The sequence below is a fragment of the Herbaspirillum seropedicae genome (genome assembly GCF_001040945.1).
Lineage (GTDB): Bacteria > Pseudomonadota > Gammaproteobacteria > Burkholderiales > Burkholderiaceae_D > Herbaspirillum > Herbaspirillum seropedicae.
Genome location: NZ_CP011930.1, coordinates 1187713 through 1245383 on the forward strand (window position 1 = coordinate 1187713; position 57671 = coordinate 1245383).

The window sequence follows — 57671 nt, forward strand, 5'->3', positions numbered from 1 at the left end:
GTCTCCCATCGTGGCGGCAAGGCGGGGTTCGTGCGGGTGGACGCTGAGGGTGTGCTGACCGTGCCGGACTTCAACGGCAACCTGTTCTTTTCCACGCTGGGCAACATCGTCCTCAATGGCCGTGCGGGTTTGCTGTTCGTCGACTATGCCAACGGAGATGTGCTGCAGATGAGCGGGCAGGCCGAGCTCATCCTCGATTCGCCGGAGATTGCCGCCTTCGAAGGGGCCGAGCGGCTGTGGACCTTCCGCCCGCAGCGTATCGTGCGCCGCCGCGCCGCGCTGGCCTTGCGGTGGCGCTTCCAGGAGCAAGGCTGGTCGCCGTATGTGCTGGCGACGGGCCAGTGGCCGCGCGCGGCTGCCTGAGGCTGCTTTCTTCCTGACCGAACGGATGGAGGCATAATGCTTCCCTCGTTCACAGGGAAAGGCAGACTCATGGACCGTTGGCTGGCGATGCGCATCTTCGTGCAAGTGGCCGAAGCCGCCAGTTTCGCCAAGGCGGCGCGGCAGATGCAACTGAGCGCACCGGCGGTGACCCGCACCGTGGCGACGCTGGAAGAACTGGTCGGTGCGCGCTTGCTGGTGCGCACCACGCGCTCGGTCAAGACCACCGAAGCCGGCGCCCGCTACCTGGAAGACTGCCGCCGCATCCTCGCCGAAATCGCCGAAGCCGAGGCGGCTGCCGCCGGTCATTACGACCAGCCCTCGGGAACGCTGTCGGTCACGGCGGCCTTGCTGTTCGGGCAGATGCATGTGCTGCCCATCGTCACCGAGTATCTGGATCTCTATCCCGGCATGCGGGCACGCACCTTCTTCATTGATCGTCCCGTCAACATCGTCGAGGAGGGCATGGATGTGGCCGTGCGCATCGGCCATCTGCCTGATTCCGGCTTCACGGCCATCCAGGTCGGTTCGGTGCGCCGCGTGATCTGCGCCGCACCCGATTATCTGCGTCGGCATGGTGTGCCGACCTCACCGGCCGATCTCAAGCAGCATCGCATCGTCACCTCTACCAGCGCCTGGGCCTCGCCCGAGTGGCGTTTTGCTGATGGCCAGCGCGTGCTGGTGGAGGCCGCCCTGCAGACCAATACCAACGAGGCCGCCATCGCCACGGCCCGCCAGGGTTGGGGATTGACACGGGTATTGGCGTACCAGGTGGCGGCTGACCTGCAGGCAGGGCGCTTGCAGCGGGTCATGAGCGAGTTCGAAGAGCCGCCCTTGCCGATTCATGTGCTCTATCCGGAAGGGCGGCGCTCGCCGGCCAAGGTGCGGGCTTTCATCGATCTGGCGGTGTGCCGTTTGAGAGAGCATGCGGCTTTTTACTGACAGACGTCGCTGGACCTTGTGATATACCTCGTCAAAGAGGGCTTCTGATAAAATGACCTGTAGAGATAGTCATTTAATCCAGTGTTGCCATTCGTGACGAGGTGAAGAATGCAAACGAACCAAGTTTCCAAGACCGAATTCAAGGCCAAGGCGCTCGAATACTTCCGCCAAGTGGAAGCCTCTGGTGAGACCCTGGTGGTGACGGATCATGGCAAGCCTGCCGTGGAGGTGCGCCCATTTCGGGAGGCTCAACGGGCGCCCCTGGCAATCCTGGCTGGGTCCGTCCTGCGCTATGACGACCCTACCGAGCCAGTGGATGTCGAGTGGGAGGCCGCGCAGTGATCATTCTTGATACGCATGCCCTGGTCTGGTGGGTCGGCGCAGACCCCACCTTGAGCCGCAAGGCAAGGCAGGTGATCGAGAAGGAGATGGCGGGAGGGGACATCATCATCTCGGCCATTTCCGCATGGGAAATCGCCATGCTCGTGGAGCGCGAAAAGCTGGTGCTGTCGATGGAGGTGGAGCGCTGGATGGCCACCGTAGCGGAAATCGAGGCGGTTCGCATGGTACCGGTGGATGTGGAAGTCTCGGTCAAGGCGGTCGCCTTGCCGGGAGAGTTTCACAAGGACCCGGCAGACCGGATGATCGTAGCGACGGCGCGAAAATTCTCGATTCCGCTGGTCACCAAGGACGAAAAGATTCGCGCCTATCCGCATGTCAAGACCATCTGGTAGCACGGCCGCCGTGGCGGCCAGCACTTGATGTCTGCTCAGCGCAGCAAGGGCAGGATCAAATCCCCCCCATGCACAGATACTTCACCACCAGGTAATCATCAATCCCGTAGTGCGACCCTTCCCGTCCCAGTCCCGACTGCTTCACGCCGCCAAACGGCGCGACCTCGTTGGAGATCAGCCCGGTATTGATCCCCACCATGCCCGACTCCAGCCCTTCGGCCACGCGCCAGATGCGGCCGATGTCGCGTGAGTAGAAATAGCTGGCCAGGCCGAACTCGGTGTCATTGGCCAGGGCCAGGACTTCTTCGTCGGTCTTGAAGCGGAACAGCGGGGCCATGGGGCCAAAGGTCTCCTCGCGGGCGACCTGCATGGCCGGGGTGACGTCGGCCAGCACGGTGGGCTCGAAGAAGCTGTGGCCCAGCGCGTGGCGCTTGCCGCCCAGCAGTACGCGGGCGCCCTTGGCGACGGCGTCGGCGACGTGCTGCTCGACCTTCTGCACGGCCTGCTCATTGATCAGCGGACCCTGGGTCACGCCTTCTTCGGTGCCTTGGCCGACCTTGAACTTCTTCACCGCTTCCACCAGCTTGGCGGCGAAGGCGTCATAGACGCCATCCTGCACATAGATGCGGTTGGCGCACACGCAGGTCTGGCCGGCGTTGCGGTACTTGGAAGCGATCGCGCCTTCGACGGCGGCGTCCAGGTCGGCGTCGTCAAAGACGATGAAGGGCGCATTGCCGCCCAGTTCCAGCGAGAGCTTCTTGATGCTGGACGCGCTCTGCTGCATCAGCAGCTTGCCCACGCCAGTGGAGCCGGTGAAGCTGATCTTGCGCACGATGGGGTTGGAGGTCATCTCGCCGCCGATGCCCTTGGGCGTGCCGGTGACCACGCTGAACACGCCCGCCGGAATGCCCGCGCGCTCGGCCAGCACGGCCAGCGCCAGCGCCGAGAAGGGGGTGGCTTCAGCCGGCTTCAAGACCATCGGGCAGCCGGCGGCCAGCGCCGGGCCGGCCTTGCGGGTGATCATGGCGGCCGGGAAGTTCCACGGCGTGATCGCGGCGCATACGCCGATGGCTTCCTTGATGACGACGATGCGGTTGGAAGGCGAAGGGGAGGGGATGGTGTCGCCATAGGTGCGCTTGCCCTCTTCGGCAAACCACTCGATGAAGGAGGCGGCATAGCCGATCTCGCCCCGTGCCTCGGCCAGCGGCTTGCCCTGCTCGGCGGTCATGATCAACGCCAGGTCGTCCGTGTTGGCCAGCATCAGTTCGTACCAGCGGCGCAGGATGGCGCTGCGTTCCTTGGCGGTCTTCTTCTTCCAGGCGGGCCAGGCGGCATTGGCAGCTTCGATGGCGCGGCGTGTCTCGGCTGCTCCCATCAGGGGAACATGGCCGAGCAGTTCGCCGTTGGCCGGATTGTGTACGGCCAGGCGTTCGCCCTGGTCGGCGTCGCACCACTGGCCGTTGACAAAGGCTTGCTGGCGCAGCAGGGCAGGGTCTTTCAGTTGCAGCATCTTGGGTCTCCGTTGAGTGGCCGGCCTCAGAAGCGGGCGGCGGCCTTGTTGCGTCCGCGCAGCCATTCCAGGGCCAGCAGCAGGCAGGTTGAGAAAATGATCAGGATCGTCGCCAGCGCGGCAATGGTCGGGCTGATGTTGTCCTTGATGCCGGCAAACATCTGGCGCGGCAGCGTGGCCTGTTCAGGGCCGGCGACAAAGAGGGTGAGAACCACTTCGTCGAAGGAAGTTGCAAAGGCAAACAGCGCACCCGAGATCAGGCCCGGGGCGATCACCGGCAGCGTCACGCGGAAGAAGGTGCGCAGCGGGCTGGCGCCCAGGCTCAGGCTGGCGCGCACCAGGTTGTGGTTGAAGCCCTGCAGCGTAGCCAGCACGGTGGTGACCACGAAGGGCGCGCCCAGCGCGGCATGCGCCAGGATCAGGCCGAGGTAGCTGTCAGAGAGGCCAATGCGGGCAAAGAACAGGTACACGCCCACGCCCACCACGACCACCGGCACGATCATGGGCGAGATGAGGATGGCCATCAGGATCCCCTTGCCACGGAAATCGGCCTTGTTCAGGCCCACCGCCGCCAGGGTGCCCAGGACGGTAGCAATGACGGTGGCGGCTGGGGCGACGATGAAGCTGTTCTGTGCGGCGCGCACCCAGTCGTCGGAGCTGAACAGGTTCTCATACCAGCGCAGCGAGAAGCTCTTGATGGGATACATCAGGAAGCTGCTGTCGGAGAATGACAGCGGGATCATCACCAGGATGGGCGAGACCAGGAACAGCAGCACCAGCAGGTTGAAGCCGCGCGAGGCAAAGAACCAGGCGCGTTCGACCAGCGAAGTGTAGGGCGGGAAGAGAGGTGGTTTGTTCATGGCGTAGTCCGTGGATTCTTCGATGTTCTTCAGTGCATCGGCGGCGCAGCGATCAGCTGATGCCCACATCGACCTTGGCAAAGCGGCGATAGACGCCATACAGCACCAGGGTGGCCGCCAACAGCAGGGCGCCCAGCGCGCAGGCCATGCCCCAGTTGATGGTGGTGTTGATGAAGTAGGCGATGAAGTAGCTCACCATCTGCTCGTTCGGTCCGCCCAGGAGCGCCGGGGTGATGTAGTAGCCGCCGGCCATGATGAACACCAGCAGCACGCCCGCGCCGATGCCCGGGTAGGTCTGCGGCACATACACGCGCCAGAACGCGGCGAAGGGATGGCTGCCCAGCGAGACGGCTGCCTTCAGGTAAGTGGCCGGCACTGATTTCATGACGCTGTAGAGCGGCAGGATCATGAAGGGCAGCAGGATGTGCGTCATCGAGATATACACCCCCACGCGATTGAAGACCAGTTCCAGCGGCGACTGCGTAAGACCTGCCAGCATCAGCGCCTTGTTGACCAGGCCTTCGGACTGCAGCAGCACGATCCAGGCCGCCACGCGTACCAGGATCGAGGTCCAGAAGGGAATGAGCACCAGGATCATCAGCAGGTTGGCGCGGCGTTCCGGCATGGTGGAGAGCCAGTAGGCCAGCGGATAGGCCAGCAGCAAGGTGATGCAGGTGACCACTGCGCTCATCCACAGCGTGCGGCCGAAGATGGTGCGGTAGATGGCGGATTCGGGCGGGGCGGCTTCGATGTCGCCGAAGACGTTCTGGCGCAGGTCCAGCGACGCCAGCAGGTAGTAGGGCGAATAGACCGAGCCGTTCTGGGCGATCACGCGCCAGACGTCGGGTTGGCCCCATTGCGCATTGAGGGCGATGATGGCGTCGCGGGCGGCGGCCGGGCTCAGGGGTTTGCCCTCGGCGTCGCGCAGCGGCATGGCGCGCGTCGTGCCCATCACCAGCGAGCGCGAGCCGGCCAGCTCGATGTTCAGACGCCGCGCCAGGTTGCCGGCGGTGGTGTCTTCCTTGGCGCGGGTGAGGTCTGCGGCCAGGGCCGAGTAGGCCTGGTCGGGCAGGGCCGACTTGCGGTCCCACTTGGCCAGTACCGCCACCGTCTGCGGCAGCGTGGCGGCCACTTCGGGGTTTTCGATGGCGCGCTGCAAGAGGGCCACGATGGGCGCCACGAAGGTCAGCAGCAGGAAGATGGCCAACGGCGCGATCAGCGCCAGCGCACCCAGCCGCTTGCGGGTCTGGGCGGCGCGCAGGTCGCGCTTGAGTTGCTGCGGATCAGGTTCGGCCAGGGGCATGGCGGCGGCGGAGCGAGTGGCGATGGTGGTCATGTTTCGGTAATCCGGTGGCAGCGGGGTTCAGCACAACGGCGCTTGAACATTGTTACGCGCCGAAGCGGGACAGATACAAGAGCTGCAGCGCCTCTACTACCGTTCGGACTGAGTAGGCCCTGCAAGGGCCGTATCGAAGACGCGCAAAAGAGTGCGTTCCTTCGATACGCGGCTGCGCCGCTACTCAGGACGAACGGGAGCCAGGGCGCGCAACGGCTGCATCGGACCTGTTACTTCGCGATCCAGGCCGCGAAACGTTGCTCCAGCTCTTCGCCGTGGTCGGTCCAGAACTGCAGGCTCAGTTGCACCGCATCCTTGGCATTGGCCGGCGAGGTCGGCAGGTTGGCCAGAGTCTTGGCATCGAGCAGCTTCAAGGCGCCCTTGTTGACGGGGCCGTAGGCGATGTTGTTGGCGTAGGTCTTCTGGGTGTCCGGCTGGCTGGCGAAGCTGATGAACTTCTCGCCCAGGGCCTTGTTGGGCGAACCCTTGGGGATCACCCAGTAATCCAGCGTATAGACGCTGCCGGCCCATACGACCTTGAGGTTCTTGCCTTCGCGCTGGGCGGCGTCGATGCGGCCGTTGTAGGCATTGGCCATGACCACGTCACCCGAGGCCAGGAACTGCGCCGGCAATGCGCCTGCATCCCACCACTGGATGTTGGGCTTCAACTGGTCCAGCTTCTTGAAGGCGCGGTCCACGCCTTCCTTGGTGGCCAGGACCTTGTAGACATCCTTGGTCGGCACGCCGTCGGCCATCAGGGCGAACTCCAGGTTGAACTGGGCGCTCTTCTTCATGCCACGCTTGCCGGGGTACTTCTTGGTATCCCAGAAATCGGCCCAGCCGGTCGGCGGGGTCTTGAGCTTGTCGCCGTTGTAGGCCAGCACGGTGGACCAGACGAAGGCGCCCATGCCGCATTCGCTGACGGTGGCTTCGGGGATGTAGTCGTCTTTCTTGATGGTCTTGGCCAGGTCGAGCTTTTCGATCAGGCCGTCGTCACAGGCGCGGTTCAAGTCGCCGCCGTCGATTTCCACCACGTCCCAGCTGACCTTCTTGGTCTCGACCATGGCCTTGACCTTGGCCAGTTCACCGTTGAATTCAGCGGTCACGACCTTGGTGCCGGTGCTCTTCTGGAACGGCTCCACGTAGGCCACCTTCTGGGCGTTGCCATTGGCGCCGCCAAAATTGACCACGGTCAGTTCAGCGGCACAGGCCGCGCCGGAAAACAGCAGGCCCAGGGCGAGCGGGGACAGCAGGGCGGGTGTCAGGCGTTTCATTGTTGTTCCTCGTTGGTTATCGTGCGTGTTGACTGTGTTGGAAAAAACCGAGCGGCAATCTGCGGTTGCCTGACTCTTGAGACTGCAAGGGACTACAAAAATGGGATACCGGCTCCCGTTCGGACTGAGGCCCGACAGGGCCGTATCGAAGACACATAGAGGGTTGCGCCCTTCGATACGCAGCCAAGCCGCGACGCAAGGCGAACGGCGGGCACAAGTCGCCTCAGTTTATTTTCAGAGGAAGCAGCGCAGACGATCCTGCGCCACATGCAGCACCACGCTGCTGCCCTCGCTCAGGCCCGACAGCGCCGGGTCCGACAGCGAGAGCTTGACGAAGCAGTCTTCCTGCCCCGCGACCGTGCAGCGCACGCGCACATGGTCCCCAAAATAGATCAGCCCGGCGATGCTGGCGCGGATGCTGTTGGGTTCGGCGCTGCCACCCGCGGCCAGGCGGATGCGCTCGGGGCGCACGCAAGCGGTGATGCTCTGGCCGGCATGGGCGCGATGCACGTTCAGGCCGGTGAGCGCGGCGCCATCGGTCAGGCGCACCGTACAGTGTTCGCCCTGGACCGATTCCACGCTGCCCTTGAAGCGGTTGTTGTCGCCGATGAAGTTGGCGACGAATTGATTGTCGGGATATTCGTACAGCTCGGTCACGGGCGCGAGCTGCTGGATCACGCCCTGGTCGAACACGGCCACACGGTCCGACATGGTCAGTGCTTCGCTCTGGTCGTGGGTGACGTAGACGAAGGTCACGCCCAGGCGCTTGTGCAGGGCCTTCAGTTCCAGCTGCATGTGTTCGCGCAGTTGCTTGTCCAGCGCGCCCAGCGGTTCATCCATCAGCACCAGCTGCGGATCGAACACCAGCGTGCGCGCCAGCGCCACGCGCTGTTGCTGGCCGCCCGAGAGCTGGGTCGGATAGCGGTCGCCGAACTTGCCCATCTGCACCATGTCCAGCGCCTGCTTGACCTTGGCCTCGCGGGTGGCCCGATCCATCTTGCGTACCGACAGCGGATAGGCCACGTTCTGGGCGATGGTCATGTGCGGGAACAAGGCATAGTTCTGGAACACCATGCCGATGTTGCGCTTGTGCGGCGGCACCCGGTTGAGCAACTGGCCGTCCAGACGGATCTCGCCGCCGGTGGGGAATTCAAAGCCGGCCAGCATCATCAGGCAAGTGGTCTTGCCCGAACCCGACGGGCCCAGCAGGGTCAGGAATTCGCCCCGGCGAATATCCAGGTCCAGGTTCTTGACGATCAGGTTTTCGCCGTCATAGGTCTTCTTCACGCCGCAGAACTGCACCAGCACATCGCTCTGCTGCACGCTTTCCTGCGCCGCCTGCTTCATTGCATAAGCCGCCATCATTCATCCTCTCTCTGATGTGGGCCGGATTCGCCGTCCGGCCCATCCCTTCATTCCTGTTGCAACAGCTGCCGTGCAATGCAAATCTCAGGCCAGCCGGATAGCCTTGGCCAGGATGCCCAGCGCTTCGTCCATGACGGTATCGGGAATCGTCAGCGGGAACAAGAAGCGGATCACGTTACCGTAGCTGCCGCAGGTCAGCAGCAGCAAGCCGTTGTTGAGCGCATGCTGCTGGACCTTCTTGGTGTACTCGGCATCGGGCTTGCCGGTGGCCGGATCGGCAAACTCCACCGCCACCATCGCGCCCACGCCACGCACTTCGGCGATCTGCGGCACGGATGAACGCAGTTCCTTCAGGTGCTCCTGCAGCTTGTCGCCCAGGCGCTGGCCACGCGTCACCAGCTGTTCTTCTTCCATCACGTCCAGCACCGCCAGCGCCGAGGCGATGGCCAGCGGGTTGCCCGCGTAGGTGCCGCCCAGGCCGCCAGGGGCCGGCGCATCCATGATCTCGGCGCGGCCATTGACCGCCGACAGCGGCATGCCGCCCGCCAGGCTCTTGGCCATGGTCATCAGGTCGGGCAGGACATCGTAATGTTCCATCGCAAACAACTTGCCGGTACGGCCATAGCCGGACTGCACTTCGTCGGCGATCAGCAGGATGCCGTGTTCGTCGCAGAGGGCGCGCAGGCCGCGCATGAAGTCGGCCGGGGCGGCGTAGAAGCCGCCTTCGCCCTGCACCGGTTCCAGGATGATGGCCGCGACGCGCTTGGCTTCGATGTCGCTCTTGAAGAGGCCCTTGACGGCTTCCAGCGCATCTTCGCTGGTGATGCCGTGCAGCGCGCTGGGGTAGGGGGCATGGAAGACGTCACCGGGGAAGGGGCCGAAACCCAGCTTGTAGGGCGCGACCTTGCCGGTGAGCGCCATGCCCATCATGGTGCGGCCATGGAAGCCGCCGGCAAAGGCGATCACGCCCGGACGGCCCGTGTGGGCGCGGGCGATCTTGATGGCGTTTTCCACCGCTTCGGCGCCGGTGGAGAAGAAGGCGGTCTTCTTCGGATAGTTGCCCGGCGTGAGGCGGTTGATGCGCTCGGCCAGTTCCACGTAGCTGGCGTAGGGCACGATCTGGTAGGCCGTGTGGGTGAACTTGTCCATCTGCGCGCGCATGGCGTCGAGCAGCTTGGGATGACGATGGCCGGTATTGAGAACGGCGATGCCGGCAGCGAAGTCGATGAAGCGGCGGCCCTCCACATCCCACAACTCGGCATTGGCTGCGCGCTCGGCGTAGAAGTCGCACATCACGCCCACGCCGCGCGGGGTAGCGGCGTTCTTTCGTTGTTGCAGCTCTTGGTTGTTGGCCTTGCTGGTCATTGCTTGCTCCGGGTAAAGGGCGCCCTGGCGGCGCGGAAATGGCTGAGTCGGAAACAATATAAAACCCCAGTGGCACTGTAATATAGAGCCAATTTCAAATATTTGATGGTGCCACTTGAAAATCGCCTCGCTCTCCGATTACCTGCTGCTGCGCATCAATCGTCCCGCGGCCAAAGCCGCTCCAGGCAAGGCAAAAGCCGGCTCCGCGCCCGAAAGCGGTGCAGCGAAACCCGCTCCGCGCACGCCCGTGAATCGGCAGATCTACCAGTTGATTCGCGAAGCCATCCTGGCGCATACCTTGCCGGCGGGGATGCAATTGCCTTCCTCCCGCGATCTCGCCCTGGAATTGGGCAGTTCCCGCAACACCGTCACCTATGCCTACGAACAATTGCTGGCCGAGGGTTACCTCGAGAGCCGCCCCGGCGCGGGTACTTTCGTGGCCGATACCGCCCCGGACCAGATTCCCGAAGCGGTGGAGCGCCCTGAACCGCTGACCGATCCCTCGGGCAAGTCCGAACTCTCTGCCCGCGGGGCCATGCTCACGCGCCAGGCCGGAGTCGGAGAGCGGCAGTGGGGCGCCTTCATGCCGGGCGTGCCGGACGTGACCTGCGTGCCCTACAAGATCTGGGGCCGCCTGCAGAACAAGCACTGGCGCCGCTCCAACGCCGACCTGCTGACCTATGGCCCCGGCGCGGGCTATGCCGGGCTGCGCGAGCAGATCGCCGAGTACCTGCGCGTGGCGCGCTCGGTCAATTGCACGCCCTCGCAAGTGCTCATCACCACCGGCATCCACCAGTCGCTGGACATCGTGGTCAAGCTGCTGGGCGAACATGGCGACAGCGCCTGGGTGGAGGACCCCTGCTATTGGGGTACGCGCAGCGTGCTCAATTCGCTGGGCATCCAATCGGTGCCCATTGCGGTCGATCAGGAGGGCATGCGTATGCGCCTGGCCAACCTGCGCCGGCCACCGCGCTTCATCTGCACCACGCCCTCGCACCAGTATCCGCTGGGCATGGTGATGAGCCTGTCGCGGCGGCGCATGCTGCTGGAGTACGCCGCCACCCACAAGGTCTGGATCATCGAAGACGACTATGACAGCGAATTCCGTTATGGCGGCAGGCCGCTGGCGTCGCTGCAGGGCATGGACACGCAGGACCGGGTGCTGTACATGGGGACCTTCAGCAAGATCATGTTCCCCGGTTTGCGCATCGGTTTCCTGGTAGTGCCCGAGTCCCTGGCGCGCGCCTTTTCCACCGGCATCGCCGAGCTCTACCGCAATGGCCAGGTGTTCTTGCAGGCCACGCTGGCCGACTTCATGGCCGAAGGGCATTTCGCCTCGCACATCCGCAAGATGCGCGTGCTCTACGCCGAGCGGCTGCAATTGCTGCAGCAGTCGATCAACCGTCATTTCGGCGAAAAGATGACCATTACCGGCGGCGAGGCTGGCCTGCACCTGGTGCTGGGCCTGCCGCAGGAGTGCGACGACGTGCTCATCTGCGAACAGGCCCTGGCCGCCGGCATCGTGGTGCGCCCGCTGTCGCGCTACTACATGCATGCCCGCGGGGCGCGGCGCGGCCTGTTGCTGGGCTACGCCAGTGTTCCCAATGATGAGATTGCGCGGGCTTTCGACAAGCTGGCGGCAGTGATCAAGCCGCATCTGGCGTAGCCCCTTGTTAGGCGGATAGACGGCCGATTTTCGTCTCCGGGAGGAAAGTCTTTCGCGGCGCAGGCGGTGGTGGGGGAGGGCATGCAGGCCTAAGATGGACCGTCTGCACATTCAACGTGAAAAGGAATCTCCATGAAAGCCATCCTCACCCAACCGCAATCCCCGCTCATCAGCGCCCCGGACGCCCTGATCGAGACCACCTTGCCCGACCCCACCCCGGGCGAACATGACCTGCTGGTGGAGGTCAAGGCCATCTCGGTCAATCCCGTCGATACCAAGATCCGCGCCAGCGCCAAGGAAGCCCGCGTACTGGGCTGGGACGTCAGCGGCGTGGTGCGCGCGGTCGGCCCCGCCGTGACCTTGTTTGCGCCGGGCGACGAGGTCTTCTATGCCGGTTCGATTACCCGTCCGGGCGCCAACAGCGAGTTGCACGTGGTCGATGAACGCATCGTCGGCCGCAAGCCGTCCAGCCTCGGCCACGCCGATGCCGCCGCCATCCCGCTGACCGCCATTACCGCCTGGGAATTGCTGTTCGACCGGGTGGCTGTGGCCGAAGGTGGCGGGCAGGGCCAGCACCTGCTGATCATCGGCGCGGCCGGCGGCGTCGGTTCCATGCTGACGCAACTGGCGCGCAAGCTCACGCAACTGACCGTGATCGGCACCGCCTCCCGTCCCGAGACGGCGCACTGGGTGGGCGAGCTGGGCGCGCACCATGTGATCGATCACAGCCAGCCGCTCAAGCCGCAGCTGGAGAAGCTGGGCATCCCCGAGGTCGGTATCGTCATCAGCCTGACCCATACTGACCAGCACTACGCGCAGATCATCGATGTCCTCGCCCCGCAGGGCCAGCTGGCGCTCATCGATGATCCCGCCTCGCTGGACGCGATGCCGCTCAAGCGCAAGAGCATTTCCCTGCACTGGGAGCTGATGTTTACGCGCTCGATGTTCCAGACGCCCGACATGATCCGGCAACATGAACTGCTGCAACGGGTCTCGCAACTGCTGGACCAGGGCGTGCTGCGCACCACTACCGGCGAACATTACGGACGCATCGACGCAGCCAACCTGCGGCGCGCGCATGGCTTGCTGGAGTCGGGCAAGGCGAAGGGGAAGATTGTGCTGGAAGGGTTCTGATCCCGTCAGCAGGGGAAGGGCGCCAGCGCGGCGGCGGTCCGGCCTTCGAGCTGGCGCTTGGGGCTATCCGCCGCCAGAAGGGGAGTGATACGAAAAATTATTATTCTGTCAATGAAGCCGGTTTCGGTCCCGACCCATGTTAAATTACGGAGTCCGGACCGGCTCATGGTGTCCGGACCCTCTCACAACCCCCATAGGAACCCTAGTTGGAAAACATATTACTGATCGTCGTGGCCTTCTTCCTGGTCGCGTTGAACGGTTTTTTCGTTGCAGCAGAATTCAGTCTGGTCAAGTTGCGGCAAACGCGCATCCGGGCCATCGCAAAGACACAAGGCATGCGCGGCCGCATCCTGGCCGTGGTCCACAACCAGCTCGACGCCTACCTCTCGGCCTGCCAGCTGGGCATCACCCTGGCTTCGCTGGGCCTGGGCTGGATCGGTGAACCGGCCTTTGCCCGCATCCTCGAACCTCTCTTCTCCCTGGCCGGCGTGACCAACCAGGAACTGATCCACGGCGTATCCTTCGTGTTCGCCTTCTTCGTCATTTCCTTCCTGCACATCGTGGCCGGTGAACTGGCCCCCAAGTCCATGGCCATCCGCAGCCCCGAAAAGCTCGGCCTGTGGTGCGCCATGCCGCTCTATGGTTTCTACTGGGGCATGTATCCGCTGATCTGGGTGCTCAACGCCAGCTCCAACTGGCTCTTGCGCGTGGCAGGCCTGGGTGCGGGCCATGGTCATGACGCCCACTATTCGTCCGACGAACTCAAGCTCATCCTGCGCGCCGGCAACAAGAGCGGCAAGAACGGCAAGTTCACCCGCGACGAATGGAATGTGCTGACGCAAAGCCTGAACTTCGCCGAGCTGGACGTGGCCGACATCATGCGTCCGGCCAGCGAGATCGTGGCGCTGGGCGATGACAAGAGCCTCGAAGAGAACCTCGACATCATCTACCGCAACCGTTATTCGCGTTACCCCTACTACGACGCCGAGCGCCAGCAAGTGCTGGGACTGGTGCACCTCAAGGATGTCTTCCTGGCGCAGCAGGATGGCCGCGCCATCGCCAACCTCAAGGACTACCTGCGCCCGGTGCAGTACATCTCGCCGGCCCTGCCGGCGCTGGACCTGCTGCGACGCTTCCGCACCGGCAGCCCGCACTTCGCCGTCATCGGCAAGAAGGGCCAGCCGCCGGCCGGCTTCATCACGCTGGACAATATGTTGAGCCTGCTGGTGGGTGAGATCCGCGACGAGTTCCGCCACAACACCGGCGAATGGACCCGCCAGGACGACGGCACCCTGCTGGGCAAGGGCAGCCTGCCCATCGTCACGCTGGAAAACATGCTGGGCATCGACATCGAATACGACGATAGCATCGACTCCGTCGGCGGCCTGGTCATGGAAAAACTGGGCGACCTGCCCAAGGAAGGGCAGAAGATCGACTTTCCGGCCTTTGATGTGGTCATCAAGCGCATGTCGGGGCCGAAGATTGTGCTGGTGAAGGTCTATCCCAAGCTGCAGGAAGCGAGAGAGTAAGCCCGCACCAGTGAGGGCAACCCGACGCTGCACACGACTCTGGCCGTGATGGAGCGTTCGGGATTGCGTCGTCGGTAAAGCCTATTGCCGTTCACTGATACTGCCGTTGGCAAAAACGGAAGTATCTCGCCTGCAGGCCACGCATGTATGGCATACATTTGCCGTCACCCATTGTTCATCCATCAGAGAGCTCCCCTTGCTCCATCGCCGCCGTCTCGGGCGGCAGCACAGGCGCATCATCGGGGAGTGGCTCGCCCGTAGCCAGCAGGCAGGCCGCGGAGCACAGGAGGTGCTTGCCGGTTTCGTCTGCACGGGTGTAGTGGTGAAGCAGCATGCGCAAGCCCATTTCCTGCGAATTGAGCCGGAACGGCTGATGCTGGCCCGTCAGGAGCCAGTTGATGTCGATGTTGAATTGCACATGCATGCCGTGCAGCAGACGGCTGCCGGGCATACAGCGTCCTTGTTCGATCTGGCAGATGTGGTTGGGCAAGGTCCCAAGCACAGTGGCGAATTTGCGCTGGCTGAAGCCGATGGCCAGTCGGGCGCGCTTGATGCGCTGGCCGACGGCCTTTTTGGATGCATTCATGGCGGGCTGTGATGTGATCCCTCCCTGCGCCGGGCTTCCTCTGTTCAGGCCTGCGGCCTGGGACGGGAAGCTTGCTGGTGTGCGGCGTCGGTTATGTCAACACGCTCCGGGATACGGGGCTGGGTCTGGCATCAGATCCCAAAGAGCGTATGCGTATTGGCCGGTTGATAGGCCACGTTTTGGAGATGCAGCGTGTAGGTCTGGTTGCCGGCAGCTGCGCCGTCCAGATCGACCACTACCTTGGTTCCATTGCCGCCCTGGATGGGAGCGACTTCCTTGACGAACTGCTGCAGGTTGCCTAGGTCGATGCTCTTGCCAAAGACCGCGATCTTGTCCGCACCGGCGGTGAAGTCGGTGATGGTGGCGGCGAAGTTGCCCTGCTTGCCGAACGCGCCCAGGGTCAGGGTGTCGTCCCCGCCGTTGGTCTGGATCAGGGTGTTGAGGCCGTTCTTCGTCGCGCCCAGCAGGAAGTTGTCATTGCCATGGCCGCCACGGGTGTCGCCCAGGAATTGGGTGGCCCAGTAGTGGCCCAGTTTCAGGCCGGTCACGGTGGAGGTCATGCCGTTGTTGTTGCCGGAGGTGATATTGGTGGCCGTGAAACTCAGATCTTCGTGCAGGCCCGGTGCAATCAGGTTGGCCGCCGAGGAGAGCGTGAAGTCGCCTGCATTGACCGTGTCGAAGGCGAGTACCTTGCTGCCCATCTTCACGGTGATCAGGTACTTGTCAGATGAGCCTTCGGCGCCGACTTTGCCGCCAAACAGCAAGCCGCGTTCGTAGTTGCCGGGCGCCCAGGGGGCGCCGGGGTCGCTGATCGAAGCATACTGGGTGGTGGAATCATTGAGTGCCTGAACGCCTCCCTTGTTGGGGCTGGCGACGTTGAGGTCGCTTAGGACCGGGGCGACGACAGATTGTGGTCGGTCGGCGTAGGCAGTTATTTCGTTCGCACTCGCAATATTGCCGGACGCCTCCTTATACTCGGTGTAGAGGTAGTTATCACTTCCGAGTATGCTCTCTGCTAAAGTCAGACTGACGCTCGCTTCTGGCGAGGCCAGATCATTCGCCGTCAAGGTCTTGCTGGCTACCGAATTGCCCGATCTGACAGAGACGATATCCCCGACGCTGGCCTCGCTTGCGTTGAACTTGACCTTGACCGTCGGGTTCAGGTTGCTCATGCCGGTATCGACTTGATAAAGGATGCGGATGTTGCCGATGTCGTAGTTTCCATTGGTGCTTTGTTCGCTTCCGCCGAACTGATACATGTCGAGGTTGCTGGCGTAGGAGCCGCCCTTGTTGGTGAGCACCAGTCCCTTGCCATCGGCCGTCGCGGTGAAGCTGAACATATTGCCTTTCACATATGCGCCGCTCTGGTGGGCCATACCGAAGCTCTGGCCGGATGTCAGCGGCTTGTCGAAGACAAGATAGCTCTTGTATTCGGCAAAAGTCGTATTGGGATTGCCAGTGATGCCACGTCCTCCCCATTCAGCAGAGATGCCCTTGACAGCCGCCAGGAAGGTCTGGGCATCCATTCCCACAGGCAGGGGCAGGTTCACACTTTCGCCTTTGCTGAGATTGTGAGGATGAACCTGGCCGAGAATGTCGCCCAGGTTCAGGACTTGGTAACTCATTTGATTTTGCGCTACCAGCTCAGCCTTCACCGCCGGGGCAGGCGTTGTATCCACCTTGATTCTGGTCGTGGCCGAACTACTGTTGCCGGCCTGGTCGGTCAAAGTGATATCGATAGAACGTGTGCCGGGCTCCTTCGAGCCGATCTTGTAATGCAAACTTTCCAGCAGCGCTTTGACTTCCGTGCCCAGGAAGCTTTCACCCAGCCACTTCTGAAAGACCAGTTCTTTCGTGGCCGCATCGTATGTGTAGTTGAAATCGTAAAGCTTCCCAATGTACTTACCATGGACGGTGTTTGATTTGCCCAGATCAATTTCTGCAACGGGTTGCCAATAATCCTCATTCTTGAGCGCGAGCACATCCTCGCTGAAGCTTAGGGGCGCATCTTTCCCAGAAAACTGTAGCTTTATCCTGGCGACATCGTTGGCCATCGGAGCAGTGATGCGGTGCGAAAACAAGCCCTCCGGGTACCCGTCAGAGTTCGCACGTCCGAGACCGATCGTCTTTTCTGAAAGCGATTGAGTTCCGGGCGTAAAGAAATCCAGGTCCAGCACAGGAGCCTGGGTGTCAACAAGCAGTCTTGTGGTCGAAGGCGTGCCCATTTCTCCGTCCATGTCGATGAGCCTGAACTGCGCCTGGCGTTCGCCGTCCAGACCCAAGGGATTGACCAGCTTGACTAGCCTGACTATCGCCTGGACCTGGGCGCCCGTGAGGGCCTTTCCTGAAGCACTGTCGATGCTAAGCGTTTGTTCCTTGGCGGCATAGGTGTACCGTAGAGGCCCATGATCTGCTTCGATTTGCGTCGCCGACAGTTTCGGTGGGACCAGGATGCCCAAGTCCAACCGCAACTTGTCTTCAGTGCTAAGCCCTGGTCCCGAGAGTTTGACCTGCAGGGCCCGGATCTGATTCGACGCAGGGGCAAGGATATCTTGGTGAAGTGAAACGCCAGTTTCCAGCAGGCCGGTCTTGGTCAACATCTGAACGCGATGATCTGCTGTTGATGATGAGTAGGGATCTGCTTTGAGCGCGAGACTATCGTTGCCTACGATGAGTGAGGTAGACCAGGATGAGAACCCGTCCTCATTCGACCGTGTGGGCTTCACAGTCATTGTCCGCTCTCCAGTTTGACTCTCTGGGTTCTGGAGCTTGATTGCCTTGATGATGGCGCCTAGCTCCTTGAGCTCGGGAGGAAATACCCTACTACTATATCCCTCAATCGTCAGTGTTTTGCTGTCGGCATCGAAAGAATAGTCAACTCCCGTGACGCCCCCTATGGTTCTACCGAATCGCATTGCAATATCCTTGTCCAGGCTGATCCCTTCGTCCAGCAGCAGCCGATCTTTTGCAATGTCAAGACCACTTCCAGAGAACTGAAATAGAAGTGCCCTTGGATAGGAGTAAGTATTGATAAACAGTTTATCGGCATCTGGAACGAAGGCCGCGCCAAGAATCAAGTCAGATACGGTAGCGTAATGCGCTACTGTCGACTGGAATCCGGGTGTTGAAAGATCAATATCGAGAGGGCGGCGCGACGTCGTTTTGGCTTCCAAATAATAAGGACTTTCTGCTACCTCACTAAAATTGTCAGCGATGTCGATCTGTTGTACCCGAACTCGGCCCTCTGCATCCGCCGGGAATCCATGTTCCTCACCAAAGCCTCCCTTTTGCTTTTGTCGATGGGAACGCGTACCGTCTTCTAATACGGGCTCGGCTTGCAACTGCAGAGCGGTGAGATCGCTAGAATACCAAGAGCCCCAGCGAGGCCAGTAATCGTTAGAACCTTCCCGAAGAAACCACTCATCGCTACCCTGTGTGCGTGAAATGCGATAATTCTCGCCCAGCGGGGCCCAAACATACCAGGTCTCGGTTGGCGTTTTCATGCTGTAAACACTGCGGGATGTATCTAGTACGGACTTTCCGGTGAACGAAAAGTCGTTGCTGAAACTGTGCTGGAGGGCTTGGCTTTCGCTTAACGATAATAATGTATAAACGCCGTTGGCGGAGCTTTCACTGCCATCGGATTTCTTGAGTCCTGTTACCTTCTCGCTGATCACGAACGGCATGCTCCACGACCCGTCCTCAATGGAGGCGACGGTGCTGCCCAATGTCTGGCCAAGGTTATCGGCGGTCCGGAAGATGAGGCGCGCTCCTTTTTCAGCCGTGCCTTTCAACAAGGGAGTGGGAGTGTCGACGAGTTCTGCTTGCACGGATGGCCGCTCGGCAACCGTGTCAAGAGTGAATGCCAAGGTGCTGGTGGATTCTTTACCGCTTTTATCCATCACCTTTACCATCAGGTTTTTTTCACCATCTCCTGTGAGGATGACATGACTTTCGCTCTCGGTGGATTGCTTGCTCCAAGTCTTCCCCTGGTCTGAACTCCACTGCCAGCTTGCGTCCGAAGGAATGCCGGAAATCCTGACCTTGCCATCGTTGGTGACCTTGTCTGATCGATCAATGCCGCTGTCCTCTACCAGCTCGAGCCTGGCGGCCCCTGCGGGAATCACATCCTGTTTGGGCGGTTCGTCTTTGGAACCGGCAGGTTGCGCTTCAGCCGCCAGGTAATACTCGTCGATGTCCAAATTCGCTCCCCACCTATCCTCTGTTGTGAAGTTCCCCCTCACGCTCACGTACATCGCAATATCGCCTCCCTTGCCACTGGTGCTCTTGAACTTGATGTTTTCGATGATTTCTTCTGCTTCGGCTTTGGAGAAATATTTGCGGCCGGTCTCAAGATCATTTTTGGTGAGCCGGAGCTGTCCGTCATAGAAACCTTTGTTATAGCTATAGTTAACCCAAGATACGGAGCCTATCGTTTTTCCGTTGACGGGGGCGATATCCTGATTCCTCGACCATTCACCATCCAGGACGATCTGGTCGCCTGGCAAATCCTGGGAACGACCACGAAACGAGACCCAGATTTCATCAATCGCGTGGTGATCGGCATTGGAAGGAAAGCTGACATCAGGAGCAAAGGCCACCCCGTTTCGTAGCATGGCGGAGGTAACTTTTGTGGATCGGCCAACTCCGTCATCGTTGCCGTTCATGTCAATCTGGATGGGAGCAGTAGTTTTTACGTAGAGGTGGGCTGATCCATTTTGATTGATGTTTCCAGCAATATCCTCTTGCGTGATGTCGAATATCACCCGGCTCACATCCTCAAATCCGGTGTCCTCAAGTAGTACCTTATCGAGTTTCTTCAGATGTGAACGCTCAGTCTCGCTCTTTAACTCCTCCAAAGCCAACTGTTTGGCCGAGATGTCAACGGCGCTCCATGATTGTTGGCCGTACCTCGGCGATGACTGTCCAGGATAGGCACTATCAGCCCGGTACCACTCTTCTGTTCCACTCAGCTTCGAGATTCGGTAGCTGCCATCGACGTTATGCCAGAGATACCAGGTTTCTGAATCGTTGGTCATCTTGAACGTCGTCCTGGACGTATCGAGAAGGGATTTTCCTTCCGGGGCAAAGTCCTTGCTGAATTGATTGACCAAGCCTTCCGCCTCCTCGCTCGAGAGCACGGTATAGGTGCCGTTGGCAGATCCGGCGCTGCCATCTACCCTCTCGAGGCCGCTGATCTTGATGGTGCCTGGCAGTGGCAAGGACCAGCTCCCATCATCAGAGGAAGCCTTGACAGTGCCTAGTATTTTGGAATTGTAATCAGATCGCACCGTGATCATTGACCCCTTTTCAGCGTTGCCATTTAGTCCGATATATCCACTTTCAGAGGCGTTGCTTGGGCGCGCATATACAGGCGTGATAAAAGTGTCCAGCACAAAATTAATCTGGCTGGTCGATTCCACCCCCTCCTTGCTCGTGGTCTTGACCAGCAGCGACTTCGCCCCGTCACCCGACAGTTCAACCACTCCGCTGCTCTCACGCGAAGCATTGCTCCAGTTGGCGCCGTTGTCCGTGCTCCATTGCCAGGTCGCACCCTCCTCAATGCCGCTGACTCTGACCCGACCATCATTGGTGATCTTGTCGGTTTGGGAAATGCCGTTGTCCAGCACCAGTTCCAGCACCGCCATGGAGGGTGGGGATGCGTTTCCAGCCGCATCGCTGTTCACGCCAGCACCAGCGGCTGATGCCGCCGTCGTGGTCGCTTCCTGCAGGCTGCGCTGGCTACGGTTGGTGTTATCGCCGACGATAGAATTCGTCATGATGAAGACTCCTTGATTGAGGTGAATGTGCCTCTGACACCGGGCCAGAGATTCAATGCCATTGCCTGCGTGGTTCGCACCATGACCGCGTCATGTAGATCGACGCATCACAGAGGGGGCAGGAAGGGCGTGCTGCTGGAGGCTGCGTGACACGATGGCATGGCCACCGAGGTCAGGACTCGCTGCCGGGGGATTGATCCGCGTGTGACTTGGCCGGATCAACGCGTTCAATCCTAACTGCGGCCTCGTGTGCTGAACTCTTGTTGCATGAGAATGAATGCGGAATTTCGCAATTGGTTGAGATGCTCGCAAAGTGACTTCACTTTCCACTTTCTTTCTGCACGCCAGCGGATAAGCAAGCAGCGATCTTTCCGGGCCGAAGCGCACTGCACTTCGATACCCGGAAAGATCATCCGCCTAAGCCTCAAACACCAAAGATCGTCTGCGTATTGGCCGCATTAAAGGCCACGTTCTGCAGCTGCAGCGTATAGCTCAAGCCACCCCGAACCCCATCCAGATCCACCGTCAAGGTCGTGCTGCGGCCATTGTCGCTGGCCGTGGCGCTGGCGAAGCTGCTGAGGTTGGCCGACGTGATGCTCTGCCCCCACACCTGCACCTTGTCCAGACCCAGCTGGAAGTCGGTCACGGTGGCGGTGAGGTTGCTGCTCTTGCCGAAGGCGCCCAAGGTCAGCGTGCCGGCGCCGGCGCCGGTGGTGACGGTGAAGGGACTGGTGGTTTGGCTCGCCCCCAGCAGCATGCCGTCGTTGCCTTGGCCGCCGATGAGGTTGCCCATCCCCTGTCCCACCCAGTACCAGCCCAGCGAGGCATCCTTGATCACCGAGGTCTGGCCGTTGTGGATGCTGCCTTCGGTCACGTTGGTCACCGTCGCCGTCAGGTCGCGGTACAGCCCCGGCGCGAGCAGGTTGGAGGCGGCCTGCAAAGTGAATTTGCTGGTGGCTGGATCGTCGGTGGTGCTGAGGGTGAAGGTGTCATAACCCAGCAGCTTGCCGCCCAGGCTCACGGTCACCAGATACTTCTGCGGCCCCGTGAGCCCCGGCGTGTTCACGCTGCCGCTGAAGATCAGCCCCTTGTCATAAGTGCCTTCTGTCCCAACACGACCGGGGTCAGTGATGGAGGTGTAGGCGTCACCGCCCAGCAAGATCGCCTTGGCCGTGGACTCTTCCCCATACCCGGCCTTGACCTTCAGGTCGGTCAGCAAGGGCGTCTTGGCGTCGCCCGTGATGTTGACGGTGGTCGCCGTTGACTGCGAGGTGAGGCCCGTGGCCGAGGTGTACTTGCTGACGATGGCGTGATTGCCCGGCGCCAGGCTGTCGCTGATCTTCAGGTTCAGCGTTGCCGTGCCGGTGCCGCCCACGTCGGCGCTCTCCAGCGTCTTGCTGGCCAGCAGCTTGTTGCCCTCGTACAGACCGATCACATCGCCCACCGCGACCCTGGCGCGGTCGTAGCTGACAGCAAAGGTCGGTGTGCTGTTGACATTGGCTGTGGTGGTTTGATAGAGCAGGCGGAGGTTGCCCATGTCATAGCCGCCGGTGAGATCCTTTGATTCGCCGTTGAAGCGAGTGAAGCGATAGATGTCGCTATCGAGCACCGCGAAGCCGCCGTTATTGATGAAGCTCAGGGTATTGCCCGCAATGCTGAATTGCACCTGGTTGCCCTTGACCGAACTGTGCGACTGGTGCGCCATGCTGAACGAGCTGGTGAGGGTCGATGGGGCCGCGACGCTGGTGTAACTGCGATACCTGTCCTCAATGACGCTAGATGAACCGCTGATGCCGGGGCCGCCCCAATCACTGGAGATCGCCTTGAGCGCCGACAGGAAGCTCGTCGGCGTGAATTCCGCCGGCAAGGTCAGGGCCACGCTTTCGCCTTTCTTGAGATTACCTGTGTTGACATCGTTGCCCAGGTCGGTGTTGAGCGTGAGCATGCCGAAACTGATCTGGTTCCCTTCTTCGAGCTTGGTCATCGACAGCGTCGGCGGGGTACGGGTGTCGATGCTGAGGGTCGATTGCACCAAGGCGCTGGCATTGCCCGCCTTGTCAACGAGGACGACATCGAAGCGCCGCGAGGTGGTATCGGTCGAGGTGGTCTTGAAGCGCAGCGCTTCCAGAATCGTCTTGGCTTCGATGCTGGTGATGGCCTCGCCGGACTCCTTGCTAAATTCGATCCGCTTACTGACGGAACCGGGCGAGCTCAATGCGTATTTCAACCGGGAGACACCGCTGATGTCGATGTTGCCGCGTCCGGTTGCGCCCAAGGGGAGGGCGACCGCAGGCAACAAGCTGGCGGTACTCAAGAAGTCTTTGAGCAGCTCACTGGTCCGGCCGGTGTAATCCAGCCTGATCAGGTCGATGTCGGTTGCGGCTGCCACGGCGATGGGCTTGCCGAACAGTCCCGTTCCTGCGGCCACGCTAGCCAGAACGGCAGACTTGGCCGAGCTGGTCTGGACGCCAGCGACGCCGGCGTCCAGGTCCAGCACCGGGGCTACGGTGTCGAGAATGATGCGGGCGGTCGAGACCGGACCCTTGCTGCCGTCAGTGCGGAATACCAGCAGTTCGGCCACACGCTCACCGTCTTTGGCGGCAGGGTTGGACAAGGCCAGTGATTCGACAATGGCCTGGATTTTTGTATCGTTCAGTCCGAGCCCGGTGGTGTCGACAATCCTGAGGGTGCGGGTATCCGCTGTGTATTCGTAGCCCAATCCAGTGATGTTGCCGAGGACCTTGCCAATTTGATAGCGACTGTCGGCATTCAAGTTCAAGGACACATCCAGCTTGAGCTTGTCATTGACCACATCCAGTCCAGCGCCGGAGAGTTTGACCTCCAGACCTCGAACAGTGTTGTAGGGGGCGGCGATCTGGCTGTCGAAGGCCACGCCGTTGACCAGGCTGGCGGCTGACCGCAGATAATTGGTGGAGTTGAACTGCGTCTCCGCCGTATTGGGGTCGAGGTCTAGCCACATGAAAGGGGAAGTGACGGATATGGTGGCGGTGGACGGCAGGCTTTCTCGCCCCGCCCCATCTACCAGGGTGATCGTCATTGTGCGCTCGCCTTCGGTGAAGCCGGGGTTATGCAGGCGGATGCTGCGAATAATCGCGTCTATGCGGGGGACAAAGACTTTATCCTCAATTTCCAGAGTTTTTGTCTGAGCATCGTAACGGAGTTCCAGATTTAGTGATTCTCCGAGTGAAACATTTTGGTCAGTAAAGGATTGATCGAGCGGTCGCTCCTCGTGCAACACCAGTCGGTCCCGAGCAACGTCCAGTCCATCTCCGCCAAAGGTCACTCTGATTATGCTGATGAAATTGCTGATGTTGTCGACGCTCTCGTTCGTAAGGTCAACATCAGTGTCGCGCGCTATAGTTACTCCTCCTCTTGCTAACAATTCTGCGTAGGACTTCACATGCAACTGGCTTGTCTGGACGCCCTTAGTGTTGCGGTCCAGGTCAGCTGCGAGAGGAGCTATCGTAGTCTGCGACCGTCCCGTATTAATCAAACCTAGCCCGGTGCGATCAATCGTGACATTGCCCGCCACATCCGTCTGTTGTAGGTAATAGCGGAAGTCCGGGGAAGCATTGGCGTGTGCGCTGATGATCTCTACACCGCCCAGCAGTCGGCTGTTTGGCGATGACCCATTACCGAGCAATTGCTGAACTTGCAGCTGGTTCGCCGTTGCACTATTCGCGTGCCAGCTTGTCACCCGGTTTGCAGCTTGCGTGCCATAGTCGCCGTGAGCGATGGGCTGCTGGTACCACTCGTCGCTGCCGCTGTCGCGCGAGATGATGAATCCGCCGTTCAGCGGCGCCCAGATATACCAGGTCGCGCCGCCTCGCACCATGCGATAGACCTCTTTGCTGGTGTCGAGCAGAGGTCTTCCCTCGGTGGCGAAATCGCTGCTGAAACGGGGTAGCGCCTTGACTTCGTTGAGCGAGAGCAAGGTGTAGACGCCGTTGGCGTTGCTGTCCCGCCCATCGACCTGGCGCAGGCCGGTGATGCGCAAGATTCCCTTGATGTCAATTTTCCAGGTGCCATCGCTTGCAGCCGTCGTCGTTCCTAGTGTGAATGCGTCGTCGAGGTTCTTGCCGGTCGGGATGATCTTGAGCGAGACGGAGGCATTGGGTTCGGCTCCGCTGCCGCTATAACGGAACGTATCGCTCCCTCCCTGGGGTGTGCGCTGTTGGGAAGGTGTTTGCACCGACAGATAGTTCACCGTCGTATCCAACTTGAAAGTGAACGCGCCGACTTCGTCCAGCCCCCCCCTGTTGTTGCTTACCTTGACGGTTTCCGTCACATTGCCCACCTGATCGGTGACTTTGACCTTGAAGGTTTTGTCGCCGTCGCCGGTCACGTCAATCGTGGCGCTGCTGTCGCTGCGTTCGGTGCTCCATGTCACGCCATTGTCGGCGCTCCATTGCCAGGTCGCGCCAGCCTCGATGCCTTCGACCCTGATCTTGCCATTCTTGGTGATCTTGTCGCTGGAGTCGCGGCCAGTGTCCTCCTCCAAGGACACGGTAGGAGCCGCCGGCTTGGTGGCGTCGAGCGTGAATGTCAGCGTGTCGCTTAGGCTTTCATTGCCTGCCAAATCGATCTGGCGCACCTGGACGGTCTTCTCGCCATCGCTGGTGTCTGGCAGGGAGAAGGCGTTGCCGGTGATGTCGGTCCAGTCGCCTCTGCCGACCTTGAATTGGCGAACCGGAGCGCTTGCATCCAGGCCGCTGTCGATGGTGATGACGGTGTTCTTGCTGTATTTCACGCCGTTTATGGTCTTGAAGCCAGCGTTGGAGAACACGGCCTTGGTCGGATTGGTCTTGTCCAGCGTGAAATTGAGCGCGTCGGCTTCGACAAACACGCCGCTGTTGTTGGTCACCTTGACCTTCTCTGTCGTATTGCCGGCTCGGTCGGTGACCTTGACCTTGAAGGTCTTTTCGCCGTCACCTGTCAAGGCAATCGTGGCGCTGGTGTCGCTGCTGCTGGTGCTCCAGTTCCGGCCGTTGTCGATGGTCCATTGCCAGGTCGCCCCGGCCTCAATGCCTTCGACCTTGACGTTGCCAATGTTGGTGGTCTTGTCGTGGGGGCCGCTGCCAGTGTCATCCTCCAAGGTCACGGTGGGAAGGGCTGGCGGTACGAGGTCGATGCTGAGATTGCGCGTCAGTACAGCCGAGTGCACATTACGCGCTGCATGGACAGATTCCACGCGCAGGTCGGGGTTGACTTGGATAGCGCTCTTTCCATCCCGCAAGGCGGTCTTGTCATCGGTGGTGAGGGTGTAGCTCCAGTCCACCCGGCTGACGCGGGCGTCGCTGGAAGACTGCACGGTAGCGTTGACGCTTCTGCCGTTGGCAAATTGCAGGGTGACCGTGCTGCCTTTGCCCGTGGTGCCGCTGAGGGTGAGGGTGCCGTCGTATTCGTTCTTGTTGATCGTGTCGTCCCCCGCGACGACATTGAGCGTGGGCGCGATCGCGATGCTCAAGACGAGGTCATCGATCTTCTTGAGGGTGTTGCTCTGGCTGCCGTCATCCTCCAGCGCGGCCAGCGCCTGCCTGATCGCAGCGATATTGCCGGAGGTGGCGCCAGCGATGCCCAGGTGGGTGATGTCGTTCTCGGTGAGGATGTTTGCACCCGTGTCTGTGCCTTTGACGGTGTGGGCGATCTTTTGCACCACGCCGATGTAAGTTTCAATCTCTGCCGGCGTATCGACATCGGCAGCGTGGCGGCTATCGATGATGGAGTTCAGTAGACTCACCGCATTGGTCACGACTGCCGGTCTTGTGCTGTCCAGGCCGGTCAGCCCGGTCAGATTCACGCCAATGGCCTCGAAGTCGCTCTGCTTGGCCAGGTTGGTCTCGGTGGTATTGTCGGGCGTGCCATCGGCTTGTGCCAGCACCTTGCCGTAGCTGGCAATGAGCCCGCGCAGCTTGGCCGGCGTATTTACCGCTTTCTCGTTCGGCGTACCCGTCGGTGTGCCGATCACGTTGGCGGTGGCCAGCGCGGCGTTGACGGCGTTGCGGTCCCCGGTGGGGGTGCTGCCGGAGAAGCTGTCGATGCCGATGCGCTCGTAGTCCACTACCGCCGGGGCGTCGCCGGTGTTGGTGTCGGCGTAGCGGATGATCTTGTCGATGGCGGCGATGGCCTCCCAGGCGATTTGCTGGACCGCGCTCATCATGTTGACGTCAGCCGGGCTCTTGGCCTGGAGGGCGCTGAGGATCGCGGCCTTTTTCGAGGCGGTGGGAGAGCCCAGGGCCAGTAGGGTGTACTCGGCATCGGCCAACTCCGCCCCGCTGACGACGGCGTCGCCAGCGTCTTGCGCGGCGAGGTTGACGAGCTTGCCGGCCAGCGTTGCCAGAGCAGCCAGCTGGACCGGGGTGGCGATTGCCTCTGGATTGGCGGCGCGGTCCACCAGATCGTTGAGCAGGCGCAGCTTGGTCGCTGCGTGGGGACGGGTGGCGTCCGCCTGCAATTGGGTCACGAGGTCGGTCGCTAGGCCGACGTTCTTGTAGTCGTCGGCGGATGGTAGCTTGGACGCCTCCGATGTATCGGATACGCCATTGGCCATGACCAGCAGCTTGTTGTAGCTGTCCACAATGGTCTGTATCTTTAGGCGGGTATCGGCCTTTGTGTCATCGATGGCTCTGGTGGCCAGGCTGGAGAGCAGGGCAGTCAGGCCTTGCGGCTTGCTGTCCACGCCGCTCACGCCGATGTCGCGGAAGTCTTGCAGCGTGGGGACCTCGGTGCCGCCGGCGGGCGGGACGATGTCATCGGTGCGGTTCTTGGCAAAGAGGCTGATCTTGTCCAGAGCCCGCTGGGCCTTCAGGCCGATGGTCTTGAGCTTTTCCAGCGTGTTGACCTGATCCTTATCGCGCGAGGGCAGCAGGAAGAGCAGCGCTTCGGCGGCGTTGTCGTTGAGGAGGGTGGTGGTGGTCGGGGTGACCTCCAGTTCCTTCACGCCGAGCTGGTGCCAGTCGGCCAGCGAGATGCTGATGGGAGCCGGCGGCGGGGGGACGTCGGCATCGGCTTGCTGCATGACGCGGGTGACGATCTTGTCCAGATTGAGCGCTGCCAATTTTTCCTGGGTGGAGACGCTCTCGAAGTTGGTCCGTGCATCCAGGGCGTCGTTGAGCAGCTTGATGTGATCTGCCTGGTCGGCCACCGTCAGGCGCAGGGCGGTCAGCTCGGTGTGGGTGAGTGGCGCGCCGGGCTTGGGCGAGCCGTCGGTGGTGACCTCGCTGGCGGTGGGACGGCTGGCGTCAGTCACGACGCCGCTGCCGCTGGCCAGATTGCGCAACTTGGCGGCGGCGGTGGCGATGACTTGCAGCTTCGCCAGGTCCAGCGCGGCCAGGCTGCCCTCGGGGTAATTCTTCAGGGTGCTGTTGATCAGCTCCAGCGTCGAGGGGGTGGCTGGGCCGGCATCGGGCAGGATGTGCTTGACGGCCAGTTTTTCCAGTTGGGCCTGGGTGGGCGGGTTCTCGGGGCCGGCGCTGCTGCTGGTGCGGGCGGCATGGGCGGCGACCTTGTTGGCGATGTCCACCAGTTGCACGATCAGCGCGGGGGTGTTGACGGTGCTCTTGTCATTCGGCTGGGCGTCGATGGACGAGGAGATCAGGGCCAGGCTGGCCTGGGCCTGCTGGATGGCGCGGGCGTCCAGTCCAAGCTGGGCGGGGTTGATCAGCTTGGCTTCGGGGATGCCGATGGCCAGCAGTTCGTCGCGGGTGATGGGGTTGGCGCCCAGGTTGCCTGCGACGCCATCGGCGGCATCGAGGATGTGCTTGTAGGCGTTGACGATCTTTTGCAGTTCGGACTGGCTGCTGACATTGCCGGTCTTGCCCGCCACGCCCAGCGCCCGGACGGCGGCGTTGATGCTGGAGCGGTTGCCCTCGTTGACGCCGTTGACGCCGGTGCCTTCGTAGTTGCGCACGGTGGGCACCAGCACTTCACCCAGGCGACCCAGGTTGGCGTCGTCGTTGGGGGTGTTGGTGGCGTAGTTGCGGATGATCTTGATGTCGCGCGGCAGGGCGTCGATGACGTTTTGTAGTTTGGCGCTGCTGTTGATCCTGTCCACTGTCGAGACACGGATGAGGTCATTGGCGGACGTCAGCTTGTCAGCGGTCAGGCCTGTCACACCCAGGTTCTGATAGTCGGTCAGGGTCAACAATGTGGCCTCAGCCGTATTCTTGCCGATGGCCTTGATGAACTTGTCGGCAGAAGCGCTGATCGTGTTGATTTTGGCGGGCGTGTCCACCTTGTCATTGGAGACGGCGTCAATGGCGGTGGCCAGCAGGCTCAACTGGTTGGGATTGGTGTTGGACGTGACCGATACGCCTATCCTTTCCAGTTCCGCCAGGCTCGGTACCTTGTCGGTGCCGACGGGGTCGGTGCTTAGGCGACTGCCATCGGCGAGGGCCAGGATCTTCAGGTAGGCATCGACGATGCCCTTGATCTCGGGCTGGGTGCCGGCCTGCATCTTGCCCACCTTGTCGGTGGCCAGGGCTGCGTTGACGGCGGCGAGGTTGTTGGTGTTCACACCCGGCACGCCGATGGCCTGGTAGTCCTCGGCGCCAGGAACGCCCTTGGCCGCGCCGGTGTTGTCGCCGGCATAGGTTTCGATTTTGGCCAGGGATTCCACGGCCTTGTTGACCAGGGTCTTCAGATTGGCGATGGATTTGAGATTTTGCCCATCCGTCCCGCTGGTGGCGACGGCGGCGAGGATGGCGACTTGCTGGGGTGCGGTCTTGAGGCTGATGTCCACGCCCAGGATACTGAAGTCGTCGGCGGTGGGCGGGAGCGCACCGGCCTCATTGGCGGCGCTGGCCATGAGCTTGTTGGCGCTGTTGATCAGGTTTTGCAGCAGGTCGAACGTGTTCACGCCGGTCCATCCCTTGTTGTCGATCGCATTGTTGATCAGTGCAAGGGCGGAACCCTGCGGACCGCTAGCGACGGCGCGGCCGAGGTCCAGGCCCAGGGCCTGGTAATTGGCCAGGGTGGGCAGATCGGCGACGAGGGTGTCGTTGGCGCTGTTGGCCATCTGCTTGATCTTGACGACGACATCGGCGGAGGCTTGCAAGTCGGCGTGTTTCTGCACCTTGGTTGTGTCGAGCTTGACCACGACGCTGTCGAGCAGGACCTTGTTCTCGGCAGTGACGCCGGTTACGCCGATGTGGCTGTAGTCCGTCGCGCTGGGGACTTTGCTGATGGTGACGCCGTTGTCGGTCTTCCAGGCCAGGATCTTGTCGTAGGCGTCGATGATGGTCTTGAGCCTGTTGGGGGTATTGGCGAGCGCTTCATCGATGGTGGTGCTGGCCAGGGCGGAATTGACGGCGGCCAGATTGTTGTCGTTCACCAGCGGGGTGCGCTCGGGATTGTCCTTCACCAGGCCGATCTGCGCGTAATCGGTAGCGGTGGGTTCGGCTCCACTGTTGGTCTTGGCGTAGAGCGCGATCTTTGCTTGCGCGGTCCTTGCCAGGTTGGCGGTGGTGATGACGCTGCCCAGATCGGATACGGCAGCCGCATTGGCCTTGGCGGCCAAGGCGCTGAGCACGGCGGCGGCTGCGGGGGCGGCTTCAGGGGCGGTGCTGCCAGCCGGCATCACGCCCAGATTGGCCAGTTTCTCCACGCTGAGCGCACCCGTCACCTCGCTTTGTTCGTAGGCCTTGGGCGCACCAGCCAGGGCGGTGATGGCCTGGGCCGTCTCGAGCAGCGCGAGCAGCTTGGCGGGACCGTTGATGAGGGTGTGATTGCCTTGGCGGTCCAGCGAGGAATGCAGCAGGTTGAGGGCGTCATTGCTGTGACCAGCGGCGACGGTCACGCCGACCTCGGTAAGCAGGGTCTTGAAGCCAGGGCGCGTCAGGTCGGTCAGCGCGGCCGTATCGGGGCGGCCATTGGCGAGGGTGAAGAGGGTGTTCCAGTTATTCGCTAGCTTCTGGATGTCCGCTGCCGTGGCGACCTGGGCGGCGTTGATATTGGTGCTCAAGAGGCTGGCCGCGACGCTGACGGCGTTGTCGGCGAGCACACCACCGGTGACGGTGAGGCCGATGTCCTTGAGGTCGGCCGCGGTGGGGCGGTCGGCATCATTCGGGAAGTTTGCCGGTGCGGGGCTGAGCTTGGCATAGGCCTCCACTTTCTCGAAGGCGCGCATGGCCTTGCTGACCAGGGCTTGCAGTTCCGCAATCGTATCAACCTGGGCGCCATCATTGCTGCTGGCGCGGATGGCGTAGAGGGCGGCGCTGGCGGCCTTGAGGTTGTTGGGGAGGGTCAGGGCGGACTGGCCTCGGTCACCTGCGTGGATACCCAGTTGGGAGAGCTCATCCACGCTCAGATGGTCAGGCTGACCATCCGTGACGGTCGCGGCGGCCTGGTCGATCAGCTTGCCGGACAGAGTAGCCAGCGTGTCCAGCTGGGCCGGGGTGGCTATGGCTGTCGGATTGGCTGCGCGGTCCACCAGATCGTTGAGCAGGCGCAGCTTGGCGGCTGCGGTGGCAGGGTTGGCGTCCGCCTTCAATTGGGTCAAGAGGGCGGTCTCCAGGCCAACGTTCTTGTAGTCGTTGGCGGAGGGCAGATTGCCCGCAGCGGTGTTGCTGTTACCATCGGCTATGCCCAGCAGCTTGGCATAGCTGTTGACGATGTTCTGCACGTCCTGCGGTGTGCCGGCCTGGAGTCGGCCTACCGGGGTCGAGGCTAGGGCGCTGTTGAGCGCGGCGAGGATGACCCTGCCGACTGCCGCCGGTTCTGTGGGCAGGGTGACTGCGATGTTTTCATAGTCTGTCGCGATGGGGGCGCTCAGGGCGCTGTTGCCGGCGTAGTCGCGGATCTTCTGTTGCGCGGCGATGGCGTTCGTCGATAGTGTTTGCAGTTTGTCCAGGGTATCGACCTTGTCCAGCGTGGTGGTCTTTTGCAGCTTGAAGAGGACGGCGGGCAGGTCTTCGTCGGTCAGGCCGGTCACGCCGATGAGGGTCAGGTCTTCCTTGGACGGCGCTTGCGCACCATCGCTGTTGACGTGCGCGATCACCTTGGCGACGACCTTCATCAAGTCGGTGATCTCCTTCGGGGTGTTGACCTTGTCGGTGGCCAGCTTGTCGATGACGCTGTTGAGCAGGCTGAGCTTGGCAGGCTGGTCGGCGAAGCCCTGGGGCAGGTCGATGCCGAGCTTCTTGTAGTCATTGACGGTGACGGTGATTCTGGCTGTGGCATCCGGATTGATGTTGTTGCTCATGCCATCGGCCAGTGCCAGGACCTTGTTGTAGATATCGACGATCTCCTGCACGTCCTTGGCGGTGGCGGTCTGGCTCTCGCCGACCTTGGCGGTGGCCAGGCTGGAAAGGACGGCGAAGCGGCTCTGGCTCATGCCGTCGGTGCGGTCGCCGGTGGCCGTGGCGTGCTGCGCCGAGCCGGTCACGCCCATGGCTTCGAAGTCTGCCTGGGTGGGCAGGGCCGGGAGGCTGTCTTCGGCGCCGACTTCGCCGTTGCTGACGTCCTTGGCGTACTTGACGATCTTGCGGTGGGCGTCGCGGGCGTTCTGGGCGACGCGCTTGAGTTTGGCCAGCGTATCCAGATCGTCCGGGGACTTGAAGCGGATGGCGGCCATGAAGGCGCTTTGAGAGGCGCTGTCCACATCGGCGCTTGCGCCATCGATGCTCAGTCCCAGCTTTGTCCACTCATCGATCTCAATGATGATCGCCGGGGCGTTTGCGTTCGCCTTCAGGTCGGCGTCAGCCTGTCGCATGACGCGGTTGACGAGATCGTCCAGTTTCTGCGCTTGCAGCGCCGTCACGGTGGAGACGGCTGCGAAGCTGGGCAGCCGGTCCAGGGCCTCATTGAGCAGCTTGATGTTGGCGGGGCTGTTGTCCACGGTCAGGCGCAGGGCGGTCAGCTCGTCGTAGGTGAGATGATCGCCGGGCTCGGGTGATCTATCAGTGCTGGTCAGCTGGCGCAGCTTGGCGGCGGCAGTGGCGATGGTTTGCACTTGCTTGAGCTTGAGTTGGCCCAACTGCTCGGCGGGATAGCCTTGCAAGGCGCTGTTGATCAGCGTCAGCGTCCCGGGGGTGGCGCCGTCTTGTTCAAGGATCTGCTTCACGCCCAGTGTTTCCAGATCCGTGCGGGTGGGGGCTTGTGCGCTGGTGGCAGAGGCTGGGGTGGCGGCATGGTCCGCCACCTTCTTGGCTAGCGCCACCAGCACGTCGATCTTGGCGGGGGTATCGACGGTGCTCTTGTTGATGGGCTGGGCGTCCAGGGCGCTGCTGAGCAGGCCCAGGAGGGCCTGGGCGTGTTTTTTCTGGGCGTCAGTCAAGTTGGCGTCGTCTGGGTTGGGCAAGCCAGTTTTGCTCACCCCGATGCGGATCAGTTCGTCGCGGCTGATCGGGGCGCCGGGCAGATTGCCCGGGGTGCCGTCGGCGGCTTCGAGGATGCGCTTGTAGGCATCGACGATGTCCTGCAATTTGCTCTTGCTGCCCACAGCATCGGCATCGGCCAGGGCTTTCACGGCGGCGTTGATCGAGTCCAGATTGGCTGTGGTCACATGGTTGACGCCAGGGCGGGTGTAATTTTCCACGGCTGGCACGACTACCGTTTCGGTGCCGTTCTCCAGCCGGGTGGGCGTGTTGGTGGCGTAATTGCGGATGAGCTTGATGTCCTTCAACAGGCCGTCGATGAGGCCTTGCAGTCTGGTGCTGGTGTTGATGGCGGCCGCCGTGGTGGTGGCCTCGCTGATCAGCGTGCGCACGTTGGTCATCGTGCTCTCGTCCTCGACACCGTTGATGCCCAGGTTCTTCAGATCGTCGAGAGTGATCGACGCAGCGGCAGCGGCATTGCCCGCTCCCGCCAGCACCCTGCCGGCAGAGGCGTGGATTGCTTCGATCTCGGCGGGTGTATCGACCTTGTCCCAGTTGACGGCGTCGAGGGCGGTGGTGAGCAGGTTCAGATGGTGCTCATCGACCGGTGCGTGGCTGAGGTTGACGCCGATCTTCTCCAGTTCAGCCTGGGTGGGCAGGGCGGTTGAGTTGACCGGGTCGGTGTCAGCGCGCTTGCCATTGGCGGCGGCGTGGATCTTGTCGTAGATGTTGGTGATCTCTTGTACTTCCAACCAGCTATCGGCCTTATTGCCCGTGACGAAGGCCGTGGCCAGCACGGCGTTGATGGCGTTGACTTCATCGGCGTCGATCTTGCGCACACCGATCTGCTTGTAGTGGTCCAGGGTGGGGATGTCTGCTGCCTCCGTCGAGTTGCTCTCGGCGTAATTCTGGATCTTTTGCAGGGCGGCGATAGCGTTGCCCCTCAGCTCCCCCAAGGCGTCCACGGACTTGATCTTCTGCCCATTCGGGCCACTGGTGCCGATGGCGTGCAGGATCGCCTGTTGCTGATGCTCGTTGAGATTGCCGATGTCGATGCCCAGCAGCCGCAGGTCGTCCACAGTCGGCACGGCTGCGGTGTCGGGCTGGGCGGCGCTGTCCATGAGCTTATTGACGGTATCAAGCAGGGCTTGCACCTCGGCGACCGTATCGACGTCAGCGGCGCTCTTGCGGTCGATGACGCTGCCCAGCAGGGCGGCGGCGGAACCGTCAGGGTCCCTGTCGCTGGCGGCGTTGCCCATGCTCAGGCCCAGCGCGGCGTAGGCATTGGCGTCGGGTAGGTTGGCGTCGAGCGTATTGGCTGCGCCGTCGGCCATGGTGGTGATCCTGGCGGCGATGGTAGCGGCGGCGCTCAGCTTGGCGTGGTCCTTGATGGCGTCGAGGCTCAGTTTTTCCTTGAGCGCGCTGTCGAGCAGCGGCTTGTTGGCGGCGGTGACCTTGTCCGTTCCCTGGTCCAGGCCCAGGGTGTGGTAGTCGGCCAGGGTCGGCGCGATGCTGGTGCTGGATTGCTTCCAATCGATCACATGTTGATAGGCGTCGATGATGCCCTTGATCAGGGCTGGATCGCCTGCCTTGGCTTGGTCGATGGGCGTGCTCGCCAGCGTGCTGTTGATCGCGCCGAGGTTGTTGACCGTGACCAGGGGGCTGCGGTCGTTCTTGACCAGGCCGATGTTCAGATAGTCGTTGGCATCGGGCGCAGGGCTGGCGGCGTCCTGGGCGTGGGCGGTGATCTTGTTGTGGGATGCAATCGCCGTGCGGACGATGGCCGTGATCTTGGTCATGCTGTCGAGCTCGGCCACGCTGGCCTTCGCGGCGAGGGCGCTGAGTACGGATGCGCCAACACCATCCTCGGCGCCGGCGGGAAGTACGCCCAGCGCCGTCAGTTTTGCCTTGGATAGCTTATTGGCAGACGAGTCCGTCAGATCGGCTGCCGCATAGGCTTTCGGGTGGCCTGCCAAGTCGATGATGGCCTGGGTGGTGTCGAGCAGGGCCAGCAGCTTCTTGGGCGTATTGATGGCGCTGGTGTTGGTGCGCGCGTCCAGTGCATCCAGTGCGGATTGCAGCAGGTTGAGGGCCTGGTCGCTCGTGGCGGCGGGAAGGTCCAGCCCCAGATCGGTCAATAGCGGTTTGAAGTTGGCGCGATCGGCATCAGTGTCGCGGTTGGTCGCGCCATCGGCTAAAGCCAGCAGCGTTTGCCAGTGATTGAGCAAAGTGGTCAGCTTGGGCATCGTGTCGATGCTTGTCTTGGTGATGCTCGCCGTAGCCAGGCTGGCGGCGACGCCGATGGCGTCGTCTTGCTTGACCAGCGCAGGCACGATCAGGCCCATGGCTTTGAAATCGGCTGCCGTGGGGCGGTTTGCGTCGGTGAGGAAGTCGCGGGGTTCGTCCGTCAGTTCAGCGTAAGCGATGATCTTCTTGTAGGCATTGATCGCATCGGTAACGACCTTCTGCAGCTCGCTCTTGCTGTCCACCTCCGCGCCTGTATTAGCGCTGGCGGCGATGGCGTAGAACGCGGCGGGCAGGGCGGCGGCATGCACAAGGGCGTCCAGCGCCGGTGCGGCGGCGTTGCCGGACTGGATGCCCAGGGCGATCAGATCGGCGGGGCTCAGGGTATTGACGATGGTGCCGTCGTCATTGGGGTCGCTATGCGCCAGTGCGATCACCTTGTTCACCAGCCTTCCCAGCGTGTCGATCTTGCTGGGGGTATCGACATCGGTTTTTGCCTTGCTGGAGATGATGGAGTCCAGCAGGGCGCGCACGGCGGTGTCGGTGCCGTTGGTGGTGTCGGTGGTGACGCCGGGGATGTCTGCGCCGATGTCCTTGAAGTGCTGGGCTTGCAGGGCAGGGATGTCAGTGTCGGGGAGGTCGCCGTTGGCGCGATTGAGGATGGCGTCATAAGCCACGACGATCTTCTTGATGAGCTCGGGCGTGTTGGCCCTGTCCTTATCGATGGCGATGGTCTGCAGGGCGGCGTTGACGGGAGCCAGAAGGTCGGCAGTCACCAGCTTCGGGCGAGCCTGGGTCGGGTCTGCAAGGGCGGGGCCGACCAGGCCGATGTTGAAGTAGTCCTCTGTCGTGGGGGTATTGGCAGCCGAACTGTCGGCGTCATTCCTTTCTGCATAGAGGCGGATTTTTCTCTGGGCAGCGTCGGCGTTACCGACCAGCTTTTGCAGCTTGTTGAGGCTATTGACGTCGCTGCCATCGGGACGGCTACCGGCAATGGCGGAGCGGATGGCGGCCCAGTTGATGATCGCATTGTCGGCGTTCTTTTCGACGCCGTTAAATTTCACCTCCAGCTTTTCCAGTAATTTCTGCGTCAGCTCGGTGTCAGTTCTGCCGGCGACGGTGTCCATCAGCGCCTGGATGGCGTCGAGCAGATCGGCCAGCTTGGCCGGGATGGTGATGGGGCGGTTCTCATCGTCCTTGGTCAGTTTGCCGATGGTGCTGGCGTCGATGATCTCGCCCAGAAATGCGATGCCAGCAGTTCCGGCGGCGTCGAGCTTGCTCGGTTCCAGGCCAAGGGCTTCAAAGTCTGCTCTGGTGGGCTTGGGGACGGCAGTCACTGATCCACCATCGGCGGCATTCACCACATGCTGGGCAGCGGTGATGATCTTTTGCAGCAGCACGGCGCTAGCCGCTTTCGCGCCGGTGACGGGGCCGGATTGCAGCGCATCGTTGACTACGGTGAGGTAGTCGTCGCTGATCTCAGGGTTTCCCCGCTTGGGCAATTCCAGGCCGATCGCACGGAAGTCATCCTCGGTCGGAACGGGGCCGCTGTTGGTCTCGGCGTAGAGACGGATCTTTTCCTGGGCGGTGATGGCTGCGGTGGCCAGCGTTTGCAGGTCCGTCAGGCTGGCAATGCCAGTGCCATCGTTAACGGTGGTCTGTACCTTGTGCAGCAGCACGGCGACTTGATTGTCGTTGGTGATGCCGGTCAGGCCCAGGTCGGTCAACTCTTGCAGGCTCAGGCGCAGGTTCGTTGGCACTTCCTCATACTTCTTCGGATGGCTGTCCGGTATTTCTCCGACGGCGGCCAGCTGCATCAGCTTGTCCACGGTGATGGCCAGCTTGTTGAGCTCGGCCACCGTGTCGATCTTCTCGGTGGACAGGGCTTTCACGACGCCGTTCAACAGGCTCAGGGCGTGGGTGCGCTTGGTCTCGGGGGAAGTCTTGGGCAGGGCGATGCCGATCATCGCGTAGTCTGCGTCGGTGGGGGCAGCCGCGCTGCCGCCGTTGGCGTGGGCCAGCACTTTGCCGTAGGCGTCGGCGATGGATTGCAGCTGCTCGATGGTGTTGAGGTCGCTGACCTTGTGGGTGGCGGGAGTATCGTCGCTGCGGGGGACGCCCGTCGTGGTATCGATGGCGTTGCCCTTGAACTGGACGGCGTCGAGGAAGGCCTTGCGGTGGGTCTCATCCTTGATGGTCAGGCCGGCCTTGACGAGATTGCTCCTGCTTAAGTGGGTGTTGAAGGATTTGACCACGTCGCTTGCGTCTTCCTTGGCCAGGCGGATCAGGTCGGCGGCGGTCTTGGCCAGGTCGGTGATCTTGGCGGGGGTGCCGACCTCGTCGTCGGTGCGCAGGCCAACGATGCTGTTGAGCAGGCCCAGCTTGTCGGGATCTGACTGCTGGGTGGTCGGGCTCGTGATCTTGACGATGCCGATGGACGTGTGGCTCAGCGCCACACCGATCTTGACATACTGGTCTGCCTTGAGCGCCGCAGCGAGGGCGGCATTCTCAGCACTGCCGTCGGCGGCCTCCAGGATGGCCAGGTAGGAACGGACCACGTTCTTGATCTTGCTACGGGTGCTCACATCGTCGCGGGTGAGGACGTCAACGGCGGCGTTGATGTAACGCAGGTTGGCGTCGGTGACCAGTGCAGCGCCGCCGGAGTTCACGATGCCGGCATCGCGATAGGTTTGCACCGTGGGAGCCGGCTTGCTGTTGTCGTCGGCGTAGTCGCCGATGGCGATGAGGGACTCATTGAGCTTATTGATGATCGCCTGCAGCTTGGCGACGCTATCGATGTCGGCGGCGGGTTTGCCGCGCAGGGCGTTAAAGATGTCATCAAGGTTGCTGTCTCGCTCCCCGTTTTCATCGATGACGAGTCCGCTTGCGATACCGGTGATTCCCAGTCGCTTGCCCTGCTGCTCCCAGTTCGTGCGCACTTCGTCGGTCAGCGTTGGCGGCAGCGAACCCGCAGGCTGGGCGGCGATGTCCATGAAGAAGGCCACGGCCTCGCCGATTGCGCTGATCTCGGTCACGTCATCGACGTGAGAACGCGGCTTGTACTTGAGCGCATCGTCAAGCAGCTTCAGGCGGGCGGGTTCGGGTGTTCCCATGTTGACGCCGGGGATGGAGATACCCAGCCTGGTGAAATCCTCGGCGCTGGGGTCGGCGTCGGGGGTAGCGTCGGGCACGTTGTTGGTGGTGCCGTTGCTGCCTTCGGCTTCGTTGGCTTCGGCCAGGATGCGCTGGTAGGTGTCGATGAGCGTCTTGAGCTTGCGGGGGGAGCTGATGCTGGCGAATTGCACCGCATCGATGGCGGTCAGCGCGGCATTGGCCAGGGTGGCGTCGGTGACGGACACGCCCACGGCGGCCAGTGCCTTGAGCAGATCATCGGGAGTGGGGCCGAATGGCGCCGCCGTGCCCAGGGTAGTCGTATTACGCGTTCCATCGGCCAGTTCATGGATGGCGCGCAGGACGTCGATTCCTTTCTGGATATTGGCCACATCCTGCGCGGTGGCCTTGGGCATGGCGTCGAGCCAGGCGCGGACATAGTTCAGCAGTGACGCAGGCGTACTGGCATCCAGCCCGGTGAGGCCCAGCGTGGTCAGTTGTTCCACGCTAATGGCTGCGGCGGCGGTGCTGAGGGTGTCATCGGGGTTGGCGTTACCGTCGGCGGCGGCCAGGATGGCTTTGTAGGCGTCGATGAGGGTCAGCAGCTTGGCTGGGGTGTTCACCTTTTCGCCCGTCACGGCCGGGGTGCGCAGGGCGCTGTTGAGTGCTTCGACGGCCTTGGTCGGGGTCTCGGCGTTGTCCAGTTTCTGCGCCAGGTCCAGGCCGACCTGCTTGTAGGTGGTCAACGTGGGCGTGGGGGTGCGGGGGGTATTGTTTGCATAATCGATCAACTGCTGCTGTGCTTGATGGGCCTTGTCGGCCAGGTCTTGCAGCTTGAGCTTGCCATTGGTCGTGCCTGCGACGGCGCTGCCGTCATCGGCGCTGTCGGCCAGGGCCGCCAGCACGGCGTTGAAGGTGAGGTCGTCGAGCCTTTCGATGCCAGCGGCGGTCAGTTCTTGCTTGCTGACAAATTTGTCCTCGAGCTTACCGCGCACCTGCGCCATGACGTGAGCGGCGGTTGTCGCCAGGAGGTCCAGCTTGCTCACCAGCTCCACCCTGGAATTGGGCGAGGCATCCACCAGGCTGTTGAGCACCGCCAGCACAGCGGCCCCGTCGTCACTGCCCTCAAAGACGGTGGGGGCTACGCCCACGTTGGTGTAATCCAGTTTGGTCAGCGAGCTGGCGTTGTCGTCGGCTGCGCTGTTGGCTGCGGCCAGGATGCGTCCGTAGCTGACGACAATCTCCTGTACCTTTTCCGGCGTTTTGGTGTTGTTGCTGTTGACCGGGCCGCTGGCGAGGGCGGAATTGATGCTGGCGATGTTGCTGTCATTGACGTCTTTCACGCCCATGTCGTGGTAGTCGCCGGTTGTCAGGGAACCAGCGTTATTGTCGGCGTAGGCATTGACCTTCAACTGGGCCGTGTGGGCCTTCCTGGCGATCTCTTGCAACTTGAATAGGGTGTCGATCTCAGCGCCGTCGTCACTGCCCAGCCGGATGACGGCAAGGATAGCGCGCTGGCTCTCGTCGTGCAGATTTTGCACGCCCAGCCGCGCCAGCATGTCCTTGAAACCAGTTATCCATGCGTCGGTGGCGGTGTTCTTGGCGGTCTCGTCATCCCAGCCGGCGACGGCGCGCACGGTGTTGGCGGCGTTGGTGAAGGTGTTGAGCTTGTCAACGGTGGCAATGTCGCTCGGCTGCTTGCCCTTCAGGGCGGAATTGAGCAGGGTGAGGGTGTTGGTGTCGGTGGGCTGTTGCGCGCCGACGGTCTCATAGGTGGCGATGGTAGGGCCGGGAACGGCGTCGCTGCTGTTGCCCGGGTGTTTCAACAGGGTCTGCCAGGCTGTGGCGATGATTTGCAGCTTGCCTGGATCGGCTACGTTGTTTCCGGTGATGGCTGTGGTGGCCAGCGAGGAATTGATGGCCTGGGCCTGCTGCTCGTCGGTCATGCCGCGGATACCCAGGTCACGATAATCACTGAGCGTGGGCGTGGGCGCGGTGGTGTTGTCGGCATACGCACGGATCTTGGCCGAGGCGGTAATCGCCTTCTGAATCACGTTGTCCAGTTGTTCACGCGTGGCCACGTCGTTGCCGTCGTTCTGGCTGCCGGCCACGCCCCAGCGCGCTAACTCGATCTGCGCGGCGGTGAGGGGGTGGGCCAGATGCAGCTGGTTCAGTTCTTCGGCCTTGAAACTGGCGGCATTCGTGGCATCGGCGTCTTGTCCTGCCAAGAGGATGACGCGGGCGGCGATGTCGGCGAGCTTCTTCACCTTGTCGACGCGGTCGATCTGGCTGCGGCTGGCGTCGGCGCTGTCAAGCGCGTCGTTGAGCAGTTTGACGGTGTTGTTGACAGCGTTGTTGCGCGTAGCTGGGCTGGCGTTTTCGGCGGCGCTCTTGTCCAGGTCCTGGACGCCGATGTTGCGGTAATCCTCTGCCGTGGGCAGTTCTCTGGCATTGCCTGCCACACCGTCGGCCAGTGCCAGGATGTGGTTATAGGAGCCGACCAGGGTAGCCAGCCTGGGCCAGGAGTTGATCTTTGGACCCTTCACTTCACGCAGGGCGCTGTTGATGGCGGCGAGGTTGCTGGCGTCTACGGCGGTGTCGCCATTGAGAAGCGCGTTCCTGTAGTTGCTGACGAACGGCTCCGTTTGGGCCGGATTTTGCTCATCGATGGGTACTTTACCATTCGCATAATTGATCAGGATGGTCAGCGGACCCACCACGTGCTTGACCAGCGCCTGCACTTCGGCCCAGGTGTCGATCTGGTCGATGACCCTGTCTGCAGCGGGCAGGCTCAGACTACGCAGAGCAGGTGGTACGTTGTTGAGCTGGTCGACCACATCGTTGAGATTGTCTGCGATCACCCCGTCGAATTTCAGGTCTGTGAAATCCGCCACAGTGGGGGCTGCACCCGCAGTCTGTCCAGCCGGCTGGCCGGCGCGTTGCGCGATGCGATTGGCGGCTGCGGCCATGCCATCGAGCTCGGTGATGGGAGCGACCTCGCCGGCCGTCTTCCGATCAATGGCCCCACCCAGAATCTTGGCCCCGGCCTCAGTGAGCGGCGGCTCCACACCCAGCGCGGCATATTCCGCTAGCGTGGGCAGGTCCGCCGTGGCGGTATCGTCCCTCGTATTGGCCAGCTTCAGCACCTTCAGATAGGCGTCGGTGGCGGCCTGGACCTTGGTGATGGAATCGGACTTGTCAGCCGGCAGCTTGCGCAGTGCGCTGTTGATGGCGCTTAGTTGCGCAGCCTGTTCCTGCGCATCCCGCGACAGGTTGAGGATGCCCATGTCGAAGAAGTCCTGGTAGTTCGGCGCGGTCTCTTTGCCCGGATCGCCGTACTCACTGACCTTGCGAAGGGCATCATCGGCCTTGCGGCGCGCTTTGCCGATCTCGGCGGCCAGCGCAGTGCTTTCGTTGACTTGCTCGGCATCGCTCAGGGTGCTGAGATGGTTGACCATGGCCGGCACGTACTCCGGCGGCACCGTCGTACTCGCACCACTGAGCAGTTCGTCGAATTTGCTGACGCCTTCGCCCTTGAGCGCTTTACGGGCGTCGTCCATGGCCTGTTCCAGCGAGGCGCTGGCGCTTTGCACCGCCAGTTGGGCGGTGGCCTTGTCGGTCTGGCGGGCGGCCAGGTTGGCGGCGTCGGCCCTTTCCTCAGCGGTCTTGGCTAGATTGAGCCTGTTCTCAGCCTCGGCGAGCAGCGTGCGGCGCTGGGTCAGCCGGACGGCGTGCTGGATCACTCCAGTGGTATCGACGACAAAGCTCTGGGTGTTGTCGCTGAAGTTGCCAGCCTGGTCGATCTGGCGCACTTGCAGGCGCACCTTGCCATTGCCATCCTTGCTGTCGCCCTTCATCTCCAGGCGGTCGCCGGGTCTGAGGATGGCCCAGATGCCGGTAGGCACCGGCGTGCCGTCGGGGTTGGCGGCATTCTTCACTTTCAGAGAGTTGGGTTTAGTCCCGTTTCCGGTCAGCAGCCGGTAGTGAATCTCCGTGCTTCCTTCCTGCGCGCCGGCCAGAATCAGTTCGGGGTTGCGGGTGTGTGAGATGTCGTCGTTATTGCTGATGCCATTGTCGGCGCCGCCGGCCATGTTCAGTTTCATCTTTGGCGGCTTGGTGGTGTCGAGATTGAACTCCAGCACCGTATTGGCCGTGTTGGCATTGCCCTGGCCGCCAGTGAAGCCATTGCCGATCTGCACCACCCGCGCCTTGATCCAAGTGGGGCCATCCTGTTGCAGCGGGGCGTCCACCGTATAGCTCACGGCACCTCGGCCACCCTGTATCGGGGTGGGAGTGCCCAGCGAAGTGACGGTGTTCCAGACGCCGAAGATGGGTTTGCCGTTGAGGTCGGCCTTGGTCGCGACTGCGAACTGCAGGGCTTCACCGGTTGCATTGAGTGCTTTGGTGAGGGAGACCTTGATCTGCTTGGAGTTGGTCACGCCGTCCTTGTCGCCGTTTTTGGTCGGGTAAGGATGGGTGTCGCCATCGACGTTGTGATAATAGCTGTCTTGGCCCAGTGCGATGGGCTTGTCGTTGACGAAATTGGTCAGGTCGGGCGGTGTGTTCAGATCCACCCGCACATCGCTCTGGCTCTTCCACAGAGAGCCGTTGCTGCGCACGTTATAGCCGTCGGTGACGGTAATGCGGGCGCTGACCGGTACACCTGCATCCATGCGAAAGAGCTCCTCGATATTGGGTTCGCTGGCGTTGAGCACGGCATTGCCCGAAGCGTCGGCGGTCACCTTGGGCAGGGTGACGATGATCTCGGTGCCGTGGATGTCCCTGCCGATGATGGTGACCACTACCTGGGCGAAGGGAGGGACGGGAACCCGCATGCCGCCTTCCATGAAATCGCCCTGGTCGAGCTTGAGGGTATTGAACGACGGCAGTTCCCATTGTCTTTCCTGTCCGGGCAGGCCCTGGTTGATCTCGATGACCGGGTTGGCAATGGCGACGTGGTTCTTGACCAGGTAGTCGGCGACGGTGGTGCCGGTGGGCAGTTTCTGCAGCTTGGCCAGCTTGACGCTGGCTTGCGCGCGCGTGGTCTCCGAGTTGTTCAGGTCGGCCATGGTCTGCTGCAGCGCCTCGCTGAACAGCGCTGCCTGTATCGCGGCGGCGGCCGCCAGCGGTTCGCCTTGGGCGGTGGTGGCCCACTTCAGGGCGCTGCGTGCCTCATCGACGAAGACCAGGGCCTCGGCCAGCTTTTGCAGGACGGCGGCCTGGTTGGGATAGGTCCTGTCATCGAGCAGCACCAGGTTGGCGAGGGCCTTGAGCGCGGCGCCGTAGTTCTGCGCGCCGGCGCTGATGGCGGCGTTGTAGGCCGGGTTGACGACGCCCACGCCCTGGCTGTTGGCGATGTGGGTGGGGACCACCTCGCCGGCGATAGCGTCCACCTTGAAGAACGCACCCACGGCAGCGTTGGCGCTATTGATGCGTTCGGTCGTGACTTCCGGCGCGCCGGCCAGGGTGGTCACGCCGGCGGCCAGACCGGCCTTTTGCACGGCCAGTTCGGTCAGGGCGGTGACGTTGACGGTCTGGTTCACGCCATTGGCCTCCACCAAGGCGCGCAGTGGCGTGGCGCCCAGGTTGGTGATGGTCTGCGTGGCTTCATCGATGTAGTTGTCGGCCACTTCGGGCGTATTGTCGCGCACCACCAGCAGCATCGGGCCCTTGTAGAAGGGACGGGTGAGTACCAGCGCATACTTGCCGTCGACCACTTCGGTGGCCGCGCTCAGGGCATTGCCAGCGTTGTCATAGGCGGTAATGGTGGCGTTGCGGATGGCGCCCAGCACGACCGCACCCTCCAGGTTGGCCTTGGGCGGCTCTACCGAGGCTGCGCCACTGCCGCCGCCGCCCGCCGTTGATGCACCGGCGGCTCCTGCACCGCCGCCGCCGCCACCGCCGCCGGCCGCAGCCAGCACGGCCAGCACACCGGCGGCGATAGGCCATTGCACGCCCCAGCTCTTTTCCTTCTCCGAGCTGATCTCGGCTTCTGCCAGTTGTTTGCGGTTATCCGTGGAGCGGATGGGGGAATAATCGGTGGAGTTGGTGTTGCCGCCGGTGCCGTTGGTCTCGGTGGCGGCGACGGGGTCTTTTTCGTCATCGGGCGAGATGATGGGCTTGTCGCCTTCTTCGTCTTGCTGGCGGGCTTTTTTCTTGCGGGCGTTGTTCTGATTGTAGCGGGTGATTTCCTTGGAGCTGACGGTGAGGTTGGCTTCCGGCGAGACGTTGATGCGTTCGATCTGTTCGAACACCCGCGCCAGCGGCAGCTGTCCATCCGAGAACTGCAGCGCCATATCGGGTGAATTGAGCGCATGCATGGCGCCGCCGCTGATGAGGATCTGGTCGCCATTGGTCAGTACCAGCAGAAGGTCCACGTCCAGTGCGCGCACGTCCTTGATGGACTTGAGTGAGATGGTCTTCAGGAAGGCGGAGGATTCGGACAGTTTCAGGACGGTGGTGGTCATGTTGGATCTCTCAGGAAAAAATAAACGTGAATGGCTGGCGATGGTCTGGTCCGGCACGGCGGTAACAGGGCCGCAGCGGATCCCTCAACAGTCGAAGCACCGCCGTCCGTGGGGGGCGATGGCCAAGGGCCTTGGCCGACAATGCCGGCAAAAGGATGGCGGCAATGCAGGGGCCCGCATCGCTCAGGATTGCAGCCTTCGGAAAGTCGAAAAATTTGTTAGCTGCCAATATTGATGGGCGAAGCCAGGCGAGGTAAGGGGGGCGTGAAAACTTTGGGGAAAAGCAAAAGGATCGCGACTCGCGCGTCGCATTTATTCTGTTATTGAATCGAATATGGAAATAGAAAAAGTTAGATAACTTCTTCGACAAGATTCAATGAAGAATGTAAAGGCCGATGAAACCCGCTCCGGGCAAGGCTTTTAGCGGATGTAAGTATTTTTTTGACACCTTTTGGCGGATAAAAAAATTACCTTCTTTTCTGGAAAAAGAACGATGTTTTTTGATCGGCGTCGAGGGATGCTGTCAGGCAGTGTGCAGCGGGAAGTTGCAGTGCACGAGAAATGAAGAACTATGCAGGCAATAAAAAACCGGCCCCTGCCAAAACAGGAGCCGGTCGCTTGATAAGGTGCGCTATGAGTGACTACCGCAGCATCAGAACCCCAACGTACGCCCATCCGGATTACGCGGATCCGAGAAGCCATCGAAACCATCCGAGCGGATCTGGATGGTCTGGGTGCGCCCCATGGAAGGCTGCACGCTGATCTTCTGGCCCTTGTCCTGCAGGATCTTGAGCGTATCGGCGGACAAGCCCTTTTCCACCCGCAGTTGATCCGGCGCCCATTGGTGATGGATGCGCGGGGTGATGGTGGCTTCGGCCACGTTCATGTCGTGGTCGATCACGTTGAGGATGGTCTGCAGGGTGGTGGTGATGATGCGGCTGCCACCGGGGCTGCCCGTGACCAGGAAGGGCTTGCCGTCCTTGAGCACGAAGGTGGGCGACATCGACGACAGCGGACGCTTGTAGGGAGCCACTGCATTGGCGTCACCGCCGACCAGGCCAAAGGCATTGGGCACGCCCGGCTTGGCGGCAAAGTCATCCATCTCGTTGTTCAAGGTGATGCCGGTGCCGGTAGCGACGATGCCACTGCCGAAGTTCAGGTTCAGCGTGTAGGTGGTGGCCACCAGATTGCCGTCCTTGTCGGCCACCGAGTAGTGGGTGGTCTGGTCGCTTTCATACGGCTGCGGCTGGCCTGGCTTGATCTCGCTGGACGGGGTGGCGCGGTCGGGGTTGATCTTCTTGGCCAGCTCATCGGCATAGGCGCGCGAGGTCAGGCCCTTGACCGGGACCTTGGTGAAATCCGGATCGCCCAGGTATTCGGAGCGGTCGGCATAGGCCAGCTTCATGGTTTCGGCCATGAGGTGGATGGTCTGGGCGCTGTCGGCGCCGTATTGCTTCAGGGGATAGCGTTCCAGGATGTTCATCATCTGGATGATGTGCACGCCGCCCGAGCTTGGCGGCGGCATGGACATGACCTGGTAGCCGCGATAGTTGCCCGACACCGGCACGCGCTCCACCACCTTGTAGTTCTTCAGGTCGTCGGCCGAGATCAGGCCGCCGTGCTTGTCCATCTCAGCCACGATCTTCTTGGCGATGCTGCCTTCGTAGAAGGCCTTGGGACCTTCCTTGGCGATCAGGCGCAGCGACTTGGCCAGGTCCTTCTGGACCAGCAGTTCGCCTTCCTGCAGCGGACGCCCCTCCTTGAAGAAGATCGCCTTGGACGAATCCCACTGCCCCAGGTGCTCACGCTCGGCCGAGAGGATCTGCGCCAGGCTGCGGCTGACCGGGTAACCCTTCTCGGCCAGTTCCACGGCCGGCTGGATGACCTGCGACAGCTTCATGGTGCCGTACTTGGACAGCGCATGCGACAGGCCCGCCACCGTGCCCGGCACACCCACGGCCAGGTGGGTGTAGAGCGAGCGGCCCGGCACGACGTTGCCCTTGTCGTCCAGGTACATGTTGCGGGTGGCGCGCTGCGGGGCCATCTCGCGGAAGTCCAGGGCGACGTTCTTGCCGGTCTTGGCGTCGTGGATCATCATGAAGCCGCCGCCGCCGATGTTGCCCGCATTGGGCAGCACCACGGCCAGCGCGAAGCCCACCGCCACGCCGGCATCGACGGCATTGCCGCCCTTCTTGAGGATGTCCACGCCGACCTTGGTGGCCAGTTCCTGCTCGGTGGCCACCATGCCGTGCTGGCTGTGCACCGGGCTGATGATGTCATAGGTGAGGTCGTACTTGACCACGGGTGCGGCCGGGGCCGCCGTCTGGGCCTGGGCCGGCGCGAAGGCCAGCGCGCCGCACAGCGGCAGCAGGGCCAGGGCGGGTTTGCAAAGACCGGTGAATGTCTGCATGAGGGATGCTCCTGATGATCTCTGGATATGGGAATCTACATATTATTTATAGGAATGCCGTTCGCCGTGCTGCAAGGGCGAATGACACCGGGAGATTGTAGAGAATGGCGGTGTTCTGTCCAGAGCCGCGGGCCGGCGATGGATGGATTATTGCTGCGGATTCGTCCACGGATGTGGGGGATGCCCGTGCGGGGCGAATGGCCGCGCTTCAGGGGCTGAGCTGCCTGGGTGCCCGGGTGCTTAGGTGCTCTCGCGCACGGCCAGCTCGAAACCCAGATCCAGCCGTCCCTTGGCGATCTCTTCCCCCTTGAGCTGGCGCACCAGCATCTCGGCCGACTGGTAGCCGATGTCATAGCGCGGCGTGACCACGGTGGTGATGGAGGGCGTGGCGCAGGCCGCCCAGGAGAGGTCATTGAAGCCGGCAATGGCCATCTGACGCGGTACGCTGATGCCCTGGCGCTGGCATTCGAACAGCGCGCCCAGGGCCAGGTCATCGTTGCAACAGAAGACGGAATCGCAGTCGGGATGATCTTGCAGCACCCGGCGCAGCAGCTGCGCGCCCATGTCCACGGTGGTGGGCTGCGGCAGCAACACTTCGATATCGGCTGCCAGGCCAGCTTCCTGCAAGCCTTTGCGGAAGCCTTCGCGGCGCTTCATCATGCGCGGATCGAGCTGGGCCGCCAGGAAGGCAGGGCGGCGGTAGCCGCGCTCGGCCAGATGCCGGGCCACGGCATGGCCGGCGCGGGTCTGCGAAAAACCGACCGAGTAATCCTGCTGGCTGCGGCCCAGGTCGAACATGCGCACCGCCGGGATGGCGCGGCTGGCCGGGCGGCTTTGCAGGATGTCGTGCTGTTGGCTGCTGGAGAGCAGGAAGCCCGCCGGCGCATGGGCCAGGTAGGTGGCGATGAGTTCTTCTTCCTTGTGGCGGTCATAGCCGGTCTCGCCGATGAGGAATTGGTAGCCCACGCTGGCCAGGTAGTCGCGGATGCCCGAGAGGGTCTCGATGAACACCGCATTGGTCAGCGACGGCACCAGCACGGCCACCACCTGCGAGCGCGCCGAGGCCAGCGTGGCGGCGGCCTGGTTGGGTACATAGCCGAGCTTGTCGATGGCCTCCAGGATGCGCTGGCGCGACTGTTCCTGCACCAGCGCCGGGGTCTTCAAGGCGCGCGAGACCGTCATCGGACTCACCCCAGCCTCGGCGGCCACATCGATGATGGTCACGCGTCCGGTGGCGCGGCTGCCACGTACGGCGGGAGGGGATTTGGGCTTGGACTTGGATGCTGCGCGCTGGGTCATGGGAAAGCGGTCTTTTCTTGATGGCGACATGATACCTGCTTGCGGAGTGGGAGGGCGTGGTTCCTGCGGGATGCGAGGAGACGGTGCGCCTTCGATACGCGGCCATGCCGCTACTCAGTCCGAACGGTGGGCGAAGAAAGACGGAAGGGAAGGAGGGGGGGACGATGCAGCCCCGATACCGTTCGGACTGAGTAGCCGCGCAGGGGCGTATCGAAGACGCACCAGGGCCGCAACCAGCGCTGCGTCTTCGATACGGCCCTGCGGGCCTACTCAGTCCGAACGGAAGGAGATAGGGACGATGCAACCCCGATACCGTTCGGACTGAGTAGCCGCGCAGCGGCGTATCGAAGACACGCCTACAGATCACCGCCAGCCTCCCCCGGCAGCATGAGTCCGGAGCGCACCCGAAAGAAAATGATTTCCGCACGGCATGACCTGCCTTCCGTTTCCTCCCTCCTTCTACCGCACCGCAACACAACAAATGTTTGACCCACGCAAAATGTTAGCGTTATCATCGCGCCCCATGTTAACGCTAACATCCGAACCTCCGGACACACGGCGGCGGGGTCAGCGGTGGCATACCACACTCAGGAAAACAGATAACACTACGCAGATAGTGCAGATGTTCGTGCCGCCCGCCGGGGTGGCCGCAGGAGACGTTCGCCCGACTCATCGTCAGCAGGGCCGCGTTGCTGCGGCTGTCCCAGGGGCGCATGCCATCGGCTATCGGCAATCGGAGAACCCATGCTGGGAATGAGCCACGACGCCACCTTGCTGTTCAATGCAGTCATTGCCATCCTGGCGCTGATCCTGATGATCACGCGCCTGCGCATCCACCCCTTCATCGCCCTGACGATCACGTCGGGCTTGCTCGGCCTGATCTCGGGCATGCCGCTACCCAAGATCGTCAAGTCCTTCCAGGACGGTTTCGGCGGCGTGCTCGGTTTCGTCGGCATCGTGCTGGGCCTGGGCACCATGCTGGGCAAGCTCATGGCCGAATCCGGCGGGGCCGACCAGATCGCGCAGACGCTGGTGCGCGCCTTTGGCCGCGAGCGCGTGCACTGGGCCATGATGATGGGCGCCTTCCTGGTCGGCATCCCGCTGTTCTTCGAGATCGGCTTCGTGCTGCTGATTCCGCTGGTGTTCATCGTGGCGCGCCGCTCGGGCGTGCCGCTGTTCAAGATCGGCATGCCCATGCTGGCCAGCCTGTCGGTGATGCACGGCCTGGTGCCGCCGCACCCGGGGCCGCTCCTGGCCATCGGTATCTTCGGTGCGGACATCGGCAAGACCATCTTCTATGGCCTGCTGGTAGGTCTGCCGACGGTGATCATTGCTGGCCCCATGTTCGGCGCTTTCATTTCCCGTTACGTCGATATCAAGCCGTCCGAAGAACTGATGGCGCAACTGGTGCGTGAGCCGCAGACGACCAAGCTGCCTGGCTTTGCCACCACCCTCATCACCGTGCTCGCGCCGGTCTTCCTGATGTTGTTGAAGACCCTGGTCGACGTCACCCTGCCCGAAGGCCACGCCATGCGTGACCTGATGGACTTCATCGGCAACCCCATCGTGGCGCTGCTGGCTGCGCTCTTGCTGGCTATCTGGACCTTCGGCATCGCCCGTGGCTTCACCCGCCAGCAAGTGTTGAAATTCGTGGACCAGAGCCTGGCCCCCACCGCAGCCATCGTGCTGATCATCGGCGCCGGCGGCGGCTTCAAGCAGATGCTGGTCAATTCCGGCGTGGGTACGGCCATCGGCCAACTGGCCGTGCATGCGCAAATCTCGCCGCTGCTGCTGGCCTGGTTCGTGGCCGGCGTGATCCGTGTGGCCACCGGTTCGGCGACCGTCGCTACCATCACGGGAGCAGGCATCGTCGCTCCACTGGTGGCGCTGATCCCCGGCACCAACAAGGAACTGCTGGTGCTGGCCACCGGCGCCGGTTCGCTGATCCTGTCGCACGTCAACGATGCCGGTTTCTGGCTGGTCAAGGAATACTTCAACATGAGCGTCGGTGAGACCTTCAAGACCTGGACGGTGATGGAAACGCTGATCTCGGTTGTTGCTATCATCTTCATCATGTTGCTCAACCTGGTCGTCTGACCTTCAATGATGCATGCCCGGCACGCCCGGGCGTGACTGCTTGCAAAGGAATCTCCATGTCCACGTCCGCCTTGGCCCGCTATATGCTCGGTGTCGATATCGGCACCACCAGCACCAAGTCCGTCGTCTTCACCCTCGATGGCAAGGTGGTTGCCCAGCATGCGGAGGAATATCCGGTCCTCTGCACCGAGCCGGGCATGGCCGAACAGGACCCGGAGCAGATCGTCGCTGCCGCGCTGGCCTCCATTGCTGGCGCGGTCAAGGCCGCCAAGGCGGCGCCGCAGGAGATCGCGCTGCTGTCCTTCAGCGCAGCCATGCACAGCGTCATCGCGCTCGATGCCGAGAACCGCTTGCTGTCCAACAGCATCACCTGGGGCGATATTCGCGCCTCGGTCTGGGCCGAGCGCATCAAGCACGAGCATGACGGCAACGCCATCTATCGCCGCACCGGCACGCCTGTCCACCCGATGTCGCCGCTGTGCAAGCTGATGTGGATGCGCCATGAAAAGCCGGACGTCTTCCATCGTGCAGCGCGCTTCGTGGGCATCAAGGAATACCTGCTCTACCAGCTCTTCGGCCAATGGGTGGTAGACCATTCCATCGCCTCGGCCACCGGCATGTTCAACCTGCGCGAGCTGGCCTGGGACCAGGGCGCACTGGCCTTGCTGGGTGTGCGGCCCGACCAGTTGCCCACGCCCGTGCCGACCACGCACCGCCTGCCGGCGCTCTCGTCCGAGATGGCGCAGCGCCTGGGCTTGTCGGTCGATACGCCCTTCATCATCGGCGCCAATGACGGCGTGCTCTCCAACCTGGGCGTGAACGCCATCGAGATCGGCCATGTCGCCGTGACCATTGGAACTTCCGGCGCCATGCGCACGGTGATCGATGAACCGCGGACCGATCCGCAGGGCCGCCTGTTCTGCTATGCCCTGACCGAAAAGCACTGGGTGGTGGGCGGCCCGGTCAACAACGGCGGCAACATCTTCCGCTGGGTGCGCGATGAACTGGCCACCGCAGAGGCGGCTGCGGCGCGTGAAGAGGGTGTCGATCCCTACGAGGCACTGACCCGCATCGCCGAGAAGGTGCGTCCCGGTGCAGAAGGACTGCTGTTCCATCCTTTCATGGCCGGCGAGCGCGCCCCGCTGTGGAATGCCGACCTGCGCGGTTCCTTCTTCGGCCTGGCCCTGCATCACGGCAAGCATCACATGATCCGCGCAGCGCTGGAGGGCGTGATCTTCAATCTCTACAGCATCCTGCCGGCGCTGGAAGAACTGGTCGGCCCCACCAAGCGCATGATGGCCACGGGCGGCTTCGCACGGTCGGCGCTGTGGCGGCAGATGATGGCTGACATCTTCAACCGCGAAGTGGTGGTGCCGGAGAGTGTGGAATCGTCCTGCCTGGGCGCAGCCGTGCTGGGCGCGTGGGCGCTGGGCCTGGTGCCGTCGCTGTCGGTGATCTCCGGCATGGTCGGCTCCACCAACCATCACGCCCCCGAGGCCGAGGCGGTGGCCGTCTATGGCCGCCTGCAACCCATCTTTGCGGCCATTCCGGCCAAGCTGGAGGCGGAGTATCACGCCATTGCCGCCTTCCAGCGCGAGGCGGGGCGCCCTCATCCTTAGGTTCATGGTTCCCGTTCGGACTGAGTAGCGGCTTCGCCGCGTATCGAAGGCGCCCCTGCAGCAAGCTTGGGAGCGCCTTCGATACGGCCCAAGGGCCTACTCAGTCCGAACGGCCGCGTTGATTCTATGCGTAGTCGATTTGATTTCAAGGAGATGATGTGACCACCAAGACCACCCCCTTGCCCGCAGGCTTGCAGGGCTTTTCGCTGGAAGGCAAGCTGGCGCTGATCACCGGTTCTTCCGGCGGCATCGGCCTGGCGCTGGCGCGCGGCATGGCCCAGGCGGGCGCGGCCATCGTGCTCAACGGGCGCGACGCCGGCAAGCTGGCTGCCGTGGCGGCGCAACTGCGCGCCGAAGGCCATACCATCCATGAATCCAGTTTCGACGCCACCTCCTCCGAGGAGGTCAAGGCCGCGGTGCAGAAGATCGAAAGCGAGATCGGCCCCATCGGCATCCTGGTCAACAATGCCGGCATCCAGCGCCGCAATCCGCTGGAAGAGTTCAAGGAATCGGACTGGCACGACCTCATCAGCACCAACCTCAACAGCGTCTTCTTCGCCGCCCAGGCGGTGGCGCGCCACATGATCCCGCGCGGCGCGGGCAAGATCATCAACATCTGTTCGGTGCAGAGCGAGCTGGGCCGTCCCGGCATCGCCCCCTATACCGCCACCAAGGGCGCGGTGAAGATGTTCACCAAGGGCATGGCCATCGACTGGGGCAAGTACGGCATCCAGGTCAACGGCCTGGGGCCCGGCTACTTCAAGACCGAGATGAACATGGCCCTGGTCAACGACGCCAAGTTCACCGACTGGCTGGTGGGCCGCACTCCGTCGCGCCGCTGGGGTGACGTGGAAGACCTGGTCGGCGCGGCCGTGTTCCTGGCCAGCGATGCCTCGCGCTTCGTCAACGGTCACATCCTCTATGTGGATGGCGGCGTGACGGCCACCTTGTAAATCATTTAGCTCATTTTCGGAGAAGACCATGCAACAAGGCCTCGTCATCCATGCGCCGCACGACCTGCGCATCCAGGCACTGGACACCGGCGCACTGCAGCCGCAGCAACTGAAGGTCAAGGTCAAGGCCGGCGGCATCTGCGGCTCGGACCTGCACTACTACCATCACGGCGGCTTCGGCGTGGTGCGCATCAAGGAACCGATGGTGCTGGGCCATGAAGTCTCGGGCCAGATCGCCGAAGTCGGTACGGCCGTCACCGACATCGCTCCCGGCACGCGCATCGCCATCTCGCCTAGCCGCCCCTGCGGCGCGTGCAAGTACTGCCAGGAAGGCAAGCAGAACCATTGCCTGGACATGCGCTTCTACGGCAGCGCCATGCGCACGCCGCACGTGCAGGGCGCCTTCCGCCAGGAAATCATCATCGAACGTTCGCAGGCCCACGTCGTCGCTGACCACGTCAGCGATGGCGAAGCCGCCATGGCCGAGCCGCTGTCGGTGGCGCTGCACGCGGTGCGCCGCGCCGGCCCGCTGGTGGGCAAGCGCGTGCTGGTGACCGGCTGCGGTCCCATCGGCGCGCTGGTGGTGGTGGCTGCGCGCCGCGCCGGGGCGCTGGAAGTGGTGGTCACCGATGTGGCCAGCATGCCGCTGCAGGCGGCCTTGCAGGTGGGGGCGGACAGCGCCATCAACATGGCCGAGACGCCCGCTGCCCTGAAGGCCTATGCCGCCGACAAGGGGACCTTCGATGTGCTCTTCGAGGCCAGCGGCAATGAGCGCGCGCTGGTGGGCGCGCTGGAAGCCCTGCGCCCGCAGGCCATCATCGTGCAGGTCGGCCTGGGCGGCGACATCCAGTTCCCGGCCAACCTGCTGGTGGGCAAGGAGCTGGAGTGGCGCGGCGCCTTCCGCTTCCATGAAGAGTTCGCCATGGCGGTGGAGCTGATGAACCGCAAGCTGGTGGATGTGAAGCCGCTGATCACGGCGACCTATCCCATTGCCCAGGCAGTGGAAGCCTTCGAGATCGCCGGCGACCGCTCGCGCATGATGAAGGTGCAGATCAGTTTTGACTGAATCGGCACAGTGGCCCGGACGCCGGGCTGCTGCGAGGATTCATGAGAATGCCGTCCGCAGCATTGCTGGACGGCATTTTTTTCGCCTGTTTGAAGAAGGGAGTCAGGCGGCGTTGATTGACAAGCCCTGCTGCGCGCTATAAGTTCGTGGCCAACTCTGCATGGCGCAACGCTGAGGGAGGCGCGCCATTCCAAGCAGCCACCGCACCACCTCTGGGGAGAGGAATCCATGTCCAGGCCTGGGCTTCGTACGCTGTCCGTCGGACAGCGCTTGTCGGTACTGATCCTGCTGGCCTTGCTGGGCCTGGTCGCCACGGCCGCAGTCAGCCTGCGCCAGATCGAGAACGTCTATACCGCCGCCAATTACGCCCAGGTCAACACGGTGCCCAGCGTGACCACGCTGGATGACGCGCAGGCTGCCTTCAACGCCATCCAGGGGCGTATCTACCAATACCTGGTCAACCCCGACCCGCGCGACCGCAGCCGCCTGATCAAGGAGATGGACGTGCAGCGCGCACGCATGCAGCGGCATCTCCACACCTACGCCAATGCCTACATCACCGACGAGACCGATGGCGCCATGCTGGCCGATGACCGCGCCCACATCGCTGCCTTTGAAGAGGTAGTGCGGCGGCTGCTCGCGGTGGCCGAAGAGGACCGGGTCGAGGATAGCCTGGGCCTGAGCGTGCTGGAATTTCGCGCCGCCATCGATACCGTGCAGGCCAGCTTTGCGCGTCACCGTTCCTACAACGTCGCGCTGGGCGACGCCAGCGCATTGACCGCCCGCGAGATCATCGGCCAGGCGCTGGAGACGGTCGCGCTGGTGGCGGGCGGCGTGCTGTTGATCCTGCTGGGAGCAGGCTGGTTGCTCACGCGCACCCTGCTGCGCCAGATGGGCGGCGAACCGGGCGACGTGGTGACGGTGATGCAGCGCCTTTCCGATGGCGACCTGGTGCAGACGATCACGCTCAAGCCCGGTTGTCGCGACAGCATGATGCACGCCATCCAGAAGATGATGACGCGCCTGGCCCAGGTGGTGGGCGAAGTACGCGGCAACGCCGACGGCCTGGTCAGCACCGCCGAGGAAGTCAGTGCGACCGCGCAATCGCTCTCGCGCGCCTCCACCGAGCAGGCCAACGGCGTGGAGCAGACCAGCGAAGCGCTGGCGCAGATCCACGCCTTGCTGCAGAGCACTGCGCAAAACGCCAGGCTGACCGACCAGATCGCCGCAGCGGCGGCGCTGGAAGCACGCCAATGTGCAGAAACGGTCAAGCAGATGGTGGCGGCCATCCAGCAGATCGCCGGCAAGATTGCGGTCATCGATGACATTGCCTACCAGACCAACCTGCTGGCCCTGAACGCCACCATCGAAGCCGCGCATGCGGGCGAGCACGGCAGCGGCTTTGCCGTGGTGGCGGCCGAAGTGCGCCGCCTGGCCGAGCGCAGCCAGTCTGCGGCGCAGGAGATCGACGAAGTCGCCCGCGCCAACGTGACCCTGGCCTGCGCCGCAGAACGCCAGCTCAGTGACATGGTGCCGACCATCACCCGCACTTCCGTACTGGTGCAGGACATCGTGCAATCTTCCGAGCAGCAGTCCACTGCCGTGAGTCAGATCAGCACGGCGGCCAGCCAACTGGCGCAGGTGATCCAGCAGAATTCGCTGAGCTCGGAAGAGCTGGCCGTGACCTCCGAGGAGCTCAATCGCCGCGCCTTGCTGCTGCAGACGGCAGTGGGTTTCTTCCAGTGCCAGCTGGCGCGGGGGATGCAGGCCAGGCTGGCGTAGTGGTGCGGGCGCCGGGGGGCGTGATCAAGACCTGGCCGACGCGGGTAGGGCGTCCAATGCGTCGGGATTGCTCTTCAAAAGCTCAATTATTCATCTATAGTTTTCTCACCACATTGTAAGATTGCCTATAGACAATCTTTATCTGACTCATTAGACTTGCCCTCGCAGACATCGGGGGAGTCTGTTTTTTCCATTCGACGCCGCTCACTGCGCGCATGTCTTGGCGAAAGAACGAACTTCGTCTGCCATTTCCGCTTTCTCCAGTTGCTGATTGCTCCGCGCGCGGTGGCAGGGGATCGCTTTCACTTTTTTCGACGAATCAGAACATGCAGATGCAGACCAAGTTGAAACATATCGCTCTGGCGGCCCTCCTTGCACTCAATGGATGCGCCAGCCAATCCGACAACAAGACGGCTGCCGCCACTGCCGCGCCGACGCCGACGCCGGCGCCAGCGCCAGTCAAGACATCGGCGGTCAACTCGCCCACCCAGGCAGCTGGCGCTGCCGCGCCAGCGGATGCACCGGTAGCGGCGGTCTCCACCGCGACGGTGGCGGCGCCTGTGCCGGTGGCATCGGCCAAGCCGGACCCGGCCATGGCGGCAGAGCCCAGGCTGGGTGTGCTCTACACCACCTCGTTCATCGATGGTTCGCGCCTCAAGGAAGTGCCGGAAGAAGTGCTGATCGTGCGTCCCAAGAATACCCAGAACACCGTGGCGGCCCAGGTGGCCCTGAACATCTTCATGTTCGCCCTGGGTGGGGGAATGGCGGTCAACACCTTCAGCAAGGATGATCTCAAGGGCGACAAGATCGAGGACGTGAAGGACCGCAACCGTGTGCGCAATCAGGTCGCCTCCGGTTTCACCGCGCAGTTGAGCCGCGCCCTCAACACGGCGCTGCAATCACAGCCTGAGATGAAGACGGCGACCTTCAAGCAGCGCGTCATGGTGGCTGGCGGCAGCGCCAAGCTGGTCTATGAAGCCTTGACCGGCGAGCAGGCCGATCTGTACAAGATGAGCACCAACCTGAGCGTCTACAAGCGCAAGGAAAGCGCGGGCATGCTCACTTTCAGTCCCTTCGTCGAGGTCTCCTGCAACCGCACGTCGGAACAAGCCCTGCCGCTGGATGAGTGGGCCAAGGATGACTACGCACAAGTCGAGCAATGGATGGCCGAGACATTTGAACAGTGCAGCAACAAGGTCGTCGGGGCGTTGCCGGATCTGCTGGCAAGCTGATCGCCGGGACACGCGGGATGCAAAAAGGCCGCATCGTGGATGAGCACGATGGCGGCCTTTTTTTATGCGGAGGTTGCTGCGTCCCCGGACAGGCAACGCACGGAACGCCTGTCGATCAGCGCAGCGCGTCGACGATCTGCTCCAGCTTGACCGCATCAGCAGCAAACTGACGAATGCCTTCAGCCAGCTTCTCGGTGGCCATGGCGTCGGCGTTCAAGGCCAGGCGGAAGGCCTTCTCATCCAGGGAGATGCGTTCGATATCGGCGGCGTCAGCGGCTTGTTTGCTCAGCTTGCGCTCGACCGGGGCATCGCTGTCGGCCAGCTTCTGCAACAGGTCGGGGCTGATGGTCAGCAGGTCGCAGCCGGCCAGTTCGACGATCTGCGAGGTGTTGCGGAAGCTCGCGCCCATCACTTCGGTGGCGTAACCGAATTTGCGGTAATAGTTGTACACAGCCTTGACCGATTGCACGCCCGGATCGTCGCTGCCGGTGTATTCCTGGCCGGTGGACTTCTTGTACCAGTCATAGATGCGGCCCACGAAGGGCGAGATCAGTTGCACACGGGCTTCGGCGCAGGCAATGGCTTGCGGCAGCG

At 62.4% G+C, this 57671-nt stretch carries 26 protein-coding genes (2 of these 26 only partly in view); 14 read left to right on the forward strand and 12 right to left on the reverse strand.

Annotation, left to right across the window (positions count from 1 at the left end; translation table 11 throughout):
• The 4 genes from ACP92_RS05350 to ACP92_RS05365 all read left to right on the forward strand — a co-directional run.
• On the forward strand, nucleotides 1-363 hold the 3' portion of the coding sequence (locus ACP92_RS05350; RefSeq protein ID WP_013233103.1) for a pyridoxamine 5'-phosphate oxidase family protein. The gene continues 603 nt to the left of window position 1, outside the view; the window shows 363 of its 966 coding nt (coding positions 604-966); the start codon falls outside the window, past its left edge; the stop codon is at nucleotides 361-363.
• 69 nt (nucleotides 364-432) lie between these two features.
• Entirely contained in the window at nucleotides 433-1323 is an 891-nt protein-coding gene (locus ACP92_RS05355) for a LysR family transcriptional regulator (protein ID WP_013233104.1), read from the forward strand.
• A 108-nt stretch (nucleotides 1324-1431) separates the two neighbouring features.
• A complete protein-coding gene (locus ACP92_RS05360; RefSeq protein WP_041310268.1) occupies nucleotides 1432-1665 on the forward strand; it encodes a type II toxin-antitoxin system Phd/YefM family antitoxin in 234 nt (77 codons plus the stop codon).
• A complete protein-coding gene (locus tag ACP92_RS05365) occupies nucleotides 1662-2057 on the forward strand; it encodes a type II toxin-antitoxin system VapC family toxin (RefSeq protein WP_013233105.1) in 396 nt (131 codons plus the stop codon). Before ACP92_RS05360 ends, ACP92_RS05365 begins: the two co-directional genes overlap by 4 nt.
• Before the next feature lie 55 nt (nucleotides 2058-2112).
• Here ACP92_RS05365 and gabD read toward each other — a convergent pair whose 3' ends face one another.
• From gabD to ACP92_RS05395, 6 genes are all read right to left on the reverse strand, one after another.
• Nucleotides 2113-3567: an NADP-dependent succinate-semialdehyde dehydrogenase gene (gene gabD / locus ACP92_RS05370; protein ID WP_013233106.1), complete on the reverse strand. Its 1455-nt coding sequence runs from the start codon at nucleotides 3565-3567 to the stop codon at nucleotides 2113-2115.
• Between the two features lie 26 nt (nucleotides 3568-3593).
• A complete protein-coding gene (locus ACP92_RS05375) occupies nucleotides 3594-4427 on the reverse strand; it encodes an ABC transporter permease (RefSeq protein WP_013233107.1) in 834 nt (277 codons plus the stop codon).
• 52 nt (nucleotides 4428-4479) lie between these two features.
• The gene (locus ACP92_RS05380; RefSeq protein ID WP_013233108.1) at nucleotides 4480-5763 is read right to left on the reverse strand and encodes an ABC transporter permease; all 1284 of its coding nucleotides are present in this window, start codon (nucleotides 5761-5763) and stop codon (nucleotides 4480-4482) included.
• Nucleotides 5764-5993: 230 nt separating this feature from the next.
• Entirely contained in the window at nucleotides 5994-7037 is a 1044-nt protein-coding gene (locus ACP92_RS05385) for an ABC transporter substrate-binding protein (protein WP_013233109.1), read from the reverse strand.
• A gap of 234 nt (nucleotides 7038-7271) precedes the next feature.
• Nucleotides 7272-8402, reverse strand: coding sequence for an ABC transporter ATP-binding protein (locus ACP92_RS05390; protein WP_013233110.1), 1131 nt, complete (start codon nucleotides 8400-8402; stop codon nucleotides 7272-7274).
• An 84-nt stretch (nucleotides 8403-8486) separates the two neighbouring features.
• A complete protein-coding gene (locus ACP92_RS05395; protein WP_013233111.1) occupies nucleotides 8487-9767 on the reverse strand; it encodes a 4-aminobutyrate--2-oxoglutarate transaminase in 1281 nt (426 codons plus the stop codon).
• 115 nt (nucleotides 9768-9882) lie between these two features.
• Here ACP92_RS05395 and pdxR point away from each other — a divergent pair, with 115 nt between their 5' ends.
• The 3 genes from pdxR to ACP92_RS05410 all read left to right on the forward strand — a co-directional run bounded on the left by pdxR (nucleotide 9883) and on the right by ACP92_RS05410 (nucleotide 14096).
• Nucleotides 9883-11433 (forward strand): MocR-like pyridoxine biosynthesis transcription factor PdxR, encoded by a 1551-nt coding sequence (gene pdxR / locus ACP92_RS05400; protein ID WP_013233112.1) that lies wholly within the window; start codon nucleotides 9883-9885, stop codon nucleotides 11431-11433.
• Between the two features lie 132 nt (nucleotides 11434-11565).
• The gene (locus ACP92_RS05405) at nucleotides 11566-12567 is read left to right on the forward strand and encodes a zinc-binding alcohol dehydrogenase family protein (RefSeq protein WP_013233113.1); all 1002 of its coding nucleotides are present in this window, start codon (nucleotides 11566-11568) and stop codon (nucleotides 12565-12567) included.
• 206 nt (nucleotides 12568-12773) lie between these two features.
• Nucleotides 12774-14096: a hemolysin family protein gene (locus ACP92_RS05410; protein WP_013233114.1), complete on the forward strand. Its 1323-nt coding sequence runs from the start codon at nucleotides 12774-12776 to the stop codon at nucleotides 14094-14096.
• A gap of 175 nt (nucleotides 14097-14271) precedes the next feature.
• Here ACP92_RS05410 and ACP92_RS24040 read toward each other — a convergent pair whose 3' ends face one another.
• The 3 genes from ACP92_RS24040 to ACP92_RS05425 all read right to left on the reverse strand — a co-directional run bounded on the left by ACP92_RS24040 (nucleotide 14272) and on the right by ACP92_RS05425 (nucleotide 44619).
• Nucleotides 14272-14682: a helix-turn-helix domain-containing protein gene (locus tag ACP92_RS24040; protein WP_049788048.1), complete on the reverse strand. Its 411-nt coding sequence runs from the start codon at nucleotides 14680-14682 to the stop codon at nucleotides 14272-14274.
• Between the two features lie 131 nt (nucleotides 14683-14813).
• Nucleotides 14814-20462 carry an Ig-like domain-containing protein gene (locus ACP92_RS05420; protein WP_013233116.1) on the reverse strand — a complete coding sequence of 1883 codons (5649 nt, stop codon included), beginning with the start codon at nucleotides 20460-20462 and terminating at the stop codon, nucleotides 14814-14816.
• 424 nt (nucleotides 20463-20886) lie between these two features.
• Nucleotides 20887-44619: a hypothetical protein gene (locus ACP92_RS05425; protein ID WP_048348505.1), complete on the reverse strand. Its 23733-nt coding sequence runs from the start codon at nucleotides 44617-44619 to the stop codon at nucleotides 20887-20889.
• Between ACP92_RS05425 and ACP92_RS24500 the strand changes: the two genes are divergently transcribed.
• On the forward strand, nucleotides 44618-44854 hold the full coding sequence (locus ACP92_RS24500; protein WP_156181727.1) for a hypothetical protein: 237 nt from the start codon (nucleotides 44618-44620) through the stop codon (nucleotides 44852-44854). The genes ACP92_RS05425 and ACP92_RS24500 overlap by 2 nt on opposite strands.
• A 417-nt stretch (nucleotides 44855-45271) precedes the next feature.
• On the opposite strand, the gene ggt is transcribed toward ACP92_RS24500, so the two are convergent.
• Both ggt and gntR read right to left on the reverse strand, forming a co-directional pair.
• Nucleotides 45272-47029 (reverse strand): gamma-glutamyltransferase, encoded by a 1758-nt coding sequence (gene ggt / locus ACP92_RS05430; protein ID WP_013233118.1) that lies wholly within the window; start codon nucleotides 47027-47029, stop codon nucleotides 45272-45274.
• Between the two features lie 240 nt (nucleotides 47030-47269).
• Entirely contained in the window at nucleotides 47270-48328 is a 1059-nt protein-coding gene (gntR, locus tag ACP92_RS05435; RefSeq protein WP_013233119.1) for an HTH-type transcriptional regulator GntR, read from the reverse strand.
• 744 nt (nucleotides 48329-49072) lie between these two features.
• On the opposite strand from gntR, the gene ACP92_RS05440 reads away from it, so the two are divergent.
• The 6 genes from ACP92_RS05440 to ACP92_RS05465 all read left to right on the forward strand — a co-directional run bounded on the left by ACP92_RS05440 (nucleotide 49073) and on the right by ACP92_RS05465 (nucleotide 57077).
• Nucleotides 49073-50425 (forward strand): GntP family permease, encoded by a 1353-nt coding sequence (locus ACP92_RS05440; RefSeq protein WP_013233120.1) that lies wholly within the window; start codon nucleotides 49073-49075, stop codon nucleotides 50423-50425.
• A gap of 56 nt (nucleotides 50426-50481) precedes the next feature.
• Nucleotides 50482-52044, forward strand: a complete 1563-nt coding sequence (gene gntK, locus ACP92_RS05445; RefSeq protein ID WP_013233121.1) for a gluconokinase — start codon at nucleotides 50482-50484, stop codon at nucleotides 52042-52044.
• Nucleotides 52045-52202: 158 nt separating this feature from the next.
• Nucleotides 52203-52997, forward strand: a complete 795-nt coding sequence (locus ACP92_RS05450; protein ID WP_013233122.1) for an SDR family NAD(P)-dependent oxidoreductase — start codon at nucleotides 52203-52205, stop codon at nucleotides 52995-52997.
• 28 nt (nucleotides 52998-53025) lie between these two features.
• Nucleotides 53026-54063, forward strand: a complete 1038-nt coding sequence (locus ACP92_RS05455) for an L-idonate 5-dehydrogenase (RefSeq protein WP_013233123.1) — start codon at nucleotides 53026-53028, stop codon at nucleotides 54061-54063.
• Between the two features lie 228 nt (nucleotides 54064-54291).
• Nucleotides 54292-55845, forward strand: coding sequence for a methyl-accepting chemotaxis protein (locus ACP92_RS05460; RefSeq protein WP_013233124.1), 1554 nt, complete (start codon nucleotides 54292-54294; stop codon nucleotides 55843-55845).
• A 344-nt stretch (nucleotides 55846-56189) separates the two neighbouring features.
• Complete coding sequence (locus tag ACP92_RS05465) at nucleotides 56190-57077, forward strand: hypothetical protein (RefSeq protein WP_156181730.1); 888 nt, start codon at nucleotides 56190-56192, stop codon at nucleotides 57075-57077.
• Between the two features lie 115 nt (nucleotides 57078-57192).
• Here ACP92_RS05465 and tal read toward each other — a convergent pair whose 3' ends face one another.
• Nucleotides 57193-57671: the 3' portion of a transaldolase gene (tal, locus tag ACP92_RS05470; protein WP_013233125.1), read on the reverse strand. Its footprint extends 457 nt past the window's final position; 479 of the gene's 936 nt are visible here — the last part of the coding sequence; its start codon lies off the right edge, out of view — the gene reads right to left on this strand; its stop codon occupies nucleotides 57193-57195.

Coding starts and splice junctions, on each gene's coding strand:
- gntR (WP_013233119.1), bottom strand. CDS start 48,328: ATGACCCAGCGCGCAGCATCCAAGTCCAAGCCCAAATCCCCTCCCGCC.
- gntK (WP_013233121.1), top strand. CDS start 50,482: ATGTCCACGTCCGCCTTGGCCCGCTATATGCTCGGTGTCGATATCGGC.
- ggt (WP_013233118.1), bottom strand. CDS start 47,029: ATGCAGACATTCACCGGTCTTTGCAAACCCGCCCTGGCCCTGCTGCCG.
- ACP92_RS05355 (WP_013233104.1), top strand. CDS start 433: ATGGACCGTTGGCTGGCGATGCGCATCTTCGTGCAAGTGGCCGAAGCC.
- ACP92_RS05440 (WP_013233120.1), top strand. CDS start 49,073: ATGCTGGGAATGAGCCACGACGCCACCTTGCTGTTCAATGCAGTCATT.
- ACP92_RS05405 (WP_013233113.1), top strand. CDS start 11,566: ATGAAAGCCATCCTCACCCAACCGCAATCCCCGCTCATCAGCGCCCCG.
- ACP92_RS05425 (WP_048348505.1), bottom strand. CDS start 44,619: ATGACCACCACCGTCCTGAAACTGTCCGAATCCTCCGCCTTCCTGAAG.
- ACP92_RS24040 (WP_049788048.1), bottom strand. CDS start 14,682: ATGAATGCATCCAAAAAGGCCGTCGGCCAGCGCATCAAGCGCGCCCGA.
- ACP92_RS05380 (WP_013233108.1), bottom strand. CDS start 5,763: ATGACCACCATCGCCACTCGCTCCGCCGCCGCCATGCCCCTGGCCGAA.
- ACP92_RS05360 (WP_041310268.1), top strand. CDS start 1,432: ATGCAAACGAACCAAGTTTCCAAGACCGAATTCAAGGCCAAGGCGCTC.
- ACP92_RS05375 (WP_013233107.1), bottom strand. CDS start 4,427: ATGAACAAACCACCTCTCTTCCCGCCCTACACTTCGCTGGTCGAACGC.
- ACP92_RS05455 (WP_013233123.1), top strand. CDS start 53,026: ATGCAACAAGGCCTCGTCATCCATGCGCCGCACGACCTGCGCATCCAG.
- gabD (WP_013233106.1), bottom strand. CDS start 3,567: ATGCTGCAACTGAAAGACCCTGCCCTGCTGCGCCAGCAAGCCTTTGTC.
- ACP92_RS05395 (WP_013233111.1), bottom strand. CDS start 9,767: ATGACCAGCAAGGCCAACAACCAAGAGCTGCAACAACGAAAGAACGCC.
- ACP92_RS05390 (WP_013233110.1), bottom strand. CDS start 8,402: ATGATGGCGGCTTATGCAATGAAGCAGGCGGCGCAGGAAAGCGTGCAG.
- ACP92_RS05420 (WP_013233116.1), bottom strand. CDS start 20,462: ATGACGAATTCTATCGTCGGCGATAACACCAACCGTAGCCAGCGCAGC.
- ACP92_RS05460 (WP_013233124.1), top strand. CDS start 54,292: ATGTCCAGGCCTGGGCTTCGTACGCTGTCCGTCGGACAGCGCTTGTCG.
- ACP92_RS05385 (WP_013233109.1), bottom strand. CDS start 7,037: ATGAAACGCCTGACACCCGCCCTGCTGTCCCCGCTCGCCCTGGGCCTG.
- ACP92_RS24500 (WP_156181727.1), top strand. CDS start 44,618: ATGTTGGATCTCTCAGGAAAAAATAAACGTGAATGGCTGGCGATGGTC.